Here is a 55831-nt window from a genome sequence, read left to right as displayed (position 1 = left end):
TTGTGGGTGTCGGGCTTTTTACTGGTGCAGCGTTTTAGTTCTTGGCCAGGCGTACCGCGAGTACATCGCAAGGTGCACCGTGCAGCACGTCGTTGGCGGTGGAGCCGAGCAACAAGGCCAGGCCATGGCGACCATGGCTACCGACCACGATCAGGTCGCAGCCTTGCTCCTTGGCCAGATGGTGGATTTCCTGGCGTGGCTGGCCGTAAGTCAGGTGGCTGGTGTCTTTGGACAGCTCAGGGTATTTGACGATCAGGCGCTCAAGACGCTCCTTGGCCTGGTCGAATTGCTGCTGTTGCAGTTGGGAGAGGTCCATCGGCACATCTCCACCAAAGGCCATGGCCATGGGTTCGACGATATGCACCAGCGACAGCTTGGCGCCGTTGCTGACAGACAGTTCGCGAGCGCGGTGAATCACGGGATCGCATTCTTCGGTTAGGTCGACGGCGACCAGAATATGGTGGTAGGGCATGAGGGGCACCTCCTGAGGATTGCGATGAATAGAAGTATGGCTGCTTTCAAGCGGGTAGGTTCAGACCTGGATCAACCGCTCACCAAGAATCGGGAACTACTCATATGACGGTCTGGATAGTGGTGTCAATCCTTGCGGTGGTTCTGAGTCCGTTGGTCTGGTTGCGTCCGTCACGCCGCCACACTGGGCAAATGGCCGCGCGCATGGAGGCCAGACGCATCGGCCTGGGTATGCAACTGGCGCCGCAGGAGTGGCCACATTGGCTGGCCAAAGAGCCGCCGAGCCCGTGCCCGCAGTACCATCGGCCACGGCGCGCGAGCCAACCGGCCTGCTGGAGTTACTGGCAGATCACCCCAGGCGTGTGGGTCAATCAATGGCGCGAGGCGTGTGAGGACCCGGCGGTACTCACGCATTTGCAGACGTTGCCGGCGGATGTCTACAAGGTCGACGCAGACTCGCAGATCATTGCCGCGTACTGGGGAGAGCAGGGCGATGCGGCGGCGTTGCAGGCCATTGCCGCCACGCTCAAGGCGTTGGCTTGAGCGCAGCCGTGTTGGACAGGGTCGCTGCGGTGCTCGTTAGCTCGCCCCCGAGTGTGTAGCGCTCGCACTAGGGGCGATGCGGTTTACCGCGAGGATCCATGCGACGGGGGACGAATGCGGCGCGTGCGGCGATAGCCTGTGGCAACGGCGGCCGACTATTCAGTCCACCACCTGGTCGAGCATGTCGACCACTTCCCGATCGCTCAGCAGGCCCTTGTTCACCAGGTTTTGCGCCAGCAAAGCCGCAAACTTGGCGGTGCGATGGGTTTCCAGGTGCTTGAGCTCGGTCAGCGCGCTGTAAACCTTGTCGCCAGTGCACAGGCCGGCGATACGGTGCGGGTTCTGGGTCGGCATGTCGGGCGTCCTTGTTTTTATGGTTGAACCGATTCTATCGAGGCTATTTGGCGGGTATGTGACGGCGCTCGATCCGTTTCCCTGGATTCGCGCTTGGCCATAATGCTCGATTGCTCCCCCATCATACTGTTCTGCGGGCGACCTGCGTGGATGTGTTCCAGACAAGTTCAGCGCCGAAAACCAAGCGGCCCCGCAATGGCGGGGCCCGCAGGGCTGCTGTTACCAGCGTGGCGGGCCGTAGTAGCCGCGCGGTGGACCGTAGTAACCCCGTGGCGGACCATAGTAGACCGGCGCCGGCTGGCGGTAGTAGCCCTGGTAGTAGACCGGAGGCGGTGGGGCCTGCACGTAGATCGGCTGTGGCTGGTAATACACCGGCGGTGGCGCGTAATAGGTCGGTTGCTGTTGCACGTAGACAGTCCGGCTCGGGCTGGACATCGCCGTACCGACGATCGTGGCGCCGACCACTGCGCCCAGCAAGGCGGGGCCACCCCAACCACCGCCGCCATGAGCGCTGGCCTGGCCTGCGACCGCGAGTGCACCGATAAGCAAGGCTATCTTGGGGATTGTACGAATCATGACGGTTCCTCGGGTTTCCTGCCCCCGCGCTCGTGATAGTCGGACATTCTCGCGGGGATGCTTCTAAGACAGCGGTTTCTGGAAGTTCTGCGACGGTGTTGAGTAAATCTTGTGTAAGGTTTATCCCTGCTCCTCAATCAGAAATCTGATTTACGCAGGACCGTTTTCTAAACGACGTCATATGATCGACGAGAACCGGGCGCGGCCCCAATCCCGTCCATCTGAAATTATTCTCCAGGTAGTGAATATGCAGATAACCGCTGATAAGGACACCCAACTCTGCATGTCCCTGGCGGGGCGGCCGGGCAACTTCGGTGTGCGCTTCCACAATCACCTGTACGGGCAACTGGGGCTGAATTTCTATTACAAGGCATTCAGTACCGACGATCTGCCTGGCGCTGTCGGTGGTATTCGCGCCCTGGGTATTCGCGGTTGTGGCGTGTCGATGCCGTTCAAGGAGGCCTGCATCGAGCTGGTCGATGAGCTGGATGCTTCGGCGCGGGCCATCGAATCGATCAATACCATCGTCAACACGGGCGGGCATCTCAAGGCCTACAACACCGATTACCTGGCGATTGCCCAGTTGCTCGCGCACCATCGGATACCGCCGGGCACCTCGTTCGCCTTGCGTGGCAGCGGCGGCATGGCCAAGGCGGTTGCGTCGGCCTTGCGCGATGGGGGTTACCGCAATGGCTTGATCGTGGCTCGCAACGAGGCGGCAGGTCGCGCGTTGGCCGATAGCTGCGGATTGGCCTGGCAAAGCGAGTTGGGCCGGGAGCGGCCGCAGATGCTGATCAATGTCACCCCCATTGGCATGAGCGGTGGCGCCGAGGCACAGCAGTTGGCATTCGAGGAGGCCGCCGTCGAGGCTGCACAAATCATCTTCGATGTCGTGGCTAATCCACCGCTAACGCCGTTGATCCGGCTGGGGGAGCGCCTTGGCAAACAGCTGATTACCGGCCTTGAAGTGATTGCCTTGCAGGCTCTGGAGCAATTTGTCCTGTACACCGGTGTGCGCCCCAGCGACGAGCAATTCCAGCGGGCGATGCAATTTGCCAGGGGCTGAGCCAGCGAGGTGGGCGAGCGAGGCTCGCCCTTGTGTGCGGTTAGGCTTCGAGTCGTGACAGGCGTTCTTCGAGGGCGGCAATCCGGGCTTCGAGCTCTTCGATGCGTTCCAGCGCGACGCTGTTGCCGGCGCTGCGCTCCGGAGCCTGTTGGCGTGCCGCAAGAATGCTCTCGATATCTGCCGGATCGCCCAGGGCATGCATATAGCGGTCTTCGCGCTGGCCGGCCTGGCGCGGCAGTAGCAGGGCCAAGCCTCGTGCGATCAGGCGTTCAAGCTGGTGGACGACCTGCTCGCTGTCCTCGAAGTCATGCATTCGGCCGCTGCGGGTCAGCAATTCATTGACGGTTTGCGGGCCGCGCAGCAAGAGCAGGCCTATCAGGATAACCTGGGCCGGGACCAGTTCCAGGGCCTTGTCCACCCGATGTTCCCAGCGATCGGCGCGGCTGCCCATCACCAGGCGGGTAAAGCCGCGCCCTTCAAGCGTGCGCAGGCTCTGGCCCACCTGGCCCTGGCTCAAGTTCATCACCGGTTCGCGGCTGGTCTTCTGGTTGCAGGCGATGACCAGTGCGTTGAGGGTCAGCGGGTAGGTTTCCGGGCTGGTGGCCTGCTTTTCGATCAGGGAACCGAGAATGCGGATTTCCGTGCTGTTGAGTTGCAACGCCTCGCCGCTGGTTGCTTGTTCGGTGTTCATCGCGCTTTCCCTATGCTTTTGAAGGTTCTTAGCGTAGGAGTTTTACCGGCTAAAAGACAAGCCGCTTTGCAGCGCAAGCGGGGCTATAATCCGCCCTTTCCCTCCACGCCACTGCCTTGCGAGAGTTCCATGACTATTTCCCTCTACGCCGCTTCCATTCCGGTCTTCAAACAGATGCTCACGGCGCTCAGCAATGTGCTGACCAAGGCCGAAGCCGACGCCGCTGCACGCAATATCGAACCTTCGGTGTTTCTCCAGGCCCGCCTGGCGCCGGATATGTTCCCGCTGGTACGCCAGGTACAGATCGCCGTCGACTTCGCCAAGGGCGTTTCGGCGCGTCTGGCTGAGGTCGAGTTGCCCAAGTACGACGACAATGAGGCCACGTTCGCCGAGCTGCAGGCCCTGATCGCCAAGGTGCTGGCCTTTATCGACGGCTTCAAGCCCGAGCAGATCGATGGCAAGGAAGGTATCGAGATCATCACCCGCCAGGGCACCCCGAAAGAAAAGCGCTTCACTGGCCAAGCTTACCTGCTGACCTACGGTTTGCCGCAATTCTTCTTCCATATCACCACGGCCTACGCGATTCTGCGTCACAACGGCGTGGTTATCGGCAAGCGCGACTACATGGGCGCTTTCTGATTTCCTCAGAGGCCTGAAGCAAAAGACCCCGGCCGGATCATGGATCCGCCGGGGTCTTTTTTTGCCGGGTGTCGCGTGGGCTATGCCGCGCGTCCGGCCTTTTCTTCGCCGGCCATGCAGGCGGCTGCCGTGAACAGTACGTCGGTGGAGGAGTTCAGCGCGGTTTCGGCGGAGTCTTGCAGGATGCCGATGATAAAACCGACGGCAACCACCTGCATGGCGATTTCGCTGGGGATGCCGAACAGGCTGCAGGCCAGCGGAATCAGCAGTAGCGAGCCGCCAGCGACCCCGGAGGCGCCGCAGGCGCAAACCGCCGAGACTACGCTGAGCAGGATGGCGGTCGGCACATCGACCGCAATCCCCAGGGTGTGTACCGCCGCCAGCGTCAGGACGGTGATGGTGATCGCCGCGCCGGCCATATTGATGGTCGCCCCCAGCGGGATCGATACCGAGTAGGTGTCTTCATGCAGGCCCAGGCGTTCGCTCAGGGCCATGTTCACCGGGATATTCGCCGCTGAACTGCGGGTGAAGAAGGCCATCACGCCGCTTTCGCGCAGGCAGGTAAAGACCAGCGGGTAAGGGTTGCGACGAATCTTCCAGAACACGATGAGGGGGTTGATCACCAGGGCGACGAACAGCATGCAGCCGATCAGTACCACCAGCAGGTGCAGGTAGCCCAGCAGGGCGCCGAACCCGGATTCGGCCAGTGTCGAGGCCACCAGGCCAAAGATCCCCAGCGGTGCGAAGCGGATCACCATCTTGACGATCACCGACACGCCATTGGACAAGTCGCCCAGGACCTGGCGGGTGGTTTCGCCGGCATGGCGGATCGCAATGCCCATGCCGATGGCCCAGGCCAGGATGCCGATGAAGTTGGCGTTCATCAGGGCGCTGATCGGGTTGTCGACCACACTCAGCAGCAGCCCTTGCAGCACCTCGCCGATACCGCCGGGCGCAGCGACGGTCACGTCATGGGTGGCCAGGACGAGCGAGGAGGGGAACGCCATGCTGGCCACGACCGCGACCACGGCGGCCGCGAAGGTGCCAAGCAGGTAGAGGAACAGGATCGGGCGGATATGGGTTTCCTGGCCGTGCTTGTGGTTGGCGATGGACGCCATGACCAGGACGAAGACCAGGATCGGCGCCACGGCTTTCAGGGCACTGACAAAAACTTTGCCGATAAAGGCAACGGCGCGGGCCGCATCGGGGAGCAGCAGGGCTAGCAAAATACCGGCGGCCAGACCGATGGCGATCTGTGTGACCAGGCTGGTGCCGTATAGGCGTTGCAGCAGTGAGGGAGAAGCATTCATGAGGCAACTCTGGTTTTTATGGACAGCATGAAAGAAAAGCGCGGCAAAAAGAGCAGGCCGCATGGCGTTCGCGCGCAATAAGGGGTTGCCGATAGTCAGGGCGGTTTATGCGCAGTGGCGCGACTTTAACACAGGGGCTCGGGCAGCTTGGGCCCGCCTGGCGATTGGTCCTGTAGGAGTGGTGTAGGAATGGTGCGGCGATGGGGTCGCGCTGTGTAGTCTGTTACAATTAGCCATTCTTTCAATCTCACTCTCGGCGGGCCTTTGGGCTGGCGCCGGCTTTGCCGTTTCCGGAGTTATTCATGTTGTTGCCCATCCTGCTGTTGTCAGCGGCCGGTTTTACCGTGCTGACCACGGAATTCATCATTGTCGGGCTGTTGCCCGCCATTGCCCGCGATTTGCTAGTAACGGTGCCCCAGGCCGGTCTGCTGGTGACGTTGTTCGCCTTTACGGTGGCGGCATTCGGGCCCTTTCTGACGGCCTACTTCGCTCGCTTCGAGCGCAAGCGCCTGTTTATCTCGATTCTGGTGATGTTCGCATTGGCCAATGGCCTGGCGGCGGTGGCACCCAATATCTGGATCATGGCATTGGCGCGCTTGCTGCCGGCGCTGGGGTTGCCAGTGTTCTGGGCGCTGGCCAGCGAGACGGCGGTAGACATCGTCGGCCCCGAGTTTGCCGGTCGCGCCATAGCCAAGATCGGTTTCGGCATCGTGTGCGCCACGGTTTTCGGTATTCCGGTCGGCACGCTGATTTCCGATGCGCTGGGCTGGCGCAGTGCCTTTGCGATTCTGGCGATCATCGCGCTGGCCAAGGCGCTGCTGCTCTGGGTGTATCTGCCGGCCAGCCAGGTCGCCAAGGCCGCGGTGTCATTGCGTTCGCAACTGGGCATCCTGCGCAGTCCGTTGATGCAGGGGCATGTGCTGCTGTCGATCTTGGTGTTCAGCGGCATGTTTACGGCCTACACCTATTTGGCCGATATCCTGGAGCGATTGGCCGGTTTCAACGGCACGTTGGTGGGGTGGTGCTTGATGGGGTTCGGTGCGGTCGGCCTGATTGGCAATTCGTTGGGCGGGCGGATGGTCGATCGCCATCCCCTGATTGCGTCGATGGTGTTCTGCCTGTTCATGATCGGGGGCATGGTCGCGCTGGTGCCGAGTATTCACTCGGTCTTCGGCCTGGCGGCGGCGATGGTGGTATGGGGCGTGACCCAGGCGGCGCTGTTTCTGGTCAGCCATGTGCGCTTGATCAAGGCGGCGCCCGAGGCGCCGGCGTTCGCGGCCTCGCTGAACATTGCCGGGGCGAATCTGGGCATTGGCCTGGGCGCATTGGTCGGCGGGCATGTGATCGATAACCTCGGCCTAGGTAGCCTGGGTTTTGCCGCCGCCGGGTTTATCGTGCTGGCAATTGTGCTGGCGGCGCTGCTGATGCGGATCCGCTCGCCGCAAGTCTGTCGTTAAACGGTAAATAGCTCGCGGCGGGCGCCTTCGGTGATTGCAACGATTGCGGGGTGCTTGACCTTGCGGTCCACCGAGATGGCGTAGAACGATTCGCTGACCGCATCGGTTTGTCCCAGTAACTGGACCGAGTACTGGCGCTTCACTTCCTCGGCAATCACGCTGGGGGCGATAAAGACGCCGCTGCCGGATTGGCCGAAGGCCTGCATCAGGGCGCTGTCATCGAATTCGCCGATGATCCTGGGCTGGATCTGCAGCTCGGCAAACCAGCGCAACAAGCGGCTGCGCACCACGGTTTCGGCTCCGGGAATCAGCAAGGGCGCGCCATGCAGGCTGTGGGGGAAGTCTTCGCCATAGCGCTCGGCCAACGCGGGTGTAGCAAAGAAGCTGATGCCGCATTCGCCCAGCTTCTGGCTATAGCCCTTGATATCCAGGTGCGTTGGCATGGGGCTGTCGGAAATCACCAGATCCAGGCGCTGGATCGCCAGGTCGGCGAGCAGGCGTTCGAATTTATCTTCGCGACAGGTGATGCGGATTGTCTCGGCCAGCTCCATGGTTGGGGCAATCAGGCGGTAGACAATGGACTTGGGCACGACGTCGGCGACGCCGACCCGAAACAGGATCTGTTGTTCGTCGGGGCGCGCGCGGAGCATGGCTTCCAGTTCGCCGCCCAGCTGAAACATCTGCTCGGCATAGGGCAGGGTCTGGCGGCCGGCCTCGGTCAGCTCCAGTCGGCGGCCGACACGGCGAAACAGTTCGACACCGAAGGTCTGCTCAAGCAGGCTGATCTGCCCGCTGATGGTCTGGGGCGTCAGGTTCAATTGCTCGCAGGCGCGCACGATGCTGCCGGTCTTGGCCACCACCCAGAAATAGTGCAGTTGTCGGTAATTGAGCATAGCGGTTCTGGGTTCGTGAAAACCGAAGTATAGCAGCTAAAAATACGAATTTTGCTGAAGTATCCACTTGCCTAAAATGCGCGGCTATCGACGGCCAGGGTGTTGGCTGCCTACACAAGGAAACCGAGTATGAAATTGAGCGTTCCAAGCGCCGCCATCCTGGTGGCTGGCCTATTGTTGTTGAGTGGCTGCGAGCAGGCCGAGAAGAGTGCACAACAGATGTTGAACCAGGCCGCTGAGTCGGCCAAGGCAGCGATCGACGATACCCACAAGGCCGCAGGCCAGGCTTTGAGTGAGGCCACCCAGGGCGTGATCAAGCTTGAGCCCAAGCCGAGCGAGCCTGAAGAGAAGCAAGAGAAACAGGATTCCACCCAGGAAATCTAACCCGTAGCGCGGAATCAGGACTGACCCATGGATTACCTTTTACAACTGGCTGCAAGCCCCACCGCCTGGATTGCCCTGGCGACACTGATCGTGATGGAAGTGGTGCTGGGCATCGACAACCTGATTTTTATCTCGATCCTGACCAACAAACTGCCTGAGCGCTTTCGCGCCAAGGCACGCCGTATCGGCATTGGCATGGCCTTGATCCTGCGTTTAGGCTTGCTGAGCACCATTGCCTATATCGTTCAGTTGACCGAGCCGGTCATCGAGTTGTTCGGCCAGGCGTTCTCCTGGAAAGACATGATCCTGATCGCCGGTGGCCTGTTCCTGGTCTGGAAGGCCACCACCGAGATTCACCACAGCATGGACCCGGAGCCTGTAGCCTCCGAGGACAAGACGCCGAGTGTTTCGCTGGGCTTCGCTGCGGCCATCGGCCAGATCCTGATGCTCGACCTGGTGTTCTCCATCGACAGCATCATCACGGCGGTCGGCATGACCGAGCATTTGCCGATCATGGTCATTGCGGTCGTGGTTGCGGTTCTGGTGATGTTGCTGGCGGCCGAGCCTTTGGCGCGCTTTATCAATGACAACCCGACGGTGGTCATGCTGGCGCTGGGCTTCCTGATCATGATCGGTATGACGCTGATCGCCGAGGGCTTTGGTGCCCATGTGCCGAAAGGTTATGTCTATGCCGCGATGACTTTCTCGGCGTTGATCGAAGGCTTGAATATGCTGGCTCGTCGAGTCAGGCAAAGGCGCGCTGAAGCACAAAATCAGTAAGTGATACGTCGTTAAAAAACGCCGCTCTCTATTTTCGGGAGCGGCGTTTTTTTGTCCTGGGCAATGGCTCGTTGAGCGGCAATCGGCCGGCGCGGGGCCTTGGCGGGTTTTGCCTGGGGGGCATCGATAGGGTGAGGGTGGTGATGCCGGCGGGCGATGCGCAGTACGCCCCACAGCATTGCGGCCGCGACGGCCAGCCAGCCTGCGATCAACAGGCAGAGAATAGTGATCAGGCTCATAAGTGCCTCCTTTTGCCCGAAGCCGGGCACACTCTGTTGCTAGTGACCAGTCTAGTCGCTGCTATGTTTCAGGCTATTGACCAATGGTCGAGTCTCATCAGCTCATTGGCTCTATCGCGGCCAATAATGTGCCAGTAATCGCTATACCTGCCCTCGGCACCGACCTATGATTCCGAGTCTGGTCCGGTGAAGGCCGGGCGTCTGATCAAGAGAGGGATGATGTTGTCGCTATTTCAATCCGTAGTGTCGCGCCGCTGGTGGCTGGCTGGCGCCTGTGTCCTGGGGCTGGCCGGCTGTGCCGGGCGTGTGGCGCCCGAGGTGCAGAAGTTGCCGGAGCGGGTCGAGCTCAACGGTGTCGCGGTGTTTCGTGGCGAGGCTTATCAGAGTGGGCCGGTGGCGCTGGCAAGCATGCTGTCCCAGCAGGGCGTGGCGATCACCCCTGGCCTGCTCGACAAGCCGCTGCGTCTGCCGGGCGCCGAGGCGCAGCTCGAGCAGAATATGCAGGGTCTGGCGCGCGAGTACGGTTTGATGGTGTACCCACTGGATCGTCAGTTGTCGGCGTTGTTGACCCAGGTTGCCGCGGGTTACCCGGTCATGGTGCGCTTTACCGAGGGTTCGGCGTTCTGGTCGGGGCCGCGTTATGCGGTGCTCAGTGGCTATAATCGGACGAAGCAGACAGTGTTGCTGCGCTCGGGGATGAATCGCCACCTGTTGATGGACTTTTCTTCTTTCGAGTCGTCCTGGAAGGACGCAGGCGGGTGGGCCGTGCTGGTGCTTTCGCCGCGCCAGCTGCCCGCCCGGGTTGATTCGCAGCGCTGGCTGAAAGCGGCTGGCGAACTGGCCCAGGCTGGTCAGGATCAGGCGGCCACCACGGCGACCAAAACCCTGAATAATCGCTGAGTCGGACGGCGTTGCGAGGGGGAGGCAGGCTCGCGATTATCCGCCGGGGAGGATCGCGAGCTTATGCTTCTTTAGAAGCCCAGGCGGTCGCGCAGGCTGTAGTACCAGGCGCCCAGCGCCGTAAATGGCGTACGCAGCAATTGGCCGCCGGGGAAGGGGTAATGCGGCAGGTCGGCAAAGGCATCGAAGCGCTCGGCCTGCCCGCGCAGGGCTTCGGCCAGTACCTTGCCTGCCAGGTGGGTGTAAGTCACGCCATGGCCGCTGCAGCCCTGGGAGTAGTAGATGTTGTCGCCGATGCGGCCGACCTGAGGCAGGCGCGATAATGTCAGCAGGAAGTTGCCTGTCCAGGCGTAATCGATTTTCACATCCTTGAGCTGCGGGAATGCCTTGAGCATTTTCGGGCGGATGATTGCCTCGATATTCGCCGGGTCCCGTGCGCCATATACCACGCCGCCGCCGAAGATCAGGCGCTTGTCGCTGGAGAGGCGGTAGTAGTCGAGCAGGTAATTGCAGTCCTCGACGCAGTAGTCCTGAGGGAGCAGGGTTTTAGCCAGCTCCTCGTCCAGGGGTTCGGTGGTGATCACCTGGGTGCCACAAGGCATCGACTTGGCTGCCAGCTCTGGCACCAGATTGCCCAGGTAGGCGTTGCCGGCCACGATAATGAACTTGGCCCTGACTTTGCCCTGCGGAGTATGGATAACGGGGTTGGCGCCGCGCTCGATGCGGATGGCGGGCGATTGCTCATGGATGATGCCGCCCAGGGACTCCACCGCAGCGGCTTCGCCGAGGGCCAGATTGAGCGGGTGGATATGGCCGCCGCTCATATCGAGCATGCCGCCGATATAAGCCGTACTGGCCACCACATCACGGATGCGTTGCTGGTCGAGCAACTCGAGTTGCGTGTGGCCAAAGCGTTCCCAGAGTTTCTTCTGCGCTTCGAGATGGCCCATCTGCTTGGGGGTGATGGCCGCGAAGACGCCGCCGTCTTTCAAGTCGCACTGGATCGCGTACTTGGCGACGCGCTCGCGAATGATCTGCCCGCCCTCGAATGCCATCTGCCCAAGTAACTGGGCCTGCTTGGGCGCTACGCTGCGTTCGATTACATCGATATCGCGGCTATAGCTGTTGACGATCTGGCCGCCGTTGCGACCCGAGGCGCCAAAGCCGACTTTGGCGGCTTCAAGCACGGTGACCCGAAAGCCGTTCTCCAATAAAAACAGAGCGCTGGAAAGCCCGGTATAGCCGGCGCCGATGACACAGACATCCGTTTCTACTTCACCTTGCAAAGCCGGGCGCTCTGGCGCCGCGTTAGCCGATGCCGCGTAGTAGGACTGGGGGTATGGAGTGTTCGCCATCCTGCAACCTCTGTTTTATATATTTTACGAGTGCCCGGATCCTACCTCAGTTGAAATGCCCCCGCCAGCCAGCGGAAAACGGCGGTTGACCCAGCAAAAATAAAAAATGCGCATATTCATAGGGTTAGCTTAAAAAAAGATGTTGACACCCCTCCGGAATTCCGTAGAATGCCGCCTCACAGCAGGCACGTAGCTCAGTTGGTTAGAGCACCACCTTGACATGGTGGGGGTCGTTGGTTCGAGTCCAATCGCGCCTACCAAACAAAATCCGCTCTGCTGGGCGGTCTAGAAGGGCTCACCGAAAGGTGGGCCCTTTTTTGTTGTCTGGTGTTTGGGAAAACTTTTGGAATACCTTGGGCAAGTGGCCACAGAGCTAGGTTTTGCAAATCTTTTGCAAAGCTCTCATCCCAAAAGTGTCAGCTTGGCACTCGCCTCCAGGTACTCGATCTTCTTTGCGCCGCGCCCCTCTTGATAGTGCTTCGTCATCTTCTCGTGCGCATGCTCCGTTAGCACCTGGATATATATCTTGGGGAGTTTCTGTTGCTCGTACAGCTCTGCACTGGGGGGCGGATTGTATGAAGAGTAGGGGCTCTCGCTGCTCGGTATATGGTCGGCTTTAGGGCTTGCGAAATCAGCGGCGCTTCAAAAAGGCCTGCTCTAGAATGGTCTTTTTCCTCAGGCGGGCGTGGATCGCTTGTCAGTATTCATTCGAAGGATGAGCACGATGGACCGCACCAACCCTATCTGCTTGATGGCGATCTACAACGATTGGATGAACGCAAAGGTTTATGAGGCGGCCAGAAGGTTGACAGATGAAGAGCTGTCATTGGATAGGAAGGCATTCTTTGGTTCTATTATCGGGACGTTGAACCATCTGGTGGCCGGGGACACTCTCTGGCTAAAGCGATTTGCCAGGCACCCGGCGCATCACGTGTCTCTGGAGCCGATTCGGCAGCTCCCTGCCCCTCAAAGCCTCGATCAGATACTGCTCTCAGATATCCGAGAGCTTTCGGCGCATCGTGCTTGGCTTGATCAGGTCATTATCGAGTGGTCTCGCTCCATTTCAGAGTCGGATTTGGAGTGCATTCTCAATTACACAAGCATGAAGGGCGCCCCTGCCGACAAGAGCTACTATGGCTTGATCATGCATTTCTTTAACCACCAGACTCATCACCGTGGGCAGGTCACTGCTTTGCTTTCACAGGCAGGTGTCGACGTCGGCGATACTGATCTGCTCGCTCTTATTCCTTCCGGGGTCCACGCCTGATCTAGCGCCTCAACTTAGGTCCGGTGGCCAGCGTCCTGGCGCATGTCCTGTGTGCGCGAAAATGCAGGGGCATGAAGGCTTCTACAGTGTAGCCTCGCCGGCTGGCGTGATTCGTTGAGGGCGGTGATAGGCTTTGCCGCTTATCAAGCAGGGAGAGCGTTAATGCGCAAAAGGCTGGACGATTTCCGCGAGTGGCTCACGCCGCGTCGACGGCTCTGGATAGGGATAGGCCTGTTCGCAATCTCTATCATTGTGCCGATGATGAGTCCTGGTACGAACGTGAGCTTTCTTGTGGGGCCGGCGTGTATCTTCTTTCTGGGGGCAGTAATGCCTGTGTCGAACGGAAAGCGATAAGGCTTGGGCGAGTAGCGCAGCTGAGTGTGCGAGCGCGCTAGCGCAATGCTGGGGCTTATGTGTCGCTGTTGTCATCGTTTGCTTCAGGCATCCTCTGAGTGAGGTCGGCATGAAGCGGCAGGCCGCCAGCTCCGGATGGCGGCCGTTGCCCAATTGTCAGTTCTTGAACTGCGTATCCAGCCAATGGTTCAGTTCATGCAAGCCATGGTGCGGGCGTTCTGGCGCGTGCTCGAGCTTGGCGGCAACCTTGTCTCGGTTTTCATCGGAGAGATCATATCCACGCGTACGCAGGAACTGATCGATGTAGTCCTCAGGGTCGAGTGTTGCTTGAGATGAGATAAAGATGCTCGGGTGTTTACCTTGGTACCGTTTTTTGTCGTCGCGATTCCAGCTCAATCCAATCACCACTACTTCAATTATGGAGGAGGCGCTGTCGTGCGACTCCCTAATGTAAGTATAGGTGATTGCCAAAATATTGACATGGTGGCTGGAAGATATTTTTTATTCTGGGCATCGCCAAAAAAATGGCGATTAGGGGGGGCTGCTGCAATGCTGACTCCCCTGGGCGGATTGCCTCAGGGGAGTCTTGATGTACCGGGATCGCTTAGGCATTCGGCAGGGGTTGTTCGCCTCTGTGGGCGGCACCTTGATGAAGCGTGCTGTGCGCCAGCTTGTCGCATACTCGAGCGCTGTCTATCGCCCGTTTATGGCTTCTCGTTCTTGTCGGTAGACGACAAGCCGGCCTGGATGCGCTGGTAGATTTCTTCCCGGTGCACCGCTACGTCTTTCGGTGCATTGATGCCAACCCGTACTTGCTGGCCGCTTACGCCTAGGATTGTGATCGTAATGTCGTCACCGATGTTGATGCTTTCACCGACTTTACGGGTGAGTATCAGCATGTGTTTCTCCTTGATTACTTTGTAAGGCACCTTTGCCTGTCGTGCAGGTCAGGTCCTACAGGCAGATTACTGCGAAGTGCATATGAGTGGATGCCTAATTTCAGATGCATAGTCGCAGTATTTAATTCCCGCTGCTTGAAAAACCGTAGGAAATAAGCCGAAAAAACCGGCTCCTGACTCTCTTAAGGGTAGGTTGTAACTGAATGCATGATGATAAAATTATCCTTTCAGGTGAGATCGAGGCAAGGTTGTGCGCAGATTAGTGATCGTAGTGGCTGTTCTGGCCCTGGCTGGCTGTGGTGAAAGCGCCAAGGTCGAGGCGCCCAAGGCTGTGCTCTCTGGGGCGACTATCAGTTCAGCGGCCGCTGAGCCGGTCTCGGCGCGATGGAATGTGCGGGTCGATGGGCCAGTGCAAGCCATCAGCGATTTGACCGCTCGATTAATCGAGCATGGCTTCAGTTCGCATATTGCCAAGATTGACGGCGTCGATCAGGTTCTGATCGGGCCTTTTGCGACCGAAGCCGAAGCTCAGGAGAAGAAGGCGGTGTTGTCGGCCAAGCTCGACATCGATTCACAGGTCATTGAATACCCGTGAATCGCTGCACCAGGGCTGCTGCCGGGCATGAGGCTAGCTGCAGGCCTTCAGGTTGACGGGGCCGACGAACTCATTGCCGCGGCCCATCACGCAGGCAACGGTTTGATTGCGCTGCAGTTCCCAGGCTTGAACCGGATAGGTTTTGTTCCAGGCTTCGTAGAGCTGACGGTCTTGTTTGGACAGGCGTAAGCCGTACTGTTTGCTCATGTAGAAGTAGGTGCGGGCAATCATCCCTCGGACTGAAGGGCGCGGCATGACTTTCTTGGCCTTGAAGTCGACCTGGGTCAAGCATGAGCCGTACTGACCGGTTTGCGTCGGCAGCCATCCGAAGCTGAAATTGCTCCGGTCGCCATTGACCTCGCCAATGCTGGGGACCAGGTTGTGCAGGTCGGCTTCCGCCAGCTTGAACGCCTTGTCATTGCGTGCGCAGTTCTTGCGCCCGCCTTGTTGCCAGCATTGACGCTGATGGCCGATCTGCCAGGCGGGAACAATATGTTCCCACTCGATACGCGCCGCCCGATTGGCATTTTTTCTCGGCACATAGCCGCAGGCTTCCAGGTTGACTCGATTTCCCGTGTATTTGCAGCCGCAGTAGAACTCGGTGGACTGCGGGGCGTAGAGCTTCCAGGCGACCTTCTTGGCTTCGTTGAAGGTTCTGGGGGCATCCGCCAGCGCCTGGGCAGAGGTGAGCAGGCAGATCAGTGCGAGGGGGCGAACAATCATTGACTCAGTCTTCCTTCGGCACTACCCAGAAAATGTGTATGCCGCCATCGTCGCGATGGGCGAGAGTCACGTTGTCGTTTTCCGCTATTTCCTCCAGCAACTGCTCCCAGTCAGCTTCGGACTCATGGGGTTGACGAAAAATAAGGGCGCTTCGACTTTTTTGTGCCGTGGTTGAATTAATGATTTTTTGTACACGCAGGCCCAGTTGTTCGTAGGTGCTTTGAGTATCAGTTGCCACTGAATGATTGTTTGCCACGAAAAAATCCTTAATAAGCTGTACGCACATACAGTATTTAACTGTAAGGATTTTCGCAACTGCTTATAGGGTTTTGACCGCGGTTTACGTGCGCTGAGTATGGGGGGATGAGGGGGAGGGATGAAGGTCGGCAGGTGTGAATGAAAGCCGCTCGCACCATTGCGGGCGAGCGGCCTGGATCGACTTAGTATTCCCAGAACATGCGTTGCAGTTCTTTGCTGTCCTGGGTCTTGGTCAGGGCGACCATGGCGAGGATGCGAGCTTTCTGTGGGTTCAAGTCGTGGGCCACGACCCAGTCATACTTGTCGTCCGGCTGTTCTGCGTTGCGCAGTACGAAGCCGCCAGCATTGACGTGAGAGGAGCGAATGATTTGCACGCCGTCTTTGCGCAAGGCCTGAAGAGTGGGGACTACGCGCGAGGAGACAGAGCCGTTGCCTGTGCCTGCGTGGATAATTGCCTTGGCGCCGGATTGAGCCAGGGCCTTGTAAGCGGTGTCGCTGACGTTTCCATAGGAGTAGGCAATCTCCACATCAGGCAGGCTTTTGATGGTCTTGATGTCGAACTCGGAGTTCGTGGTATGGCGCTTGGCCGGTAGGCGGAACCAATAGGATTTGCCTTCGACCACCATGCCCATTGGACCCCAGGCGCTCTTGAACGCTTCGGTCTTGATGTTGACCATCTTGCTGACGTCCCGACCCGACTGAATTTCGTCGTTCATCGTGACCAGTACCCCCTTGCCGCGAGCCTCCTTGCTGCCAGCCACCGAAACGGCGTTGTAGAGGTTGAGCATACCGTCAGCAGACATTGCAGTGCCCGGGCGCATGGAGCCTACGACTACGATGGGTTTATCGGTCTTTTCTACCAGGTTGAGGAAGTAGGCCGTCTCTTCGAGCGTGTCGGTGCCATGGGTGATGACGATGCCGTCGACATCTTTGCTGTCGGCCAGCTCTGCGACGCGGCGCCCGAGCTGTAGAAGGTTTTCATTGGTAATGCTTTCCGAGGCGATCTGCATCACCTGTTCGCCTCGGACATTGGCAACCTGGCTTAGCTCGGGTACGCCGGCAATCAGTTGTTCGATCCCGACCTTGGCTGCCTGGTAAGTGGCGCTGTTGGCGGCGCTGGCGCCTGCGCCGGCAATGGTGCCGCCGGTGGCGAGGATGACGACATTGGCCAGTTTATGCTGGGTCTCGGTCTCTTTTGCGGAGCTGAGCGTGGGGAACAGCATAAGAAGGGCGAGGGCGCCCGGAGCAAAGGTTTTCAACGCTGTGTTCATTATTATTTCTCTTATTAGATGGGGCTTACAAGGACTTGCTGTGAGCCTGGATCCAGGCTCCCTGGGATTGATAGCAGGATCTATACCATCTGATAGGATGATGGAGTTAAGTTTTCAACATGCTGTTTTTAAAGGATTTATTATTAATTTTTGATCTTTTTGCTGATTCTGGATCCGGTATTCCGAACAAATGCGCGGTCGGTGTTCGGAAGTCCGTAGCTGTGAGTCCTATGAGTTTCGTTGGGAGATAAGAGGTCGTGGCTGTGCACGCAAGAGCAGCCTTCGGTCTACGGGTAGCTACCGGACCTGCTGCTATTTTTCTGTGGGTATCCAAAGGCGCAGTTGTTTAGGTCGTGGTCTGGCTCGTGTCACACTTCGCGCAAGATTGAGAGACTAGGGTGGGGACATGCAGATTGATCTAAACAATCCAGATGGCTTGACCTTGATGGCGGTTCGCCAGTTGCTGGCCAGCGCGAGTGATGATGTGCATACCCAGTTGAGGGTCACCAAGGCGGGAAATGCCTACATCTCTTCGGGTGTCGTCGGGGGCAAGGATATCGAGGGGCTACGGTTTCGCCTCGAGACCTGGGCTGCGGGGTCGGGATGTGTCGGGGCGATTGCAGCGAGTGATGACGTTTGGGTGACGCAAGTTTTCAACGCGTTGAAGCAGAATTGGCCAGATCCGCCTTTTGACTACATTGATATTTATTGAGCGGCGCGCTCGGTTGATTTCATATTTTGTCACGCTTTTGAGTGGGGGCTTGCTGGTGGCTCGGGCAAGCTGATGCTTCGTTACTGGATCTTTCAACGAGCTTCGGCGCAACCATTGGAGTCGCTCGTTGTCGCAATCGCTCTGCTCATGTTATCGAAGGAGGCGTCATGCCCTGGAAATTTGCATCATTTGGAACATTGTTCGCTGCGCTCGTTTTGGCAGGCTGTAGCACATCGCAGGCGGATAAAGCGCCTGTCGCGGAAGGTGGGCATGGCCGCTGCGAAGCAAAGGCAGCTGAATTCGCGGTGGGTAAGCAGGCTACGCGTGAATTGCTGGAGCAGGCGCGTACGCGCTCCGGGGCGCAGACTGCGCGAGTACTTGGGCCCCATGATGTGGTCACGCTCGAGTACCGCTCTGATCGATTGAATCTTAATGCCGACGAGAATGCCGTGGTGACTCGGGTCAACTGCGGCTAAGGCCATCGCGATTGCTCGTAGGCAAAAAAAACCCCGTCACTTGGACGGGGTTTTTTTAGTTCGCGGAAAATTACTCCGGGCGAACCTGTGCAGCTTGCATACCCTTTTGGCCTTTCTCAGCCACGAAGGAAACGGTTTGGCCTTCTTTCAGGCTTTTGAAACCGTCGCTTTCGATAGCTTTGAAGTGTACGAACAGGTCGTCACCGCCACCTTGAGGAGTGATGAAGCCGAAGCCTTTTTCATCGTTGAACCATTTAACGGTGCCGGTTTGGCGATTAGACATGGTGTATCTCCAAGAAACATATATTTTCAGTAGTGCTGTGCTGCTCAGGCCAACTGGGCACACCGGGCTATCATAGTCGAAATGTTCGACTTGGGAGCCCCCCCTGGCGCCGGTTTGCTTGTCAGGCATATCCAAAACGTTCGCCGAGCAGGCTGAAAGCCCCGTAATTAAAGGGTTTTGGCAAAAAATTAGCCTGTTAAAAAAACCCATAAAAGCTGCGTAAAGATTGATTTTTATTGATCTGGAGGCGGTTTTTCCCTCGCGTGGTAACCGCACGCAAGCCTCCAGAGGCCGTTACTTGACCTTGCACGCCGAGACTTCGGTCAGTGCTCTGTCGCGCAGCGCAGGCGGTGGTGGGGTCTTGGTATTGAGCAACTGTTTGATCTCGTCTGTGGTGAATTTCTTCTCCAGGACGTTGGCGCCGCATTCGCAGTGCGATGTCGCGGTCTTGGCGTCGACGCTTTGGCTGGCGGCTGCGACGCAATCCTTCATATAGTTGGCTTTCTCGCCGGCAGGCCAGGCAGCTTGGGCGTTGATCGGCAGTAGAAGGGCAAAGGGGGCGGCTAGTGCAAGCATGTGATGAAAGCGCATTCTGATTGCTCCTTGAAAGTCTATCGAGGCTGAGAGCGGTTCTCTGGGTATTTGAGGATTGAAGTGAAGCTCAAGTTCAGAATTTCGCATAGAAGTGGCCGATTTATCTGCTCGGATGTGCCCTGGCCCCATCAGGCGCGTCTATCTGTGCTATGTTGGCGCGCTTGACTATTTTCAGGCAGCGGACATTTCAGCGTTCGTGGCTTTTAAGGTCATAATTTTCTTGATGTGAACTCCAGTCACTCTGGTTCAGTTCCCGGTTGGCCATCAGGCTCTTGCCACTGTGAGGCAGGCGTTCATAACGAACGGCCGAGAATCGACCGCGTACTGGCTCATCCCAACCGATGTGACCTTTGGTAGGGGTCACCACTAGGAGAGGAGGCGCCATGCCAACTATTACTCTGCCCGATGGCAGTCAGCGTTCGTTCGATCACCCGGTCTCCGTGGCCGAAGTCGCCGCATCCATTGGTGCCGGCCTGGCCAAGGCAACTGTTGCCGGCAAGGTTAATGGCAAGCTGGTCGATGCCTGCGATGTGATTGATAGCGATGCGACCCTGCAAATCATTACGCCAAAGGATGAAGAGGGGCTGGAAATTATTCGCCACTCTTGCGCTCACTTGGTAGGGCACGCGGTCAAGCAGTTGTACCCAACGGCGAAAATGGTCATTGGTCCGGTCATTGACGAGGGCTTTTACTACGATATCGCCTACGAACGTCCTTTCACGCCTGATGACATGGCTGCGATCGAGCAGCGCATGCAGCAGTTGATCGAGAAAGATTACGACGTCATCAAGAAAGTCACCCCGCGTGCCGAGGTTATCGAGGTCTTTACCGCGCGTGGCGAGGACTACAAGCTTCGCCTGGTCGAGGACATGCCCAATGAGCAGGCGATGGGGCTGTACTACCACGAAGAATATGTCGACATGTGCCGTGGCCCGCACGTGCCGAATACCCGGTTTCTGAAGTCGTTCAAGCTGACCAAGCTCTCCGGTGCCTACTGGCGCGGCGATGCCAAGAATGAGCAGTTGCAGCGTATCTATGGCACGGCCTGGGCCGATAAAAAGCAGCTGGCGGCGTATATCCAGCGTATCGAAGAGGCAGAGAAGCGCGACCATCGCAAGATAGGCAAGCGCCTGGGCCTGTTCCATACCCAGGAAGAAGCGCCGGGCATGGTGTTCTGGCACCCGAATGGCTGGACGCTGTACCAAGTGCTCGAGCAGTACATGCGCAAGGTTCAGCGCGATAACGGCTATCTGGAGATCAAGACGCCTCAAGTTGTTGATCGCAGCCTGTGGGAAAAGTCCGGGCACTGGGCCAACTACGCCGAGAACATGTTTACGACCGAGTCGGAAAATCGCGACTACGCGATCAAGCCGATGAACTGCCCTTGCCATGTGCAGGTGTTCAATCAAGGTCTTAAAAGCTACCGCGAGCTGCCGATGCGCTTGGCCGAGTTCGGTGCCTGTCATCGCAACGAGCCATCGGGTGCTTTGCACGGGATCATGCGGGTCCGCGGTTTTACGCAGGACGACGCGCATATCTTCTGCACCGAAGAGCAGATGCAGGCTGAGTCCGCCGCCTTTATCAAGCTGACGCTGGATGTCTACTCCGACTTCGGGTTCAAGGATATCGAACTGAAGCTCTCCACTCGTCCCGAAAAACGTGTGGGTTCCGATGATTTGTGGGACCGTGCCGAGCACGCGCTGGCTTCGGCGCTCGACAGCGCAGGCCTGCCGTATGACCTGCAGCCGGGCGAAGGTGCGTTCTACGGGCCGAAAATCGAATTTTCGCTCAAGGACTGCCTGGGTCGCGTCTGGCAGTGCGGCACTCTGCAGCTCGATTTCAACCTGCCCATCCGTTTGGGGGCGGAGTATGTCTCCGAGGACAATAGCCGTAAGCACCCGGTGATGTTGCACCGGGCGATTCTCGGTTCCTTCGAGCGTTTCGTCGGTATTTTGATCGAGCATTACGAAGGCGCGTTCCCTGCGTGGCTGGCTCCAACCCAGGCAGTGATCATGAATATCACTGATAAACAGGCAGAATTTGCCCTGGAAGTGGAAAAAACTCTCGCGGAAAGCGGATTTCGTGCCAAGTCCGACTTGAGAAATGAAAAGATCGGCTTTAAAATCCGCGAGCATACTTTGCTCAAGGTTCCCTATCTCTTGGTTATCGGAGATCGGGAGGTTGAAACGCAAACTGTCGCTGTGCGTACGCGTGAAGGTGTTGACTTGGGCTCCATGCCCGTCGCCCAGTTCGCTGATTTTCTCGCTCAAGCGGTTTCCCGGCGTGGTCGCCAAGATTCGGAGTAATTATTATTAAGCGTGAAATGAGACAAGATAAACGAGCTGCACCGAAGGCCCCGATCAACGAGAATATCTCGGCACGCGAGGTTCGGTTAATTGGCGCTGACGGCGAGCAGGTTGGCATCGTCTCGATTGATGAAGCGCTTCGTATTGCTGAAGAAGCCAAGCTAGATCTGGTAGAAATCTCTGCCGACGCAGTCCCGCCCGTTTGCCGGGTGATGGACTATGGCAAATCTATCTTCGAAAAGAAGAAGCAGATTGCAGCGGCGAAGAAAAACCAGAAGCAGATTCAGGTTAAAGAAATCAAGTTTCGTCCAGGGACGGAGGAAGGGGATTACCAGGTAAAACTGCGCAACCTGGTACGTTTCCTGAGTGATGGGGACAGGGCCAAGGTATCGTTAAGATTCCGCGGCCGTGAGATGGCCCACCAGGAGCTGGGGATGGAGTTGTTGAAGCGGGTTGAAGCTGACCTGGTTGAATACGGCTCGGTCGAACAGCATCCTAAGATGGAAGGACGCCAGCTTATTATGGTCATCGCCCCGAAAAAGAAGAAGTAACCACCAGGGCACGGCAGGCCTTGCGGTTATGTTTATCAACTGAATGCGGAGTATCCGAACATGCCAAAGATGAAGACTAAAAGTGGTGCTGCTAAGCGGTTTCTGAAAACTGCTAACGGTATCAAGCACAAGCACGCTTTCAAGAGCCACATCCTGACCAAAATGTCGACTAAGCGTAAGCGTCAACTGCGCGGTAGCAGCTTGCTGCATCCGTCCGACGTGGCAAAAGTCGAGCGCATGCTGCGCCTTCGTTAATTTTTGGTTAAGACTAGAGGAAATAGCTCATGGCTCGTGTAAAGCGTGGCGTCATTGCCCGTAAGCGTCACAAGAAAATTCTGAAACTTGCTAAAGGCTACTACGGTGCACGCTCGCGCGTATTCCGTGTTGCCAAGCAAGCGGTAATCAAGGCAGGCCAATACGCCTACCGTGACCGTCGTCAGAAAAAACGTCAGTTCCGCGCTCTGTGGATCGCTCGTATCAACGCTGGTGCTCGTATCAACGGTCTGTCCTACAGCCGTTTCATCGCCGGCCTGAAAAAAGCGTCCATCGAGATCGACCGTAAGGTTCTGGCTGATCTGGCAGTGAACGAAAAAGCGGCGTTTGCTGCGATTGTCGAGAAAGCTAAAGCCACCTTGGCTTAAGTACCCACCGACAATCATCTGGGCCCACCTTTGTGAGCCCAGGTGTTAAACGTCATAAATAGGGGAAGAGCCTTCAAGCTCTTCCCCTATTTCGTATCTGGAGTCTGTACATGGAAAACCTGGATGCGCTGGTCTCTCAAGCACTTGAGGCCGTGCAACACGCTGAAGATATCAATGCCCTGGAGCAGATCCGGGTTCACTTCCTTGGCAAGAAGGGCGAGTTGACTCAGGTGATGAAGACCCTGGGCAATCTGCCGGCCGAAGAGCGTCCGCAAGTCGGTGCGCTGATCAACGTCGCCAAGGAGCGTGTGACAGAGGTTCTCAATGCCCGTAAGGCGGCATTCGAAGAGGCTGAGCTGAGTGCCAAGCTTGCTGCCGAATGCATCGACGTGACCCTGCCGGGCCGTGGCCAGACTTCTGGCGGGCTGCACCCGATCACGCGCACCCTCGAGCGTATCGAGCAGTTCTTCACTCATATCGGCTATGGCATCGCCGAAGGTCCTGAAGTCGAGGACGATTATCACAACTTTGAAGCGCTCAACATCCCAGGCCATCACCCGGCCCGTGCGATGCATGACACGTTCTACTTCAATGCCAATATGTTGCTACGTACCCATACCTCGCCGGTACAGGTACGTACGATGGAGTCGCAGCAACCGCCGATCCGGATCGTCTGTCCAGGTCGTGTGTATCGCTCTGACTCGGATATTACTCACTCCCCGATGTTCCATCAGGTAGAAGGCCTGCTGGTCGACCGCGATATCAACTTCGCCGACCTGAAGGGAACCATTGAGGAGTTTCTGCGCGTGTTCTTTGAAAAAGAACTGGCAGTTCGCTTCCGTCCTTCATTCTTCCCGTTTACCGAGCCTTCCGCAGAAGTCGATATGGAATGCGTGATGTGCAGCGGCAAGGGCTGCCGTGTCTGCAAGCAGACCGGCTGGCTTGAAGTGATGGGCTGCGGCATGGTTCATCCCAATGTGCTGCGTATGTCCGGGATCGATCCGGAGGAGTTTTCGGGCTTTGCCTTTGGTATGGGGGTTGAACGCCTGGCCATGCTGCGTTACGGCGTGAATGACTTGCGCCTGTTCTTCGACAACGACTTGCGGTTCCTCGCGCAATTTCGCTAGGTCGCACGCCCGTAACGAATCTTTCAGGAGAGCAGGATGAAATTCAGTGAACAATGGCTGCGCGGCTGGGTAAGCCCGCAGGTAAGTCGCGATGAGCTGGTTGCTCGTCTGTCGATGGCCGGCCTTGAGGTCGATAGCGTTACCCCGGTTGCCGGCGTTTTTAGCGGTGTAGTCATTGGCGAAGTGCTGAGCACCGAACAACACCCGGATGCAGACAAGCTGCGAGTGTGCCAGGTCAGTAATGGTTCGGAGACCTTTCAGGTCGTCTGTGGCGCGCCCAATGTGCGCCCAGGGCTGAAAATTCCGTTTGCCATGATTGGTGCGCAGTTGCCCGGTGATTTCAAAATCAAGAAGGCCAAGCTGCGTGGCGTCGAGTCGAACGGGATGTTGTGTTCGGCGGCCGAGCTGCAGGTGGGTGAGGGTAATGACGGGTTGATGGAACTGGCGGCCGACGCTCCGGTTGGCGAGGATTTTCGGGTCTACCTGGATCTGGAAGATGCCAGCATCGAAGTTGACCTGACGCCTAACCGTGGCGACTGTTTGTCCCTGGCCGGTCTGGCGCGTGAAGTCGGCGCTTTGTACGCTGCCGAGGTCAAGCGTCCTGCGGTTCCTGCCGCTGCGGTATTGCATGATGAAGTGCGCTCGGTCGAGGTGCTCGCGCCTGCGGCTTGCCCACGTTATTTAGGGCGTGTTGTACGTAACGTCGACCTGTCCAAGCCGACTCCGTTGTGGATGGTTGAACGCCTGCGTCGCTCAGATGTGCGCAGCATTGACGCTGCGGTCGATATCACCAACTACGTCATGCTGGAGCTGGGCCAGCCACTGCATGCATTCGATCTGGCTGAAATCAACGGTGGAATTCGTGTGCGCATGGCCGAGGAGGGCGAGAAGATCGTTCTGCTCGACGGCCAGGAAGTCAGCTTGCGCAGCGATACCCTGGTTATTGCCGACCATACGCGTGCCTTGGCGATCGCGGGTGTGATGGGCGGCGAGCACAGCGGCGTCAACACCGCAAAAACGCGGGATGTATTCCTGGAAAGTGCGTTTTTCGATCCGATTGCCATTGCCGGCAAAGCTCGTTCTTATGGTTTGCATACCGATGCCTCACACCGTTATGAGCGCGGTGTCGACTCGAACCTGGCCCGCGAAGCCATGGAGCGCGCGACGGGCCTGTTGCTGGAGATCACCGGCGGGGAAGCGGGGCCGATCATCGAGTCCGCCAGCCCGGAGCATCTGCCCGCGATTGCGCCGATCACTCTGCGTGCGGCGCGTATCGATCAAATGCTGGGTCTGGAAATGGACGCTGGCGAAGTCGAGCGCCTGATTGCGGCCTTGGGTCTGAAGATTTCTGCTGATGGTGCAGGCCAATGGCGAGTCGAAGTGCCGAGCCATCGCTTCGATATCAGCCTGGAAGTCGATCTGATCGAAGAGTTGGCGCGGCTGTATGGCTACAACCGTTTGCCGGTTCGTTACCCGCAGGCGCGTCTGGCGCCCCAGGCCAAGGCTGAAGCGCAGAGCGATCTGCCGGCCTTGCGTCGTCTTCTGGTTGCCCGAGGCTATCAGGAGGCTGTGACTTATAGCTTTATCGATCCGAAGATGTTCGAGCTGTTCAATCCGGGCGTTGAGCCGCTGTTGCTGCTCAATCCGATATCGGTCGATATGGCGGCGATGCGTTCTTCCCTGTGGCCCGGTCTGGTCAAGGCGCTGCAGCACAACCTGAATCGCCAACAGGATCGCGTGCGTATGTTTGAAAGTGGCCTGCGTTTTGTCGGGCAACTGGAAGGCCTGAAGCAGCAACCGATGTTGGCCGGTGTCGTTTGCGGAAGCCGCCTGCCGGAAGGCTGGGCGCAAGGTCGTGATGGCGTGGACTTCTTTGACGTCAAGGCTGATGTTGAAGCGGTGCTGGGGTTTGCCGGTGCGGCGGACCAATTCAGCTTTGTCCCGGGCAAGCATCCAGCGTTGCATCCTGGTCAGACTGCACGGATCGAGCGTGATGGGCGGGAAGTCGGCTACCTGGGCGCTATTCATCCAGAACTGGCGAAAACACTGGGGCTGGATCGCCCGGTTTATGTGTTCGAGTTGGTGTTGGGCGAAGTCGCTTTGGGTCGCATGCCCAAGTTCCAGGAGTTGTCGCGCTTCCCAGAGGTTCGGCGAGACCTGGCATTGCTGGCTGATCGCGATGTTTCTGCTAGCGCAGTCTTGGATGTGATTCGCGAAAACGCCGGTGAATGGCTCACGGACCTCAGGCTGTTTGACGTCTACCAGGGCAAAGGCATTGATCCCCATAGAAAAAGCCTGGCAGTTGGCTTGACCTGGCAGCATCCATCACGCACTCTTAATGACGATGAGGTGAACTCTACAACGCAAGCTATCCTCACCTCGCTCGAACAAAGGTTGAACGCCACGTTAAGGAAGTGACGTATGGGGGCTCTGACGAAAGCTGAAATGGCGGAACGTCTTTATGAAGAGCTGGGCCTGAATAAACGGGAGGCCAAGGAATTGGTCGAACTGTTTTTTGAAGAAATCAGGCACGCTCTCGAAGACAACGAGCAGGTTAAATTGTCAGGTTTTGGCAATTTCGATTTGCGCGATAAACGCCAGCGGCCTGGCCGCAATCCAAAGACGGGAGAAGAAATCCCGATCACGGCTCGCCGTGTGGTCACCTTTCGTCCAGGGCAGAAGTTGAAGGCCCGAGTTGAGGCTTATGCTGGAACCAAGTCATAACGACGAGCTACCGGTCATTCCGGGAAAACGCTACTTCACCATTGGTGAGGTCAGCGAGCTCTGTGCGGTCAAGCCGCATGTGCTGCGTTATTGGGAGCAGGAGTTTCCTCAACTCAACCCCGTGAAGCGTCGCGGAAATCGCCGGTATTATCAGCGCCAAGACGTGCTGATGATCCGGCAGATCCGCGCGCTGCTTTATGACCAAGGGTTCACCATCGGCGGGGCGCGGCTGCGTCTCTCCGGTGATGAAGCCAAAGATGACACCACCCAGTACAAACAACTGATCCGCCAGATGATCTCCGAGTTGGAGGACGTTCTGGTGGTGCTCAAGAAATAAATTCATCTTTTAAAATACTTCCATATTTCAAAAGCTTGCGTTATATTCCTGAGCGTTCTCAGATGTTGTGAGAGCGAGTTTCACGCCTAGTCGGGGCGTAGCGCAGTCCGGTAGCGCACTAGCATGGGGTGCTAGGGGTCGAGTGTTCGAATCACTCCGTCCCGACCATATAATTCAAAGGGTTGCGAGATTTTATCTCGCGACCCTTTTTTAACTTCGATCGTTTTTACCCCTACAAAATCACCGGCTCTGGGTGGAAGGCATTTCAATTGCCGCTGAGCCATCGCCAATTGGCGATCAAACTTGGCGTACGCGCAGAAAACATCAGCCGTCCGCTGGCCGACTGGCATCGCCAAGGGGTCATTGCTGGCCAGCGCGGGCAGTGAAGTTCCTCGACCGCGACGCACTTCGCGGTTTGAGTGGGGGGCCTGACCGGGTGTGCTGGAGGACGGCAAGAATCAGACGCTTCGACCGCCCGTCGAACTGACCTCCCGATTCTTAAGGCAAGGCCAATGCGTGCCGTATTTCCAAGTCGTGCTGGTGATCGCGTGCCCATTCGCGCAGGGCTTGAATAAACGCATTACTCAAAGGGGAAGTCTGGCTGTCGGCACGGGAAGCGATGCCCAATGGGCGCAAGGGATATCGATTGTGCACTGCAAGGCGACTGAAGCGCCCGGACCGAACCAGTGAGAGCGCGACCGGACTTGGGATCAGGCTCAGAAAGTCGGTCCGCTCAAGCACCTCGCTGAGCAAACTCAGGGAGGCTGTTTCCATGGCAATGGCGCCGCGCATCACACCCAGCGAGACCATTGCTGCATCGACATCACAGCGAAGAGGGTCGGGTTCCAGGCACGCGACCCATCGATAGTGACGCAACTCGGCAGGTGTCACAGCGTCGGCGTGTGCCAGCGGATGATCGATGCGAGCGATCACCTCCAGATTGTTCTCCAAAAGAGGCTCAAAACGCAGCCCGTGCTCGGGCGGCAGCATCTGGGTACCGCCAATCACCAGATCGAGCTGACCGCTGTCGAGTTTCTCCAGCAGTTGTAAGGTCGAACCTGGTGTTACGCGGATCGAGGCTTTTGGCCGGTTTATGAGAAAGCGGCTGACCGGCTCGGCAATCAGACTGTTGGCCATCGAGAACGACGCCCCCAGACGCAGTTCACCGACATCCCCCTGGCGTAGAGACGTGCCGGCCGTGGAAGCCTGTTGGCTCAGTTCATACAGCTTGCGCCCGTAGGAGGCCAGTGCCTTGCCCTCGTCCGTGGGGTGGGCGCCGTGCTTGCCGCGCACCAGCAACTGCACGCCCAGTCGTGATTCGAGCAAGCGGATGTTGCGACTCAGTCCGGGCTGGGTCAGGCCCAGCCGCCCGGCAGCGGAATGAAAGGAACCCAGCTCGACGATGACATGAAGCTGGATAAGGTGACGGGGGTCGATGATCACAGCGCTTGCCCTGAAGGTTTGGCCGGATACTAGCAATCCGCTCAGCGCCCGTGAAGGAACGATCTGCGCCGTGCAGTCGTCGCCTCTGGTTCGATGCCAAAAGTTATCGATGTGACGTGCGCGTGCATTCTTTTGATTAGACCCTGTTTATCGACGCCCTTACCGTGATGCGACATCGTTTCCCGACGATCAATCACCACAAGAAAAAGGACAGGGTCGCCATGACGATTCGTAATATTCAGCATTTCTCCATGAGTGTTCCGGACCTGGAAATTGCCCGGGTTTTCTATGAAGACTTTGGCCTCGACACGTTCTATCGCGATGGCACCCTGGTGTGCCGCTGTTTCGGTCGCGACCAGGATCAGGTCATCCTGACCCAGGGCCCGCGCAAGCGACTGACCTATGTCAGCTTTGGTACCGATAGCGAGTCGCTGGCGGGCATCACCCAGCGTCTGGAACAGGCCGGGATCGAGCTGCTCGAACCACCGGCCAACGTCCCACCCGAAGGCATCTGGCTCCGGGATTTCGACGGCATGCTGACCAACATCAAGTGCGCCGAAGAAGCGCCTTGGGACACGGCCCCACGCGTGACCTACAACACCCTGGACAATCGAACAGCGCGTAGCGGACGCAGCGAGTTGCTCGACGAAAAACCAACCAAGCCGAGGCGAATGGGCCATGTGGTGCTGTTCTCCACCGACCCTAATCGCAAGGTTGAGTTTTACAACGAGATGTTCGGTATGCGCCTTTCGGATCGAGTTGCTTCCTTCCTGAATTTTCTTCACTCGTCCACCGGCAGCGATCACCACATCGTCGCCTTTGGCAAATCCAATACCTACGGCTTGCACCATGTCGGTTTCGATGTCGGCACCACCGATGAAGTCGGCGCGGGGGCGCGGCAGATGGTCAACAAGGGTTATATCCCTGGCTGGGGCCCTGGGCGTCACTTCGTCGGCTCCAATACCTTTGCGTACATCCGCGATCCATGGAACAGCATGCACGAGTACTTCGCCGACATGGACTACATCGGGCCGCAGGCGAACTGGGAGCCGCAGGATTGGCTGGAAGTCGGTACCCGAAGCATTTGGGGCGAATCCGAGCCGCTGGATTTCGCGAAAAACTTCGAAACGCCTGAGCTGGACCGCTAATCGGCACCCCGATCATTTTTTTAACCGGGGCTGCGGCCCCGTTTCCTCTGTACAGGAGATAGAAATGTCTGCGGTGTCTGACTTTCAGGAAAAGCTTTTCATCGATAATCAATTTGTCGATGCGGCCAAGGGGGCCACGCTGCCGGTGATCAACCCGTCCACCGAGCAGTTCATTACTGAGGTGGCTGCCGGGGGGGAGGAAGATATCGACCGCGCAGTGCGCTCGGCACATCGGGCTTTCGAGGGCGAATGGGGGGCAACAGAGGCCTGCATACGAGGGCGATTGTTACTGCGTCTCGCAGACCTGGTGGAACGCGATGCGGACCGGATTGCCCGTCTGGAAAGTATCGACAACGGTAAGGTCATCGGCATGTCACGCCTTGCCGACGTACCTAACCTCGTGCGCACGCTGCGATATTTTGCGGGCTACGCGGACAAACTGGACGGACGCAGTATCAGTGTTCCGAAGATGTTCGGTCGGCCGGTACTTGCCTATACGGTGCGTGAGCCGCTGGGCGTCATCGGGGCAATTGCAGCCTACAACGCGCCGACCATGTATGTCGGCTGGAAAGCGGCGGCGGCCTTGGCGGCGGGTAATTCGGTCGTGCTCAAACCGGCGGAAGAGGCGCCCCTGTCCACTTTGCATATTGCCAGTCTGGTTCTGGAGGCCGGCTTTCCCGCAGGGGCATTTAATATTGTGCCCGGCATTGGCTCGGTAGCGGGTAGCGCGCTGGCCAATCACCCGCTCCTGGCCAAGCTGAGTTTCACTGGTAGTGGCGCGGTGGGGCGCATCCTGGCCATGCAAGCGTCGCAGACTCTCAAGCCTTTGACCCTGGAATTGGGCGGCAAGGCCGCGCAACTGATCACTGATAGCGCCGACCTGGCCGTTGCGGCCCCGATCCTGGCGATGGGCTTCCTCGCCAACCAGGGACAAATATGCGCCGCCGGTACGCGCTTGCTTGTTCATCGCAGCCGGGTCGATGAATTGGTCGAGCGCCTGTTGGCGATCATTTCGACGCAAGTCATCGGCGATGCGCTGGACCCGAACACGACGTTGGGCCCCGTGATCAGCCAGCGAGCCTTGAACCGAATACTCGACGCCTGTCGTCACGGGGAAGAGGAGGGCGCGCAGAAAGTCTGCGGTGGTCGTCGCGTGGATCGTCCTGGCTATTTCGTCGAGCCGTGTCTGTTTATCGGAACTAACGCGATGAGCATTGCCCGAGAGGAAATTTTCGGGCCGGTGGCATGCATCATCCCCTTCGACGATGTGGATGAAGCTGTGGCAATCACCAACGACAGCCCCTATGGATTGAGCTCCGGGATTTTCACGCGAGAACTCAGTGAAGGCCATCGCCTCGCCCGGCAAATGCGCACAGGTGCCGTTTGGATCAACGGCTTTGGTTTGATCGACCCGTCCATGCCCTGGGGAGGCATCAAGCACAGTGGTTACGGCCAGGAGAACGGCACCAACGGCCTGGACGATGTCACCCACGAAAAAGTTATAGCCGCGTTGCTGTGAAGCATTCGGCGCACACCCAAAAATTTCTGACCAGGAGAAGTACATGCAAATCCCCGTATCAATCCCATCCGATGGCTTACAACTTGCTGGCGTGTTGCACGTGCCGGACGACGCCAAGGGGCCTCTGCCTGCCGTGGTCGTGATGCACGGTTTTGGCGGCAACAAGGATGGCGAAACCCACGTCGTCGAAGCGTTGCTGTACGAGAAACTCGGCTATGTAGTGCTGCGCTTCGATATGCGCGGTTGTGGTGAAAGCGGTGGACAGCCGGGGCGCATCATCTGCCAGGATCAGGTCGCCGATGCGCGCAATGTGGTCACATGGCTCGCTGCGCAACCTGAGGTGGCCAACGGACGTATTCTGCTCAGCGGCCAGAGCTTTGGCGCTGCCGTGGGCATTTTTGCCGGTGCGGTGGATATCCGCGTTGCCGGAGTGGTGGCGCTGGGCGGTTGGGGCGATGGCTTGCGCAAGTCTCAGGATCAGCATCCTTCGCCCGAAGCCTGGGAGCGATTTACGCAAACCATGGAAAAAGGCCTGCGTCACCGCGAACAGACTGGTGAGAGCCTGATGGTCAAGCGCTGGGACATCGTTCCGGTGCCAGAACACCTGCGCAATCATTTGCCGCCCGGTTCGATAATGGACTTCACCGCGGAAACCATGGCCAGCATTTGCAGTTTCCGGCCCAAGGATGTCATCGACCAGTTGGCGCCACGCCCACTGCTGCTGTTGCATTCGGCGAACGACAGTGTGACCCCGACTTCACAGGCTATCGAAGTTTTTCAGCACGCCGGAAAGGGCGCCGAGCTGATTCTGCTGACCGAAGTCGACCATTTCCCTTTTGCTGACGGTGGCACACGCCTGACTTCGATCTTGCAGGGATGGTTAGCGCGATACTTTCCAGTCAGCGAGTAGCCTCGTCTTGTGCATCGAAATGGCGCCGAAGCCAACTCGTTTCCAGCTAGTGGAAATGCTCAACGACCGGATGTGATCGAGGTTTATATTCGAGATTCTCGCCGCATCCTTAACTTGCGGCGCGATAACTCAGGTCAACACCGGAGCCTTGGCCTGCATTTGAAATAAAGTTGCAGTGTAACGATTCAATATTCCTGGTCGATGAATGGCAGCGGCCATGTCCTGCGCTCGGCCAAAGAAAAATGATGAAGAGTTTCAGGTTTTTCGATTCCTGCTTTGCCAACAAAAATAATTAATAGCGAAGGATGTATTTGATGAATAAGGTTTCTCCTTGCAAACGCGCCCACTCGAATATTTTGCTACTGGCTGTAGTGTTCGTATTTTGCAGTTCTGTCCACGCCTCTACTTACGAGCCAACCGGGATAAACCTGGGGGGCACCAGCTTCATGGATGGTTTCGGGCGAAACGATCCGGGTTTTACCCTGATCGAACTTTATCAATATAAAGACATTAACAAGATCAGCGATTACGGCGGCGATCAGAAGGTCATTTTCAATGACCCCAAAGTGGAAAGTCAGGCGCTGACGTCTCTTTTGTCATATACCTCTCCGTACCGGTTGTTGGGTGGGAATCTCGGCTTTGAAGCTCTGTTGCCTCTTGTCCACGTGAAGGCGACGGAAAAAGACGACAGCATGGTGCCTTTCGATTCGGACAGTGGAACACGGTTCGGCGATGTCACTTTCGGGCCTTACCTGCAGATGGATCCCGTGATACGCGATGGGCGTCCGGTATTCGTGCAGCGCTTCGCGCTTACGGCAATTGCACCGACGGGCTCATATAACGACAAGCGTGCCGCGACGGTAGGTTCGGGTTTCTGGTCGTTCAACCCTTATTGGGCGATGACTTATATGCCGACGCCCAAAGTCGAAATGTCGACCCGTCTTCATTATCTCTATAACGGCACCAACAACTCGCCTAATGCACCAGCACCCGGCATTGAAAGTTTCCAGGCTGGCGAAGCGGTATGGGCGAACTTCACCACGTCGTATGAGTTCTGGAAGCATGTGCGGGTCGGTGTTAACGGCTACTACTTCAAACAGATTTCGGACGACGAGGAGAATGGGCATCGCATCAGCGATAGTCGCACGACCAGTTTTGCCATTGGGCCAGGTGCGACATGGCAAGTAGACTCGAAAAACATTCTATTTGTTAATGCTTATAACCCGGTGACGGCGAAAAACACGATTTCCGGATTCAGTCTGGGCCTGCGCTGGATTCATGTGTTTTAAGCCTCCGTTTGTTTGAGTTGATGGGTGTAATGCTTTTCGCAAGTAAGCACTGGAGTAAGCATGAACAAATTATTTGAATCTGCGCTTTATAAGTTACTTGTCATCTACAGTTTGGGAGTGCTGGCTGCGATGTCGGTAGGCGGTGCCATTCCTGTTCTCGACTCGATTGCAGCGGAGTTTCATCCCGACGGCCCGGCCATGGTGGGCCTGATCGTGTCGCTGCCGTCGTTAATGGTTGTCCTCGGGGCCTTGGCGGTGGGGTATCTGGTGGACCGTTTTGGCGACAAGCTTGTGTTGATCATTGGCACCTTTGTCCTGGTCGCAGGTGATGTACTGGTGGTCAGCGCCGGCGACCTGACGATGCTCCTGGCGGGGCGCGTCATCAATGGGCTCGGCTATGTTCTGATGTCGGTGTCTGCGATTACGTTGCTGATCCGCGTGACCCCGGCAGTCCAGCGGCATATGGCGATTGCAGTCTGGGCGACGTTTGTCCCCATGAGCATGATTGTTCCGTTTCTAACGGCCAGCTGGGTCGCAGGCAATTGGCGCTATGAATTCATCGCGCACGGCGTCGTCGCCTTCATGGTCATTCTTATGTTGATGGCATCGATACCTTCTCGCGAGAAGCCTTCCGAGCAGCGCTCCAGGATCAGCGGTCTGGGACGTGTCATACGCTCGCCCTGGCCCTACATGCTGGGCATCTCCATCGGCGGTGACGCATTTCTGCATGTCGGCATTATTTCGACCCTTGGGCCGTACCTGCAAAAGGAATACGGCGCAGACCTGATGTTCGTCAACGGCTGCAATATCGTTGCCATGGTGTTGAACATGATCGGCTGCCTGACCTTCGGCAAGTTACTTCAGACCCGATTGTCGCCCGTCAAAGTCGGTGTATTTTCGATCCTCGCCACGGGCATTCCCGCCATTGCCATTTACAGCTTGCCCATTGGGGCTGCAGCTTCGATTGCCTGCTCGTGGTTTCTTATGTTCTTCAGCGGTGTGCTGACGGGCATGTGGTCTTTCGTGCCCAATGTTGCGCCTTCGGAGTCCAGTATCGGCGCCACCAGCGGTCTGGTTACCCAACTGACCTTACTGGGCGTGTTGCTCAGCGGGCCGATCTGTTTCGCGGTGATCAGCCACGAAGCGCCGATTTCCATGGCCGCGGTGATCGTGCTCGGGTTGCTTGCCTGTCTGGTGCGTTTGCCCATTCTGGCGCGCGGCACCGTGCCACTTTGGGCTCAGCGCACGACCGCGGTGAATGCCTCAGCGTAATGACGTTGATTGTTTAGAAGTGCCATCTGGGCCCACGACGGGGCCCAGATTTTTTGCCGGGGCCACGAGGTCCCGGTTTTTTTGAGCGACTGATGCATGGCACAGGCTACAAACATCGATAAAAAAGCCCGAGGTGCATAAGCAGCTCGGTTCTGGAGGAGGGCGTGATCTAGCGTGCGAGGATCCTGGTCATGACGTCAGCCAGTTCGGTGTACGGCTCATTGGGGGTGGACTGAGCCCTGAACGCGATGTGTCGATCAGGTCGTACCAGAAGGCATCCTCCCTCACCGATTTCACTGGTGTGAGCCCAGTCACCATAAATGTCGTCCGCTTCGGCTCCCAGGCCTATCGTCACACAGTCCAACGGAATCGACAGCGCGAGTGCCAGTTCACGCGCTGCGTCTTTCCAGGCATTGCCACTGATGCCGGTCAGCAAGGTAAAGCGTCCTTGTCCCACCAGGTCGAGGGTAGACACGTCCTTTTTATCGCGTGACAGCCAAACGTGAGGCAAGGAAGCGCCAGCGAGGGTTGTCGGTTGGTAATGGATCTCTGCGTCGAGGGCGTTTTGTGGCACTGCGCCCTCGGACATGATGGCCTCGGAACGGTAGAACTGGCCGAGTTCCACGCCCAGTGCATTGAAGTTGTAATCCTGGTTTTTCAACGTTTGATTGAGCTGTGCACGGCGCGCCTCGCTCTCGGCGTCAGTGGCGAAGGTTTTTTGCAGGCTTTCCCAGCCTTCCTGCTCCGTTTGACCAGGACGCAGTCCGACCGCTGCCACCAGTGCGAACAGGCTTTCCAGAGACTTGTTGGCCCGCAGGACGACCTGTTGGGCCACGGGTTGACGCTCTGCGTTATAGGACTCGAGCAGCGATGGGCCAGCCATGCCCTTGAGTATGAAATCCAGTTTCCAGCACAGGTTGAACGCGTCCTGGATACAGGTATTGGCCCCCAGTCCACCGGCGGGAGGGTGACGATGCGCAGCGTTGCCCGCGATCACGACGCGACCTTTGTGCATCTCTTTGGCGTAGATCTGATTGATGGTCCATTTGCCTGTGGCGATCAGGTGCACATCGAGTTTCGGATCGCCCACGTATTGACGAGCCAGTGCGGTGGCGGTGGCTTCACTGGTATCGGGCTCGCCCAAGGCCGTATCGTAGGGCATCGACATCACCCACTCATCCCAAGGGTTGACGTTGACGAAGATGGCCGTGGTCGACATGAAATGGCTGGCCGGTTGCAGAATCTGGTACAGCGCGCCAGGACGATAGCCCGTATAGGGCGTCAGATCCGCCTTGATCCAATAGTTGAGCATGTGGCCCAGGCCCATTTTGCCTTCCACTTCAAACCCGATGTCTTCGCACACCTTGCTGTTGTCACCGTCGGCGCCGACCGCGTATTTGGATACGACCTGAATGTCTTCGCCGGTGATTCGATCGCGACAGGTGGAATACACGTGCTCATTGTCCTGACGCATCGAGATCAGTTCGAGGCTGAAGCGCACCTGTGCCCCGAGTTCGCGGGCAGCCTCGCACATGATGGGTTCCATGACGTGCTGGTGGATGTTGCACAGGTCCGAAGGGCTCGCCCGTTCGTACTCCGATTTGCGCTCAGTGCCTGCCCCCCAGGCTTTACGGCGAGCGAGTTCCTGGCCGGCAAAACTGGTTGCCCACACGACCTTGCCCATTAGCTTGCCAGGCATCGCCGCGGCGATAATGCGATCTTCGATGCCCAGATCGCGAAACACTTCCATGGTCCGCTGGTTGATGATGTGTGCCCGGGGTGAGTTGGCGAGGCCGGAGTACCGGGTAATCGCCAAGACCTCCACCCCTTGTTTGGCCAGCAAGGCCGCGCAGGCCAAACCAGTAGGGCCGGCGCCGACGACGAACACATCCACATGTAAGGTCTTTGTCACTTTTGAACTCCCGTCTTCGCTGTTGTAGTTTTAGGGATGCCTGTTCACTGGGCATTGCGCTCAAGTTACCTTTTGGAAGAGGGGGATGAGTTTGGGTTTTCTGTCTGATGGACAGAGATAATGGAGCAATAAAAAAGACCTCTAAAAGGAGGTCTGTTTTATGAGGCCGATGGCCTGGGTTACATCTGAAACTGTTTGACGATGTGCTCAAGCTGCTTGCCGAGATCATTCAGTTCCGCACTTGAACTCGCCGTGTGATCGCTAGCGCTTGCGGTCCGCTGCGTTATATCGCGCACGTTCAATACGCTGCGATTGATGTCCTTGGCGACGAGCGCCTGTTGCTCGGCGGCCGTCGCAATTTGTTGATTCATCTGTTGAATGGTCGAGACGGTACGGGTTATCTGTTCCAAGGATGTTCCGGCTTGGCGGGTCAGATCCACACTGCTGGCGGCGAGGTCTCGGCTGGTTTCCAGCACGGATGCAACGTGCTCCGCGCCGTCTTGCAGGCTGATGATCAGTTCTTCGATTTCTTCCGTCGATTGCTGCGTTCGCTGCGCCAGGCTGCGCACTTCGTCGGCGACCACGGCAAAACCTCTTCCGGAATCACCTGCGCGCGCGGCTTCAATGGCGGCGTTGAGGGCGAGCAGGTTGGTTTGCATGGCCACGGAGCGGATGACATCGAGCACAGAGCCGATCCTGTCGCTTTGCTCTTTGAGCTTGTTCATCGCGGTGGTGGATTTTCCGACTTCGATGGCCTGTCGTTCGATCTGCTCGATGACTTGCCCCACAACCACTTCGCCTCCGCAGGCCTGTTGGTCGGCCGCCACTGCGGCCAGCTGAGCCTGTTGGGCGTTATGAGCGACCTCTTGCACGGTAGCGGCCATTTCATTCATCGCCGAGGCAACCTGTTCGGTTTCGTTCTTCTGCGTGTGAATGCCTGAACTGGTCTGCGTGGCGACCGTCGAGAGGCGCTCTGCGGCGTCGGTGATCTGCATCACGCTGTCGCTGATATTGCCGATCAGGTTACGCAGGTTCATGACCATCCGTTGCATGCTGTGCTGCAACTGCCCCAGCTCATCCCGGCGTTCAACCACGATGACTTGTGTCAGATCACCAGAGGCGATGCATTCGGCCAGCTTCAATGTCTGTTGGAGTGGTTTAACGATCTGTCGTGTGATGAATCCTGCGGCGAGCACGCCCAGGATCACGGCCAGAGCAAGGCTGGCGACGATCGTTTGCTGGGCGCTGTGCACATCACTGGCGCGTTTGCTGGCTTGATAGTCGATCAGGTTCTGATTGAGGGCTTCGAGTTGTGCGCTCGATTCGAAGAGTTGTTTGCCGACAGTCTCACTGGTAGCCACTTCATCGCAAAAACGCCGCAGGTGCTCGCGATACTGAGCCAGCGCTAGGGCTGTCTGTTGCAGGTTGGAGGGATTGCTCTTTGATTCTGCGAGGACTTTGCCGACTTCATTGATGATGCTGTTTATTTGCGCCAGGGCACTGCGACCTTTTTCCGGATCGTTCGTATAGTCAAAATCGTGCACTTGCAATATGAGTTGTTGAATGCTCTGAAAGAGCGGCCTGACCGATTGCAGGTTAATAACGCCCTGCTGCGCGTCACCCGAGCCACGGACAATGTCGTTGACCGCCTCATTCAATTGTTTGCCGGCCAGTCCGATGGTGTTTTCAAGAGTGCTGAATTCGCTGTCGCGATTGGCAAAACTCTCGCTGATACGTGCCAGATGAGCCCGGTAAACCTTGGCGATGAGTTGTTGCTGTGAAAGCAGTTTCCGTTCCTCCGGGGTGGTCAGCAAGGAGGCGAGGTGCAGGTGTTGTGCTTCGATCAGATCCAGCGTTTGAACGATGTCCGTGGCGGCCTGTTGGCTGTGGCGACTTTGGTAATGCGCGTACTGCGTACTCAGGGTCTTGATCAGGCTGTTGATGCTACTGATCTGACTGATCTTGTCGCTGCGCTCGATAATGCTGTGAGTGCTGTACCAGCCGGTCGCGGCAATGATCATGGTTAACAGCAGAATGATGCCGAATCCGATCGAAAGTTTGGCGTTGATCCTGATATTGCAAAAACAATCACTGAGCCATCTGAGCATGGAATCCCCCGAAGTGTCGTGCACCGGGGCACGACCCGTCTGGCATACGAATGAAAAGAAAGTGCCCGCGCCATTTCGGATCACGTGAGCGACCGTTACTGGGGCGAGGGCACTTCTCGTTTCGACTGGGCGTCAAAAATGCAGGGCAGGGCTGGCGGTCAAGACACTTGAACCACGCGGTTTTCGATATAGCCCAGATGTTCGATTTCGGCGCGCACGACGTCGCCGGGCTGAAGCAGCTTGCCGAGGGCAACGCCTACGCCCGACGGTGTGCCAGTGGCGAGAATGTCACCGGGCTCAAGCGTCATGACCGTGGAGAGGTATTCGATCTGTTGGTAGATGTCATAGATCATGTCGCCGGTGGTCATTTTCTGGCGCTCTTCACCATTGACCGTCAGGCGCATTTCCAGCGCCAGGGGATCTTCGATTTCATCGTCCGTGGTCAGCCAGGGGCCAATCGGGCCGTGGCTGTCGAACGATTTGCCCAGGGTGAAGGTGGGGGAGCGTTGCTGCCAGTCACGGGCACTGACATCGTTGGTCACCAGGTAACCCGCAATCACGGATCGGGCATCGCTAGCCTTGACGTTACGGCAACGCTGGCCGATGACGACCCCCATCTCGATTTCATAATCAAGCTGCTTGACCGCAGAGGGGAACAGGATCGGATCGTAAGGGCCTGTCAGGCAGGACACTTGTTTGTTGAACCAGAGTTGGCTGCTCGGGATCGGAATACCGGCGGCGCGGGCTTCTTCGGCGTGGGCTTTGTAGTTCAGGCCAATGGCCAGGTATTTCTGAGGATCGTTGACCGGATTCTCAAGCTGTACGGCCGACAGGGCAAACGCGGGCGAGCGGGCTGCTTCCAGGGCCGGGCGCAATTCGGGAAGGCGTCCGAGTAGTTGGCGCATCGAGTCGATCACTCCAGGAACACCGGAAAGATCAATCACCCGATCGCCTTCCAGTTTCCCGATACGCGTGCGGCCGCTTTCAGTAAAACGAACGATTTTCATAGAGTATCTGCCGTCTTGTTGTTTGTATTTGATTGAATGAGCTTTGAAATAACAGCCACTAGTCGCGCACGACCGTGAGCTGGAAACTGAGGAACTTCCATCCTGAAAGCGTGCGCCTGAGCACCTGGGTGACAAAGCCATGCATGTGTTCTTCTTTGCCATCGGCAGTGCGTATCTGATTGATGATCGGGCCTGTCAGGACGGCCATGTCATCGTTGCCACGAAGGGTCAGGGTGCCGCGCTGTATCGCGTAAAAACCGCGTTTGCGGGCGATGTGTTCCAAAAGCTCAGGCTTGGTATGCACCAGGCCGGTGCTATGAACGTGCAACAGATCGTCGTCGAAGAGTGCACTCAATGTGTCGATGTCGACATCGACCAACGCCCGTTGCCTGCGCTGTTCCAACGCCAGAATTGCGAGTTCAGTCTGCTGATTGAGCATGACGGGTTCCTTTCAATGAACTGGGCGGGGAGGCTGATCAGATCAGCCCTTCGTACGAACCGCCGTCCAGTTGCAGGTTCTGGCCCGAGATATAACTGGCCTGGCTGCTGCACAGGAACGCGCAGGCGTCGCCAAATTCTTCGGGCCGCCCGAGGCGTTTTGCCGAGATGGTTGAAGCAATCTGGCGTCGAGCCTCTTCATTGCTGACGCCTTGTTCTTTCATCAGGCGTTGGGCCATGAATTCCTGGCGTGGTGTATCGATGCGTTCAGGCAGCAGGTTGTTGATCGTCACATTGTCTTTCACGACTTCAACGCTGATTGCCTTGCTGATGGCGGTTAATGCAGTCCGGGCGGACGTGGACAAACCCATGATGTAGTGAGGCGATTTGACCATTGCCGACGTGATGTTGATGATCCGGCCAAAGCCCCGCGCCTGCATGCCGGGAATGTAGGCACGCATCAGTTGGACGGCCGGGATCATGTTGGCTTGCAAGGCGCCGAGCAGTGCTGTTTCGTCCCAGTCTGCAAGGCGACCTGGGGGAGGGCCGGCGTTGTTGTTGACCAGTATGTCGACCTCTGGTGTTGCTTCCAGAATATCGGCGCGACCCTGGGCGGTCGTCAGGTCCGCGACGACGGTCATGACCTGCGCACCGATCACTTCGGTGCGCAACAGATCAGCTGCATGCTGCAGCTTTTCTTGATTGCGGCCATTGAGGATGACCACGACGCCTTCGCGAGCCAGTGCGCGGGCGCAGGCATAACCGAGCCCTTGCGATGAAGCCGAAATGAAGGCTGTACGCCCTTTGATGCCTAAATCCATTGCTGTTTTTCCTCTGATGAAATCGAACGCACGTCGCCGCGATGGCACGTCGAATGGGTAGCGTTCGAGTAACGATGAGCCCGTCAGTGAGAGTGATCGTGACCATGAGGGTGGCTATGGTCATGATCCTGAGGATGGTCATGAGAGTGGTCATGTGCGCCGCCACGTTTGGCCATATGCGGCGAACCGTGCCGGTGTTCTTTCAGGTAGTGCTGGCGCAGCAGGTCTTTGCCGTAGTCATTACCGTTAGGGGTCCTGACCACCGTGTGGATATGAAATTTTTCCGGGGTCGGATTGTTCAGCCAGACACCGCTGTGGTGATCGAACTCCACCATGATCAGCGGGCTGTGCACCCGGTAATAGAAAGGGTCGTCGTCGCCATGGCCGCCAATCCAGCTGAAGTACGTACGCTCCAGCATTGACTCGACCTGCCGTAGGCGTGTCTCTCGCGGACCTTCCGGCAAATACTCGATGAAGGCATCGACGATCTTCAGCAATTGCTCCTGCTGGCCGGATGAAAACTGCGCGGCACAGACACCTTCGTAGGGAATGACCCGGTTATCGCGATAAGCCGCACCCAGTTGGCGCTCGTCGGCAAAGTGCCAGCGATCTTTAGACATTGCCGGGTCTTTCATCTGCTTGAAGGTGGTGGCTCGTTCGCGCAATGTCGGTGAGAGCGAGCGCATCAATTGCAGGCCGAAGCTTTCCTCATTCTGGAACAACGAAAACGCGCCATGCGGGCCCCGATCGATGTGGGCCGGTTCGGCACCCATGAACGTTGGCGAGATGATCATCTGGCCGCCGATCATCAGGCAGTTCAGGGCCAGATGATGACCGTAGAGATTCCAGCCCCAGGGTTCGGTCAGTGAAGGTGTGCCGAACAGCAGGAAGTGATAGCTCCACTCATTCATGATGTTGCGCAGATCGTAAAGCTCTCCGAGGAACAGATTGGCAATACGACACTGTTCGGTTTTCAGGTAACCCTCTGCGCTCAAACTCGCCCTGAGCACATTCATCACGGCATCACGCGAGGCGCTCGACAGGTAATCCAGGCGGACCCCGTTGGCGTTCATCGGGAATTCCGGGTTGTACCAGTCACGCCATTGAGGCGCATCAACCGGGTACTGCAGCGCCTTGCGTTCACCTGTGTTCAAACTGGCCAACAGTGCTTGAGCGGCCGCGACCGCATTGCGGGCGTCGAACCCTTCGTTGGCCAGTTGAAATAGTCCAGGTTCGACCTGGCCGTTAGCAGTCGTGCCCTTAAAGGGTTCCCGGTACAGGGTTTGCCATGTATCGATCAGCGACTTTGCCTTGGCCGAGGCAATAATGGGCTTGGCGTATTCGAACGGGTCCTTTCCACGGGCATCGACAATTCTCGGCGAGTCCAGGGCCAGCAGAAAGTCACGGAAGTTATTGCTGCTCATAGCGTATGCATTCCTCGCTACTTGTTATTGGTATGGGGCGATAACGTTAGCGAGGGCTCTCAAGTTGCCAGGCTTTCTTCCAGAAAACGGTGCAGCGCCGCCCATGCGCGCTTGTCGCTTTGCGCGTGGTAAGCGATTATCTGGGGTTTGTTCGCACGGTCCGAGTCCGGGCGGGTAAATCCGTGTCGGGTATGGCCATACAGATTGACCTCCCAGTCGACACCGGCGTTGTTCATGCTCTGTTGCAGTGATTCCAGCTTGGACAGTGCTGCCATCGGGTCTTCATAGCCAGTCAGCAGCAGGGCTTTGCGCAATGAGTGGGAAGGTGCCCACTCTTCAGAGACCAGATCGAGGCCTCCGTGAATGCTGACCGCCCCCCGGACATCGCCGACCGTACGCAAATACTCAAGTGCCGAGGCGCCACCGAAGCAATAGCCGATGATGACAACTTTGTCGCCGTCGACGCCCGGTTGTGCCGCCAGGGTTTTGCGGGCGGCTTGCAGGCGGCCCATCCACGTTTTACGGTCAGCGGCAAAGCGCCCGATCATCGGACCGATCTCGCTTTCGCTGGTCAATTGCTTCCCGTCGCCCCAGACGTCCGCGGCCAACGTGGCATATCCTGCGCTGGATAATCTGTCGGCAATGCCCTTGACGAAATCGCTGACGCCGAAGGCGTCATGTACTAGCAAGATGCCCGGAAGTGCGCCGCCTCCAGGCCGGCTGAAATAACCGCGCAAACAGGCGTCGTCGTAACTGTAATCAAGAGATTTGTTGAAGGTTGGTTCCACACACACGCTCCACTTTTATTTTCAAAAGAGGCGTAGCGCTGCCGTGTCTGGCAGCCTTACGTTTCCTGTCGTGGAGGGGAAGATAACTTGGGCCAGAGCCTTACCGGCGGCGCTTTCCGTTCTGCGGAAACGATTTGATCGCCGCGTGTTCATTCAAAAATGCTCGATCAATACACGGCGCGAAGCACGCATGGATTTCTCGATCAACAGCACCTGCTGCTTGAGCAATTCCACGATGATTTTTCGACGTGGTTCCTGCAGTCGAGAGTCGATGGTGCCGATGCTGATGGCGCCGATGGGGCGCCGCATGGAGTCGCGAAAGGTCATGCCCAATGCGGTGACACCCAGGGTCAGGCGATTTCGGATCAGTGAGTAATTCTGTATTTTGGTTTCCTGTATGGCTTGGCGCTGTTGATCAAGATTGAGGTGGTGAAACTGACCCAGGCGTGATGCTGTCGCTTCAAGGATGCGTTCGCATTCGTCGTCGGCACATGCCGCCAAAATGGCCAGTCCACCCGCACCTACTCCCAGGGGGCGCCGGCTGCCGATATCCAGCGAGATGGTGCGGGTGGAAAACGGGCCTTCGATGCGGTCGATACACACGGCGTCGTAGCCGCTGCGCATGATGAAGTACGCCGTGGCTTCACTTTCCTGGCAAAGCCGTTCCAAGGCCGGACGGCACAGGCTGCGAAAATCGAAAATCTCGGTGGCGGCAAGCCCGAGCTCATACGCGACCGGGCCCAGCAAATAGCGTCTGGACTCTTCGCTTTGAAAAGTAAGCCCGGTATCTCCTAGCTGCTTGAGCAGGCGATGCACCGTGCCATGGGGCAGTGCACTTCGGCTGGCGATATCCGTGAGTGCCAAGCCGCGTTTACCGGCGGTGGCCAGCAAACGCAAAATGGTGCTTGAGCGGTTGAGTGTTCCAATTTCTGTCTTGTTTATCGACATGGCTATGCCCGTATTTGTAATTGTTAGGCTAGTTGTGAGCGATCGTTGCGTTTCCAGGGTGTGTTTACAAATCAATCCTTCGTGGTAAACAGATGATGCAAAGCAGTGCCGCTGTTGTGGCGCAAACCAGCATCACCAGAATGAGCCCCACGGCACCCAGATACGCCAATGCGCCCGAGGCGACCGTGACCAATGCGCCTGCACCGAATTGCAGCGAACCCATGAGTGCCGAGGCCGTGCCTGCATGTTCGCCTTGTTGAATCAGTGCCAGTTGACTGCCGGTGGGCATGATCGAACCCAGTAGGGCGATCGTGATAAACAGGCCTGCACTGAGTACGACGAGGTCTTTGTGGCCGCAGATCAGATAGCCCGCCAGCAGTGTCAGCACCATGAAGTAGGCGGTGTTGAGCAGGCGGAAACTGCGTAGCGCACCGAAGCGGTGATGAATCCAGGGATTGATAAGAGCCGCGAATACCAGGCCTAGAGCGTTCAACCCGAAGAGCAGGCTGAACTGGACTGGGGTTAACCCGTATTCGGAGATGAGCACACTGGCCGAGCCGGCGATGTAGGCGAAGAAGCCTGCCTGGCCGGTACAGAGTGCGAGTGCAAAAGGCAAAAAACGGTTATCGACGAAAATTTTCGTATAGTTGCGCAGCACGTGTTTCAGGGCAGAAGTGGCTCGCAGTTGCACATTGCGTGTTTCTTCCAGCGCCAACGCGACTGCGGTCGCAACCATTACTCCATACCCGGCGAGCGCCCAGAATATGCCATGCCATGAAAAAGTCGTGAGCAGGGCGCTGCCGATCATTGGCGCGATAACAGGCGACAGCCCCAACACCGCCATGATGATGGAAATCATCTTGCCCATATGCGCCGCACGGAATGCGTCCCTGACGATCGCAAATGCGATCACCAGGCCGATGGAACCTCCCAGGCCCTGCAAGAAGCGCCACCACAAGTGCTGTTCAAAATGCTCGCTCGATGCGCAACCGACGCAGCCGAGGATAAAGACTGCAAGGCCTAAGTAGATAAGTGGCTTGCGTCCGTATTTATCCGAAAGCGGTCCGTAAACCAGCTGCCCGAGCATCAAGCCGAGAAAGTAGACCATCAGGCTGAGCTGCATGGCGCCTTCATCGACACCCAGATCGCGCGCCATATCCGGAAGGCCGGGAAGGTACATATCAACCCCGATAGGGCCAGTGGCACTGAGACCGGCAAGCACAAAGGCAGTAACGCGTGAAGAGATGGACCGCATGAAGAGATTTTCTTTAGGATGGGCGGGGATTTTAATTATGGAACCATGCAGTTTCCTAAGTCAACGGGTGAACAATGGCGCGTACTGGACGTCCTTTGGCGATGCCGGCCGAAGAAAGAAAAAAAGAAATCTATGAGGCCGTCGAACAGCTCCTGGGAGAGCACGCCTACGAAAAGGTGACGATGGCCGAGATCGCAGCCAAGGCGGGCATGTCGAAAAAAACCCTGTATGTGTACTTCGCCGACAAGAACGAGTTGATGGAATCACTGGTGGCATCGTCGTATGTCTGGCCGCAAAAAAAACTGGAAGATACTTCGCCGGACCCGGTTCTGGCCCTCAGAACCAGGATTCACGGTATCGCAGAACATGTGCTTTGCGAGCACCACCTGCGCCTGTGTCGCTTGGCGATTGGCGAGCGCGTTGGTCACGCAAGGGTTGCCGACATGTTCTATGAGATGGGTATTCGCGGCAGTCGCGAATCATTGATTCAGGCGGTTGAGCGAATTGATCGATCCAGGTGGAACCTGAACGTAAAAAGCCTGCTGTTGGTTGAAATGATTTTCGGCGCATCGATTGGCTACCATTTGATGGATGCACTGCTGACCGGGCAATTGCCTGACAGCAAACTGGTTGCCGATGCCATCGACGAAGTCATCTCATCGCTGTTTCGCACCGATACTGCGCCAGAGGCAGGCTGAATCGCTGCGGCGTATCGGACGTTGCAGCAAGTCATTTCCATCAGATGGAAACTCCCGCAAGGCAACGATAGCCTCGCGTTATCGTCACGGGTTCACCAACGGGGCTAAGTGCCTGGTTGGTCTGCGTTCTCGTTGCCTTTCGCCAGGAGTTTTCCATGAAAAAAACAATTGCTCTCGTTCTGTTGCTGATCGCCATGCCGGCCCTTGCCCATCCGGGGCACGACGGTAGCCCGTTGCAGGACGGCTTGTTGCACCCGCTGACCGGTCTGGACCACCTGTTGATGTTGTTGGGGACCGGCATGCTTGCTGCGTTGTCCCGGCGCAATCTCGTCTTGCCGGCCTTTACCCTGGCTTTGATGTTGTGCGGGGCGGTGATGGGGCATTTATTGGGTGATTTGATCGGGGTAGAGAGCATGATTCTCGGCTCGCTTCTGGTCATCTCTGCCGCGTTGCTGATGCCGCAACGCCAATCGCTGTTGGCCATGGCCATGCCGTTGTTTGCGCTGTTCCATGGCTGGGCTCACGGTGCTGAAGCCAGCCCTGATGCGTTCTGGTGGTTCAGCGTCGGGTTTACGCTAGTCAGTGGCTTGTTGCTGCTGTCGGGTTTTGTCGCGGGTGGGCTGTTGGCCAGGCACCCTCGGTTGCAGAAAGTAGTGGGTGGTGGGGTGCTGGCTGGATCGGCGATGATGATGCTGGGGTAATCATTGCATCCGAAAATTCTTTGAACACAGTGCCCGGCTTCTCGCCGGGCACTGTGCTTTTGGCGGGGCGTATTTCAAGGCAAGCGATAGGTGGCTGCTTGAGGCGCGAAGAACGGCGCGGGCATCAGGATCTTGCTTTCCTGATGTTGAATCAGCGGCATGATTTGCCGCACGTACTCAGTCCATCGCGGGTCAGCCTTGAGCAGGTTGCGGCAGTGATGCCGTTCGTTGAGATCGTTGTATCCCCACAGATGAATGATCTGATTGAGTGGCCCCAATTCAGTTGTGTAATAGCCCAGAGGTTGGAGTAAGTATTCGAGCTGGATGGGCAGGCCCGTGTCCATGTAGAGATCGAAATAGGCTTGTACCTTGCCTGGGTGAAGTCGATAGGTGCGGTGTTCGATGATCATGGTGTTTCCTTGTGGTTTATCGGAGGTTTTCACCTCTCGACAACTATGATCGCGGTTCCCGAAGCGCCGAAGTGCTGGATGTCTGCCTGATGGAAATGGCTTGTTCATCACGCGTGACAGGTCTGAAAAACAGCCCCGGACAGGGTCGTTTCCGGCAGATGGAAAACGCATATCTGTTATCCCGATTGTTTCGTAAGTTAGTGATCAACCGCACCCAGCAGTGTGTGACCACCGTAACTTTAGACTACCGGAATGCATGTATGAAACTGGCTTCGCTCAAAACTGAAACCCGTGATGGTGCGCTGATTGTTGTATCCCGTGACCTGTCTCGCGCTGTCAGTGCCATTGATGTTGCGCCCACGCTGCAATGGGCAGTGGAGAACTGGAATGCCGTCAAACCTCAGCTGCAACAACTCTCCGATGCATTGAACGCTGGCGACGTGGCCGGCAGTTTTGTATTCGATGAATCCGAGGTTGCTTCGCCGCTGCCAAGGGCCTTCCAATGGCTGGACGGCAGCGCTTACCTGAGCCACGTGGAGCTGGTGCGCAAGGCACGCGGTGCTGAGATGCCCGACTCGTTTTTGCAGGAGCCTCTGATGTATCAAGGCAGCTCCGACTACTTCACCGGCCCGCAGGACCCGGTGATCGTCGCCAGTGAAGATTGGGGTGTGGACCTCGAAGCCGAGGTTGCGATCATTACCGATGACGTACCCATGCTGTGCTCTCCCGAGGAAGCCAAGCAGCACATCAAACTGGTGATGCTGGTCAATGACACTTCGCTTCGCCACATCATCCCTGCGGAATTGAACAAGGGCTTTGGCTTCCTTAACGGCAAAGGGGTCACCGCCTTTTCGCCGGTGGCCGTTACGCCCGATGAGCTGGCCGGGAACTGGGATGGCGCCAAGATCGATTTGCCGCTGACCGTGCATGTCAACAACGAAAAGCTGGGATCGCCGCTGGCGGGCGTCGATAACTACTTCGACTTCTCCAGGCTGATTGCCCATGCCACCAAAACCCGCACGCTGACCGCGGGCACCATCATCGGTTCGGGCACGGTTTCCAACCACGACCGTAGCCAGGGCTTCTGCTGTCTCTCTGAAAAACGCGCACTTGAAGTAGTCAATGAAGGGAAGGCCAAAACCCCATTCTTCAAGTTCGGCGATCGCGTGCGGGTAGAGATGTTCGACGCGTTCGGTCACTCGATTTTCGGTGCCATCGATCAAGAGATCCAGGCACTCAAGCGCTAGAACATGGCGGCTGCCGGTTCGTACAGAGCCGGCAACTCACTGCAACCTTTTGATCAACGTGGAACAAAAATGACAAACTCCACTTCCTCACAACCCTTGAGTTACATGAGCGGCTTCGGCAATCAATTTGCTACCGAAGCGCTGGAAGGCGCCTTACCCAAGGGGCGCAACTCGCCGCAGAATGCCCCTCATGGGCTGTATGCCGAATTGATTTCCGGCTCTGCCTTCACGGTCGCGCGCGCGGAAAATCGGCGTACCTGGGTCTATCGATTGCTGCCTTCGGCGGTGCACGGTGCGTTTGAACCGGTGGCCCACGCAACCTGGGAATCGGCGCCGTTCAAGGCAGTAGCCACACCGGCCAATCGTTTTCGCTGGGACCCTTGGCCTGAACCGGCTGCCGGGACCGATTTTATCGGCGGTATCACCACTGTCGGCGGTAACGGTGATGTCGATGAGCAGTCGGGCATCGTCGCGCACGTTTATCGCGCCAATGCCTCCATGCACGATCGCTATTTTTTCAACGCCGATGGCGAAATGCTGATCGTGCCGCAACACGGTCAATTGTTGATTCACACCGAGATGGGTGCCCTGCAGGCAGGTCCCGGCGAAATTGCGCTGATCCCTCGCGGCATCCACTTCCGCGTGGAACTGCCGGATGGAAGGGCCGCGGGTTACATCTGTGAGAATTACGGTTCGCCTTTCCGCTTGCCCGAGTTGGGGCCTATCGGCTCGAACGGCCTGGCCAATCCTCGGGATTTTCTCGTCCCGGTTGCGGCCTATGAATCGGGTGATCGCAATGTGCGTGTCGTGCGTAAATTTCTCGGGCAGTTCTGGCAGGCCAAGCAAACCTATTCGCCGCTGAACGTCGTTGCATGGCATGGCAATCTGGCGCCCTGCAAATACGACCTGGCCAACTTCATGGTCATCGGCAGTATCTCCTTTGATCACCCGGATCCCTCGATTTACACGGTGTTGACCGCGCCTTCGGTGCATCCCGGCGTCGCCGATTGCGATTTCGTAGTGTTCCCGCCGCGCTGGCTGGTCGCCGAGGATACGTTCCGTCCACCTTGGTTCCATCGCAATGTCATGAGCGAATTGATGGGCCTGATCAAGGGCATCTACGACGCCAAGGCCGAAGGCTTCGTGCCCGGTGGTGTGAGCCTGCACAACTGCATGCTGCCCCATGGTCCTGATGTGGCCACCTTCGAGAAGGCCAGCACGGCCGAACTGGCGCCACACAAGGTGGATAACACCATGGCGTTCATGTTCGAAAGCCGCCGAGTGTTTCGACTGACTCGACAAGCGCTTGATGCCGGCCACCGCCAGGCCGATTACGACGGTGTCTGGGATGGCTTCCAGAGCCCGGAAATCCAGCTTTCACGTTAACGATTTACGTGTCTTGAACAAGAAGAAAACGACCATGCAGACATTCGACGCAATCATCTCGGGGTACGGCCCTACCGGTGCCACGCTTGCCAACCTACTCGGCACGATGGGTATGCGCGTAGCCGTCATCGAACGCGAAAAAAGCATTTTCGACAAACCTCGGGCCATCACTGCTGATCATGAGGCGACCCGCGCTTTCCAGGCGGCAGGCCTGGCAGACGAGGTCATGAAGGGCACCTGTGCTCATCCGGGAACCGATTTCGTTGGTGTGCAAGGGCAGGTCATCAAGCGCTTTTACCCGATGCCGGCACCGGGCCCACTGGGCTGGGAACCCACCTACATGTTCTATCAGCCGGCGCTTGAGGCCACGCTGCGTGAAGGTGTTGAGCGCTTCAGTGACGTCGAAGTGTTCCTTAGACACAGCTTGGTCGAGTATCGCCAATCCGAACATAGTGTCGAAGTCGATATGGTCGATGGCGAGGGCCATCAAAAGACACTGAGGGGGCGTTACTTGCTGGCCTGTGATGGGGCGCGCAGTGTCGTGCGCACTCAAATGGGCGCGAGCATCCACGATCTGGACTTTGACGAGTGGTGGGTCGTGGTCGACGCGCAACTACTCGACGATATCGAACTGCCTGAACGTTGCGTGCAGTACTGCCGACCGTCACGTCCGGGAACCTACATCGTCGGACCGGACAAACTGCGGCGCTGGGAAATCAAGGTGCTGCCTGGTGAATCGCCGGAGTCCTTCAACGATCCCGCGCACCTGGACGAGGTGCTTTCCACCTTCGTCGATACGCGCTCGGTGCACGTGCAACGTGTGGCGATCTATCGTTTCCATGCGGTGGTGGCCGAGCAATGGCGCGAAGGTCGCGTCTTTCTACTCGGCGATGCCGCGCACCAAATGCCTCCCTTCATGGGGCAAGGTCTGTGTGCTGGCGTTCGTGATGCCTATAACCTGGCCTGGAAACTTGATGTGGTGTCCAGGGGCCTGGCTGATCCGGCGCTGCTGGACACCTATACGGCGGAACGACGACCCCACGTACAGCAGGTGGTCGCAACGGCCAAGTCCTTCGGGTTGATTATCGGCGAACTGGATGTCGATGCTGCGCGCTTGCGCGATGAGCGCCTGCAAGCTGAATTGACCTCGGGCGCCGCGCAAACGGTCCGGCAGTCTTTCATTCCAGGACTGAGTGCAGGCCTTTTGAACTTAGATGATGAAGGCGGCTTGGGCGCTGGAGCGGGTCAATTGTTCCCTCAACCATGGGTCAGCGGACCGTCACAGCCGCGGGCACGTCTGGACGATGTTACCCGAGGGCAGTTCTATCTGGTGTGCCGTGACGCTCGTCTCGTAAAACAAGTCAGTTCGCTGTTTGCTGATAGCGCCTGTCTGTCTACCAGCGAGGTGGTGTGTCTCGATTGCAGGCGTGATTCCGGTGACGAGAATGAGGCTGTTTATTGTTCGGAAGAGGGCGCTTTCATCACGCATTGGCTCGAGCAATTCGATGCAGTTGCAGTCCTTGTGCGACCTGATGGTGTTGCCTTCGGTGTAGCCCGTGATTCCTCAGAGCTGGAAGGCTTGATCGTCAACGCCGATCAGCAGATGGGAAGTTTCACTTTCTTACGTGAAGCAACTTGCTAATTCGTTGAAGTTCTCATGCGTAGCGCTTTGGGCGATTTTTCTGCGCGTGTTGCCTGTGGCGTTTGAACAATAAAAAGCGATCGAAAGGACAATAAAAATGAAAGCCTTGTCGAAACATGCTGGACACCTTGCGCGCTTGATAAGCGCATTTGCATTAGCTGTTTTTACCTTCACAGTTCAAGCCTCCAGTTGCGCGTACTACGGACTTCCCCATACAGCAGGCGGTGCCTGGCGAAGGGATCGAATAAATGTGTCGCCCAGGAAGGCTCATGTGCCTGTGACCGGGAATGTCCGGACTCAATATGAATGTTCGCTGGATTCATTTGTTTGATCTTTCCAATAGTTACTGAGTTGAAATCGATGCTCGAAGTATGAGTACCGTATTAACCCTGGAGTCTTGAATGAGCATTTTTTTTGGGTCGGTTGTTTTTCGTGTCGCCATAATTTATAGCCTTGGAGTATTGGCGGCTATGACTGTGGGCGGGGCAGTACCACAGCTTGATGCGATTGCAGGTGAGTTCCGTCCCGATAGCCCATCGGTGATCGGCCTGGTGATGTCGTTGCCCTCGGTAATGGTGGTGGTCGGCGCCTTGCTGGTGGGCTATCTGGTGGATCGCTTCGGCGACAAACTGGTGCTGCTGATCGGTAGCGTCGCTTTGGTTATCGGGGATGTGGTGGTTGTGGCTGCACCCACGCTGCAAACCTTGTTGGTAGGGCGCGGTATTTCCGGCGTCGGCTATGTGCTGATGGCGGTCTCGGCGATTACGTTGTTGATTCGTGTCACTCATGAAAAGCAGCGCCACATGGCTATCGCGGTCTGGGCGACCTTCGTTCCCGTCAGCTTCATCATTCCCTTTCTGACCGCCGGTTGGGTCGTGAGCGCGGGCAGTTGGCGCTTTGCCTTTTGGGGACACGCTGTCGTTACCATCGCCATTGCCCTGATTGCGTATGTAGCGGTTCCGGCGCGTGTGAAAGTGTCGGAGCAGCCTTCGCGCACCACTGGCTTACAGTTGGTCCTGCGCTCGCCATGGCCTTACCTGTTGGGGATTTCCATCGGCGGTGATGCGTTTTTGCATGTCGGTGTGATTGCGACTCTCGCGCCTTACCTGCAAAGCCACTACGGCGCCGACCCGCTGGTAATCAACTCCTGGAATATCGGTGCGATGGTGCTCAATGCTTTGGGTTGCCTGCTATTTGGCAAGCTGCTCAATCAAGGCTTCTCCCCGATCAAGGTCGGCGTCATTGCCATCATCGCCACGGGTGTCCCGGCTTTTGCCATTTACGCCTTGCCCATCGGCGTTGCCGGTTCCATTGCCTGTTCGTGGTTGCTGATGTTCTTCAGCGGCGTGCTGACTGGCATGTGGTCGTTCGTGCCCAATGTTTCGCCATCGGCGGGGAGCATCGGTGCAACCAGCGGCTTGGTAACGCAGCTGACCTTGCTGGGGGTATTGCTCAGTGGTCCCGTCTGTTTTGCCGCAATGAGCGGTGACCTGCCGATTTCCATGCAAGGGGTGATTGTCATTGCACTCCTGGCATGCGTTGCCCGGCTCCCAATCCTGGCCCGGGGCATCGTTCCCAAATGGTCCGATGGCGCCAGTGTGGCGGTCGTCGGGCACTGAGTCAGCATCGTTGATTCACCCGGGTCTCTACGTTGCCAGGCGCATCCTGATGTACTGGCCCGAAAACAAGAAAAGTATTGAGGTTGATCTGTTCAACCTCACCATCTGCTGGAGAGAAGTGATGTTGAATATCGCGATTATTGGTGCGGGTATCGGCGGTTTGATGACCGCATTGCGCTTGCACGAGCAAGGTTTCAAACCGCGTGTCTATGAAGCAGCTCCTGAACTGCGGCCATTGGGCGTAGGTATCGTCACCCAGCCTTACGGCACACGTGAAATAACCGAGGTCGGACTGCTCGACGAGCTCAACGCGCGCTCGGTCGACGCCGTAGAGTCCTCCTACTTCAACCAGTATGGCCAGGAGATTTACACCGAGCAGTGCGGCGTGCACATGGGGTATCCCCATGGCCAGCGCTTCGTGCACCGTGGCATCTTGCAGATGATTCTGTACAAGGCAGTCATCGAACGTCTGGGGGCGGAATCGGTCGTCATGGGCGTGCGTTGTACAGGCTTTGAGCAAGACGATTCGGGCGTGACCATCAAGTTTGCATCCACCACCAATGACGCGATGAGCCTGCCCATCGAAATCCGTGCGGACATCGCCATTGCCGGTGATGGGATCAAATCCGCCATTCGCAATCAGCTGTTTCCCGAGAAGACCGAGCCCCATTACTCCGGCATCACCCTGTGGCGCGGCGTGACCTTGATGAAGCCGTTCAAGGAAGGCGGCACCATTTTGCACATTGGTGCGCCGAGCAAGGGCAGTCTGATCGTCTACCCGATTCTGGACAACGCCGATGACAGCGGTCTGACGCTGGTCAATTGGGTGGTTGAGCAAAATGGTCGTCCGGAAAGCATGGAGGACTGGAACCAGGAAGCGGACATCGCCGAAATCGCGCATATGTTCGATGAGTGCGAGCTGGACTTTATCAACGTCGGCGAGATGCTGCGTAATGCGCGTGAGGTCTACCTGTTCCCGCTGGTGGACCATGATCCATTGCCGCAGTGGTCGTTCGGTCGAGTGACGCTGATGGGCGATGCTGCCCATGCCATGTACCCGCGTGGCGGTAACGGCGCCTGCCAGGCGCTGGTCGATGCGAGGGTTATTGCCGAAGCGCTGGCCACGATTGCCGATCCGGTTGAAGCGTTGAAGCACTATGAAGCCCAGCGCCGCGAGATCGCCAATCGCATTGTGATGGCCAACCGTGGCGATGGGCCTGAGGTCGTGCGTCGCATCGTCGAGGAGCGCACTGGGGGCCAGCGTTTCGAGGACATCGAGCAGGTCCTGCCGTTTGCCGAAGCCGACGCTATCTTCAATGAATATCACCGCATGGCGGGTATGAAGCGGCCAAATGAAGACACGGAAGAAAGGAAGGATTTCGCTTCCGCTTTTTCACACAGCGCATAAGGCCGCCATAAACAGCGCCGACGCTTAGAAGTGCTGATGGGGGCTAGGATAGAGGAGGAGACTTTACGGGTCGGGCCGCAGTCTCAACCCTCCACTGTTCTGGCCATCCCTTGCAATCGGTCAGCGGCCGATGTTTGTGAGTGATGGTTAATCGTTAGACCGTGCCAACTATTTCAAGTAATGACCCAATGATCGAATTCAAAAATGTCAGTGCGTTTCAACATCAAACTCAGGTGTTGGAACGTTTTTCCTTAACGATTGAAACGGGTGAGCGGGTCGCGATATTAGGACCGAACGGGGCGGGTAAAAGTACCTTGTTGAAACTCATTGGCCGGGAAATCTATCCCGTGGAGGAGGAGGGCAGTTTTTTCAAGTTGTTTGGAAGTGAAAGAATCACGCTCTGGGAGCTGCGTGAAAGAATTGGTTTCATGTCCCAGGAGTTTCAGGAGGACTACACCCCGTTCACTCAAGCGTTGGATGTTGTGGTCTCGGGCTTCTTTGGTTCAATTGGTTGTCACGACCGTTTTATTCCGTCACCCGAGCAGTACGCTCAGGCCCTGGACATGCTGGAGGTGGTCGGGTTGTCGGATTGCCAATATCTGATGTTCCAGCGTCTCTCTGCCGGGCAGCAGCGACGCTTGATACTGGCGAGGGCGTTCATACATCACCCTGAGTTACTGATCTTCGACGAGCCGACAAATCACCTCGATGTGGGTGCTAGCAGAACAGTGCTCAACCTGATGCGTGATTTCTGTCGCGCGACTCGAGGCGTCATCGTGACCACTCATGATGTTAACGAAATAGTCCCGGAAATAGACCGGGTCATTCTGCTTCAACAGGGTCGTATTCTGGTTGATGGTCCCAAGGACGAGGTCTTGAGTCGGGAGAACCTTTCGCGGCTTTATCAAGTCGATCTGCGAGTTGAAAAGGAACGGGGTTGGTATCACCTTCGATATGCATGAGGTTTGCAGCGAGCCCTAGAACATTGAGTTAAATGTACTTCAAAACTTTACTCTGCCTTACAAACTCTTTACACCCTTAAACGATATCATCAGCGTCCTCCTGTCATCGAATAACTACCCGCGTGAACAGTCTTTTCAGCCCGTTTTATCAGGCTCGAAGAACGCGCAGCCATGGATGCTCTTCCTTTGAAAAACTTGATCAATCGTTATGCAACACCTCTCACTACAGGCTTTTTCCTGGTTTCCCTGATTTCCGGCGTGGCTTTGTTTTTTCACTGGGCACCTGGACTTTTTCACGGCATGCATGAATGGCTCAGTATGGTGTTACTTGTTCCATTCGCCTTGCACCTTTGGAAAAACTGGGGCCCGATGGTGGGGTACATCAATCGCAAGACACTCTTTGTGCCCCTGCTGCTTTCGGTACTGATAGCGATCCCTTTTGCTGTCTCAAGTACTGGAGGCAAGCAAGGCGGGAACCCTGCATTTGCAGCGGTGCAATTAGTGAGCAAGGCGCCTTTGGTCGACAGCGCGGCTTTGTTCAATAACACACCGGATGAGCTGGTAGCGAGACTGCGTCAGCGCGGGCTTGCGGTGACGTCCTTCGGCGATAACCTCAACCAGATTGCGCAGTCTGCAAAAATGCAGCCTGCGCAATTGATTGCCGAACTGATGAATGATCGCAAGTAACGATCTTGCATAC

The 55831-nt window shown here is 57.2% G+C and carries 60 protein-coding genes, 2 tRNA genes and 1 pseudogene; 36 read left to right on the top strand and 27 right to left on the bottom strand.

From position 1 onward, the window contains the following. Positions 1-34 precede the first annotated feature (34 nt). Positions 35-472 (bottom strand): universal stress protein, encoded by a 438-nt coding sequence (locus NPS46_RS00310; protein WP_274104403.1) that lies wholly within the window; start codon positions 470-472, stop codon positions 35-37. 104 nt (positions 473-576) lie between these two features. Here NPS46_RS00310 and NPS46_RS00305 point away from each other — a divergent pair, with 104 nt between their 5' ends. After that, positions 577-1014, top strand: coding sequence for a hypothetical protein (locus tag NPS46_RS00305; RefSeq protein WP_274104402.1), 438 nt, complete (start codon positions 577-579; stop codon positions 1012-1014). Positions 1015-1173: 159 nt separating this feature from the next. On the opposite strand, the gene NPS46_RS00300 is transcribed toward NPS46_RS00305, so the two are convergent. Both NPS46_RS00300 and NPS46_RS00295 read right to left on the bottom strand, forming a co-directional pair. Beyond that, positions 1174-1368, bottom strand: coding sequence for a hypothetical protein (locus NPS46_RS00300; protein ID WP_274104401.1), 195 nt, complete (start codon positions 1366-1368; stop codon positions 1174-1176). A 219-nt stretch (positions 1369-1587) separates the two neighbouring features. After that, positions 1588-1944, bottom strand: coding sequence for a hypothetical protein (locus tag NPS46_RS00295; protein ID WP_274104400.1), 357 nt, complete (start codon positions 1942-1944; stop codon positions 1588-1590). Positions 1945-2191: 247 nt separating this feature from the next. Here NPS46_RS00295 and NPS46_RS00290 point away from each other — a divergent pair, with 247 nt between their 5' ends. After that, positions 2192-3010 carry a shikimate 5-dehydrogenase gene (locus tag NPS46_RS00290; protein WP_274104399.1) on the top strand — a complete coding sequence of 273 codons (819 nt, stop codon included), beginning with the start codon at positions 2192-2194 and terminating at the stop codon, positions 3008-3010. Between the two features lie 40 nt (positions 3011-3050). On the opposite strand, the gene NPS46_RS00285 is transcribed toward NPS46_RS00290, so the two are convergent. Next, positions 3051-3701 (bottom strand): YceH family protein, encoded by a 651-nt coding sequence (locus NPS46_RS00285; RefSeq protein ID WP_274104398.1) that lies wholly within the window; start codon positions 3699-3701, stop codon positions 3051-3053. 129 nt (positions 3702-3830) lie between these two features. Between NPS46_RS00285 and NPS46_RS00280 the strand changes: the two genes are divergently transcribed. Continuing rightward, positions 3831-4340: a DUF1993 domain-containing protein gene (locus NPS46_RS00280; protein WP_274104397.1), complete on the top strand. Its 510-nt coding sequence runs from the start codon at positions 3831-3833 to the stop codon at positions 4338-4340. 80 nt (positions 4341-4420) lie between these two features. Here NPS46_RS00280 and sstT read toward each other — a convergent pair whose 3' ends face one another. Next, positions 4421-5650 (bottom strand): serine/threonine transporter SstT, encoded by a 1230-nt coding sequence (gene sstT, locus NPS46_RS00275; RefSeq protein ID WP_274104396.1) that lies wholly within the window; start codon positions 5648-5650, stop codon positions 4421-4423. Positions 5651-5952: 302 nt separating this feature from the next. Here sstT and NPS46_RS00270 point away from each other — a divergent pair, with 302 nt between their 5' ends. Further along, the gene (locus NPS46_RS00270) at positions 5953-7107 is read left to right on the top strand and encodes an MFS transporter (protein WP_274104395.1); all 1155 of its coding nucleotides are present in this window, start codon (positions 5953-5955) and stop codon (positions 7105-7107) included. Here NPS46_RS00270 and nhaR read toward each other — a convergent pair. After that, on the bottom strand, positions 7104-8000 hold the full coding sequence (gene nhaR, locus NPS46_RS00265) for a transcriptional activator NhaR (protein WP_274104394.1): 897 nt from the start codon (positions 7998-8000) through the stop codon (positions 7104-7106). The two genes, NPS46_RS00270 and nhaR, sit on opposite strands and share 4 nt — an antisense overlap. A gap of 135 nt (positions 8001-8135) precedes the next feature. Here nhaR and NPS46_RS00260 point away from each other — a divergent pair, with 135 nt between their 5' ends. Both NPS46_RS00260 and NPS46_RS00255 read left to right on the top strand, forming a co-directional pair. Then, positions 8136-8384: a hypothetical protein gene (locus tag NPS46_RS00260; RefSeq protein ID WP_425312685.1), complete on the top strand. Its 249-nt coding sequence runs from the start codon at positions 8136-8138 to the stop codon at positions 8382-8384. 27 nt (positions 8385-8411) lie between these two features. After that, on the top strand, positions 8412-9164 hold the full coding sequence (locus tag NPS46_RS00255; protein WP_274104392.1) for a TerC family protein: 753 nt from the start codon (positions 8412-8414) through the stop codon (positions 9162-9164). An 11-nt stretch (positions 9165-9175) separates the two neighbouring features. Here NPS46_RS00255 and NPS46_RS00250 read toward each other — a convergent pair whose 3' ends face one another. Continuing rightward, positions 9176-9403, bottom strand: coding sequence for a hypothetical protein (locus NPS46_RS00250; protein ID WP_274105399.1), 228 nt, complete (start codon positions 9401-9403; stop codon positions 9176-9178). A gap of 219 nt (positions 9404-9622) precedes the next feature. On the opposite strand from NPS46_RS00250, the gene NPS46_RS00245 reads away from it, so the two are divergent. Continuing rightward, the gene (locus tag NPS46_RS00245) at positions 9623-10303 is read left to right on the top strand and encodes a peptidase C39 family protein (protein ID WP_425312668.1); all 681 of its coding nucleotides are present in this window, start codon (positions 9623-9625) and stop codon (positions 10301-10303) included. A gap of 71 nt (positions 10304-10374) precedes the next feature. On the opposite strand, the gene NPS46_RS00240 is transcribed toward NPS46_RS00245, so the two are convergent. Next, on the bottom strand, positions 10375-11658 hold the full coding sequence (locus NPS46_RS00240; protein WP_274104390.1) for an NAD(P)/FAD-dependent oxidoreductase: 1284 nt from the start codon (positions 11656-11658) through the stop codon (positions 10375-10377). A gap of 183 nt (positions 11659-11841) precedes the next feature. Here NPS46_RS00240 and NPS46_RS00235 point away from each other — a divergent pair. Beyond that, positions 11842-11918 (top strand) — tRNA-Val (locus NPS46_RS00235). A 464-nt stretch (positions 11919-12382) separates the two neighbouring features. Beyond that, the gene (locus tag NPS46_RS00230; RefSeq protein WP_274104389.1) at positions 12383-12925 is read left to right on the top strand and encodes a DinB family protein; all 543 of its coding nucleotides are present in this window, start codon (positions 12383-12385) and stop codon (positions 12923-12925) included. A gap of 510 nt (positions 12926-13435) precedes the next feature. Here NPS46_RS00230 and NPS46_RS00225 read toward each other — a convergent pair. Together NPS46_RS00225 and csrA are read right to left on the bottom strand one after the other, a co-directional pair. Then, complete coding sequence (locus tag NPS46_RS00225) at positions 13436-13675, bottom strand: hypothetical protein (RefSeq protein ID WP_274104388.1); 240 nt, start codon at positions 13673-13675, stop codon at positions 13436-13438. Between the two features lie 308 nt (positions 13676-13983). Then, positions 13984-14178, bottom strand: a complete 195-nt coding sequence (gene csrA, locus NPS46_RS00220; RefSeq protein ID WP_274104387.1) for a carbon storage regulator CsrA — start codon at positions 14176-14178, stop codon at positions 13984-13986. Between the two features lie 250 nt (positions 14179-14428). Here csrA and NPS46_RS00215 point away from each other — a divergent pair, with 250 nt between their 5' ends. Then, positions 14429-14773: an SPOR domain-containing protein gene (locus NPS46_RS00215; RefSeq protein ID WP_274104386.1), complete on the top strand. Its 345-nt coding sequence runs from the start codon at positions 14429-14431 to the stop codon at positions 14771-14773. Positions 14774-14806: 33 nt separating this feature from the next. Here the strand turns inward: NPS46_RS00215 and NPS46_RS00210 are convergent, their stop codons facing one another. The 3 genes from NPS46_RS00210 to NPS46_RS00200 form a co-directional block, all read right to left on the bottom strand. Beyond that, positions 14807-15496, bottom strand: a complete 690-nt coding sequence (locus tag NPS46_RS00210) for an endonuclease I family protein (RefSeq protein WP_274104385.1) — start codon at positions 15494-15496, stop codon at positions 14807-14809. 4 nt (positions 15497-15500) lie between these two features. Further along, positions 15501-15782, bottom strand: coding sequence for a DUF1654 domain-containing protein (locus NPS46_RS00205; protein ID WP_274104384.1), 282 nt, complete (start codon positions 15780-15782; stop codon positions 15501-15503). Positions 15783-15936: 154 nt separating this feature from the next. Beyond that, the gene (locus NPS46_RS00200) at positions 15937-17025 is read right to left on the bottom strand and encodes an asparaginase (RefSeq protein ID WP_274104383.1); all 1089 of its coding nucleotides are present in this window, start codon (positions 17023-17025) and stop codon (positions 15937-15939) included. A gap of 406 nt (positions 17026-17431) precedes the next feature. Between NPS46_RS00200 and NPS46_RS00195 the strand changes: the two genes are divergently transcribed. Further along, entirely contained in the window at positions 17432-17737 is a 306-nt protein-coding gene (locus tag NPS46_RS00195; protein WP_274104382.1) for a hypothetical protein, read from the top strand. A gap of 167 nt (positions 17738-17904) precedes the next feature. After that, positions 17905-18213, top strand: coding sequence for an I78 family peptidase inhibitor (locus NPS46_RS00190; RefSeq protein ID WP_274104381.1), 309 nt, complete (start codon positions 17905-17907; stop codon positions 18211-18213). Positions 18214-18283: 70 nt separating this feature from the next. On the opposite strand, the gene NPS46_RS00185 is transcribed toward NPS46_RS00190, so the two are convergent. Continuing rightward, positions 18284-18496, bottom strand: a complete 213-nt coding sequence (locus tag NPS46_RS00185) for a cold-shock protein (protein ID WP_003179963.1) — start codon at positions 18494-18496, stop codon at positions 18284-18286. Positions 18497-18790: 294 nt separating this feature from the next. Beyond that, complete coding sequence (locus NPS46_RS00180; RefSeq protein ID WP_274104380.1) at positions 18791-19087, bottom strand: hypothetical protein; 297 nt, start codon at positions 19085-19087, stop codon at positions 18791-18793. Positions 19088-19473: 386 nt separating this feature from the next. Between NPS46_RS00180 and thrS the strand changes: the two genes are divergently transcribed. The 10 genes from thrS (at position 19474) to NPS46_RS00130 (ending at position 27162) form a co-directional block, all read left to right on the top strand. Continuing rightward, positions 19474-21396 (top strand): threonine--tRNA ligase, encoded by a 1923-nt coding sequence (gene thrS, locus NPS46_RS00175; RefSeq protein WP_274105367.1) that lies wholly within the window; start codon positions 19474-19476, stop codon positions 21394-21396. After that, complete coding sequence (gene infC, locus NPS46_RS00170; protein WP_274105366.1) at positions 21396-21947, top strand: translation initiation factor IF-3; 552 nt, start codon at positions 21396-21398, stop codon at positions 21945-21947. Before thrS ends, infC begins: the two co-directional genes overlap by 1 nt. Before the next feature lie 60 nt (positions 21948-22007). Next, positions 22008-22202 carry a 50S ribosomal protein L35 gene (gene rpmI / locus NPS46_RS00165; RefSeq protein ID WP_002553160.1) on the top strand — a complete coding sequence of 65 codons (195 nt, stop codon included), beginning with the start codon at positions 22008-22010 and terminating at the stop codon, positions 22200-22202. Between the two features lie 29 nt (positions 22203-22231). Next, entirely contained in the window at positions 22232-22588 is a 357-nt protein-coding gene (rplT, locus tag NPS46_RS00160) for a 50S ribosomal protein L20 (protein WP_007905879.1), read from the top strand. 110 nt (positions 22589-22698) lie between these two features. Continuing rightward, a complete protein-coding gene (gene pheS / locus NPS46_RS00155) occupies positions 22699-23715 on the top strand; it encodes a phenylalanine--tRNA ligase subunit alpha (protein ID WP_274104379.1) in 1017 nt (338 codons plus the stop codon). Positions 23716-23751: 36 nt separating this feature from the next. Then, a complete protein-coding gene (pheT, locus tag NPS46_RS00150) occupies positions 23752-26133 on the top strand; it encodes a phenylalanine--tRNA ligase subunit beta (protein ID WP_274104378.1) in 2382 nt (793 codons plus the stop codon). 3 nt (positions 26134-26136) lie between these two features. After that, positions 26137-26439, top strand: a complete 303-nt coding sequence (gene ihfA, locus NPS46_RS00145) for an integration host factor subunit alpha (protein WP_002553164.1) — start codon at positions 26137-26139, stop codon at positions 26437-26439. Continuing rightward, positions 26420-26776 (top strand): MerR family transcriptional regulator, encoded by a 357-nt coding sequence (locus NPS46_RS00140; protein WP_007920509.1) that lies wholly within the window; start codon positions 26420-26422, stop codon positions 26774-26776. Before ihfA ends, NPS46_RS00140 begins: the two co-directional genes overlap by 20 nt. Positions 26777-26867: 91 nt before the next feature. Beyond that, a tRNA-Pro gene (locus tag NPS46_RS00135) sits at positions 26868-26944 on the top strand. A gap of 101 nt (positions 26945-27045) precedes the next feature. Beyond that, complete coding sequence (locus NPS46_RS00130; protein ID WP_274104377.1) at positions 27046-27162, top strand: helix-turn-helix domain-containing protein; 117 nt, start codon at positions 27046-27048, stop codon at positions 27160-27162. 112 nt (positions 27163-27274) lie between these two features. On the opposite strand, the gene NPS46_RS00125 is transcribed toward NPS46_RS00130, so the two are convergent. Continuing rightward, a complete protein-coding gene (locus tag NPS46_RS00125) occupies positions 27275-28219 on the bottom strand; it encodes a LysR family transcriptional regulator (RefSeq protein ID WP_262166592.1) in 945 nt (314 codons plus the stop codon). A 221-nt stretch (positions 28220-28440) separates the two neighbouring features. Between NPS46_RS00125 and NPS46_RS00120 the strand changes: the two genes are divergently transcribed. From NPS46_RS00120 to NPS46_RS00100, 5 genes are all read left to right on the top strand, one after another. Continuing rightward, positions 28441-29367, top strand: coding sequence for a VOC family protein (locus NPS46_RS00120; protein WP_274104376.1), 927 nt, complete (start codon positions 28441-28443; stop codon positions 29365-29367). A gap of 64 nt (positions 29368-29431) precedes the next feature. Beyond that, positions 29432-30886 (top strand): aldehyde dehydrogenase family protein, encoded by a 1455-nt coding sequence (locus NPS46_RS00115; protein WP_274104375.1) that lies wholly within the window; start codon positions 29432-29434, stop codon positions 30884-30886. 43 nt (positions 30887-30929) lie between these two features. Next, positions 30930-31796, top strand: coding sequence for an alpha/beta hydrolase (locus tag NPS46_RS00110; protein ID WP_274104374.1), 867 nt, complete (start codon positions 30930-30932; stop codon positions 31794-31796). 314 nt (positions 31797-32110) lie between these two features. Next, positions 32111-33085, top strand: a complete 975-nt coding sequence (locus tag NPS46_RS00105) for a SphA family protein (RefSeq protein WP_274104373.1) — start codon at positions 32111-32113, stop codon at positions 33083-33085. Between the two features lie 60 nt (positions 33086-33145). Next, complete coding sequence (locus NPS46_RS00100) at positions 33146-34357, top strand: MFS transporter (protein ID WP_274104372.1); 1212 nt, start codon at positions 33146-33148, stop codon at positions 34355-34357. Positions 34358-34526: 169 nt separating this feature from the next. Here the strand turns inward: NPS46_RS00100 and NPS46_RS00095 are convergent, their stop codons facing one another. The 10 genes and pseudogenes from NPS46_RS00095 to NPS46_RS00055 all read right to left on the bottom strand — a co-directional run bounded on the left by NPS46_RS00095 (position 34527) and on the right by NPS46_RS00055 (position 45058). Further along, the gene (locus tag NPS46_RS00095) at positions 34527-36269 is read right to left on the bottom strand and encodes an FAD-dependent monooxygenase (RefSeq protein ID WP_274104371.1); all 1743 of its coding nucleotides are present in this window, start codon (positions 36267-36269) and stop codon (positions 34527-34529) included. A 179-nt stretch (positions 36270-36448) separates the two neighbouring features. Next, positions 36449-37162: a methyl-accepting chemotaxis protein gene (locus tag NPS46_RS25210; RefSeq protein WP_374048382.1), complete on the bottom strand. Its 714-nt coding sequence runs from the start codon at positions 37160-37162 to the stop codon at positions 36449-36451. Positions 37163-37306: 144 nt separating this feature from the next. Then, positions 37307-38290, bottom strand: a pseudogene (locus tag NPS46_RS25205) (methyl-accepting chemotaxis protein); the annotation flags it as partial. 245 nt (positions 38291-38535) lie between these two features. Beyond that, positions 38536-39384: a fumarylacetoacetate hydrolase family protein gene (locus NPS46_RS00085; protein ID WP_274104369.1), complete on the bottom strand. Its 849-nt coding sequence runs from the start codon at positions 39382-39384 to the stop codon at positions 38536-38538. Positions 39385-39442: 58 nt separating this feature from the next. After that, the gene (locus tag NPS46_RS00080) at positions 39443-39823 is read right to left on the bottom strand and encodes a nuclear transport factor 2 family protein (RefSeq protein WP_274104368.1); all 381 of its coding nucleotides are present in this window, start codon (positions 39821-39823) and stop codon (positions 39443-39445) included. Positions 39824-39860: 37 nt separating this feature from the next. Continuing rightward, complete coding sequence (locus NPS46_RS00075; protein WP_274104367.1) at positions 39861-40643, bottom strand: SDR family oxidoreductase; 783 nt, start codon at positions 40641-40643, stop codon at positions 39861-39863. Positions 40644-40726: 83 nt separating this feature from the next. After that, positions 40727-42067 (bottom strand): DUF3500 domain-containing protein, encoded by a 1341-nt coding sequence (locus NPS46_RS00070; protein ID WP_274104366.1) that lies wholly within the window; start codon positions 42065-42067, stop codon positions 40727-40729. 59 nt (positions 42068-42126) lie between these two features. Continuing rightward, complete coding sequence (locus NPS46_RS00065; protein ID WP_274104365.1) at positions 42127-42855, bottom strand: dienelactone hydrolase family protein; 729 nt, start codon at positions 42853-42855, stop codon at positions 42127-42129. 153 nt (positions 42856-43008) lie between these two features. Beyond that, on the bottom strand, positions 43009-43803 hold the full coding sequence (locus tag NPS46_RS00060; RefSeq protein WP_274104364.1) for an IclR family transcriptional regulator: 795 nt from the start codon (positions 43801-43803) through the stop codon (positions 43009-43011). 64 nt (positions 43804-43867) lie between these two features. Then, positions 43868-45058 (bottom strand): multidrug effflux MFS transporter, encoded by a 1191-nt coding sequence (locus tag NPS46_RS00055; RefSeq protein WP_274104363.1) that lies wholly within the window; start codon positions 45056-45058, stop codon positions 43868-43870. A gap of 101 nt (positions 45059-45159) precedes the next feature. On the opposite strand from NPS46_RS00055, the gene NPS46_RS00050 reads away from it, so the two are divergent. Continuing rightward, positions 45160-45756: a TetR/AcrR family transcriptional regulator gene (locus NPS46_RS00050; protein WP_274104362.1), complete on the top strand. Its 597-nt coding sequence runs from the start codon at positions 45160-45162 to the stop codon at positions 45754-45756. 155 nt (positions 45757-45911) lie between these two features. Then, the gene (locus NPS46_RS00045) at positions 45912-46457 is read left to right on the top strand and encodes a HupE/UreJ family protein (RefSeq protein ID WP_274104361.1); all 546 of its coding nucleotides are present in this window, start codon (positions 45912-45914) and stop codon (positions 46455-46457) included. Between the two features lie 74 nt (positions 46458-46531). Here the strand turns inward: NPS46_RS00045 and NPS46_RS00040 are convergent, their stop codons facing one another. Next, the gene (locus NPS46_RS00040) at positions 46532-46867 is read right to left on the bottom strand and encodes an NIPSNAP family protein (RefSeq protein ID WP_274104360.1); all 336 of its coding nucleotides are present in this window, start codon (positions 46865-46867) and stop codon (positions 46532-46534) included. 260 nt (positions 46868-47127) lie between these two features. Here NPS46_RS00040 and NPS46_RS00035 point away from each other — a divergent pair, with 260 nt between their 5' ends. The 7 genes from NPS46_RS00035 to NPS46_RS00005 all read left to right on the top strand — a co-directional run bounded on the left by NPS46_RS00035 (position 47128) and on the right by NPS46_RS00005 (position 55818). Beyond that, entirely contained in the window at positions 47128-48114 is a 987-nt protein-coding gene (locus NPS46_RS00035; protein ID WP_274105365.1) for a fumarylacetoacetate hydrolase family protein, read from the top strand. A 69-nt stretch (positions 48115-48183) separates the two neighbouring features. Further along, positions 48184-49500, top strand: a complete 1317-nt coding sequence (gene hmgA / locus NPS46_RS00030) for a homogentisate 1,2-dioxygenase (RefSeq protein ID WP_274105364.1) — start codon at positions 48184-48186, stop codon at positions 49498-49500. 13 nt (positions 49501-49513) lie between these two features. After that, a complete protein-coding gene (locus NPS46_RS00025; RefSeq protein WP_274104359.1) occupies positions 49514-51142 on the top strand; it encodes a bifunctional 3-(3-hydroxy-phenyl)propionate/3-hydroxycinnamic acid hydroxylase in 1629 nt (542 codons plus the stop codon). A gap of 401 nt (positions 51143-51543) precedes the next feature. Then, positions 51544-52761, top strand: a complete 1218-nt coding sequence (locus NPS46_RS00020; protein ID WP_274104358.1) for an MFS transporter — start codon at positions 51544-51546, stop codon at positions 52759-52761. A gap of 49 nt (positions 52762-52810) precedes the next feature. Beyond that, positions 52811-54169 (top strand): FAD-dependent monooxygenase, encoded by a 1359-nt coding sequence (locus NPS46_RS00015; protein WP_274104357.1) that lies wholly within the window; start codon positions 52811-52813, stop codon positions 54167-54169. 188 nt (positions 54170-54357) lie between these two features. After that, positions 54358-55131 (top strand): ABC transporter ATP-binding protein, encoded by a 774-nt coding sequence (locus NPS46_RS00010; protein ID WP_274104356.1) that lies wholly within the window; start codon positions 54358-54360, stop codon positions 55129-55131. A gap of 171 nt (positions 55132-55302) precedes the next feature. Beyond that, complete coding sequence (locus NPS46_RS00005; protein ID WP_274104355.1) at positions 55303-55818, top strand: DUF4405 domain-containing protein; 516 nt, start codon at positions 55303-55305, stop codon at positions 55816-55818. The last annotated feature ends 13 nt before the right edge of the window (positions 55819-55831 follow it).

Origin of the sequence: Pseudomonas putida, assembly GCF_028682395.1 — a bacterium.
Classification (GTDB): Bacteria; Pseudomonadota; Gammaproteobacteria; order Pseudomonadales; family Pseudomonadaceae; genus Aquipseudomonas; species Aquipseudomonas putida_AB.
The sequence above is the reverse complement of the archived record's forward strand: the minus strand, read 5'-3'. Positions and strand labels throughout refer to the sequence as shown.

Bases quoted from the DNA above. Each gene is read 5' to 3' on its own strand.
- NPS46_RS00310 (WP_274104403.1), bottom strand. From the start codon at position 472: ATGCCCTACCACCATATTCTGGTCGCCGTCGACCTAACCGAAGAATGC.
- NPS46_RS00305 (WP_274104402.1), top strand. From the start codon at position 577: ATGACGGTCTGGATAGTGGTGTCAATCCTTGCGGTGGTTCTGAGTCCG.
- NPS46_RS00300 (WP_274104401.1), bottom strand. From the start codon at position 1,368: ATGCCGACCCAGAACCCGCACCGTATCGCCGGCCTGTGCACTGGCGAC.
- NPS46_RS00295 (WP_274104400.1), bottom strand. From the start codon at position 1,944: ATGATTCGTACAATCCCCAAGATAGCCTTGCTTATCGGTGCACTCGCG.
- NPS46_RS00290 (WP_274104399.1), top strand. From the start codon at position 2,192: ATGCAGATAACCGCTGATAAGGACACCCAACTCTGCATGTCCCTGGCG.
- NPS46_RS00285 (WP_274104398.1), bottom strand. From the start codon at position 3,701: ATGAACACCGAACAAGCAACCAGCGGCGAGGCGTTGCAACTCAACAGC.
- NPS46_RS00280 (WP_274104397.1), top strand. From the start codon at position 3,831: ATGACTATTTCCCTCTACGCCGCTTCCATTCCGGTCTTCAAACAGATG.
- sstT (WP_274104396.1), bottom strand. From the start codon at position 5,650: ATGAATGCTTCTCCCTCACTGCTGCAACGCCTATACGGCACCAGCCTG.
- NPS46_RS00270 (WP_274104395.1), top strand. From the start codon at position 5,953: ATGTTGTTGCCCATCCTGCTGTTGTCAGCGGCCGGTTTTACCGTGCTG.
- nhaR (WP_274104394.1), bottom strand. From the start codon at position 8,000: ATGCTCAATTACCGACAACTGCACTATTTCTGGGTGGTGGCCAAGACC.
- NPS46_RS00255 (WP_274104392.1), top strand. From the start codon at position 8,412: ATGGATTACCTTTTACAACTGGCTGCAAGCCCCACCGCCTGGATTGCC.
- NPS46_RS00250 (WP_274105399.1), bottom strand. From the start codon at position 9,403: ATGAGCCTGATCACTATTCTCTGCCTGTTGATCGCAGGCTGGCTGGCC.
- NPS46_RS00245 (WP_425312668.1), top strand. From the start codon at position 9,623: ATGTTGTCGCTATTTCAATCCGTAGTGTCGCGCCGCTGGTGGCTGGCT.
- NPS46_RS00240 (WP_274104390.1), bottom strand. From the start codon at position 11,658: ATGGCGAACACTCCATACCCCCAGTCCTACTACGCGGCATCGGCTAAC.
- NPS46_RS00230 (WP_274104389.1), top strand. From the start codon at position 12,383: ATGGACCGCACCAACCCTATCTGCTTGATGGCGATCTACAACGATTGG.
- csrA (WP_274104387.1), bottom strand. From the start codon at position 14,178: ATGCTGATACTCACCCGTAAAGTCGGTGAAAGCATCAACATCGGTGAC.
- NPS46_RS00210 (WP_274104385.1), bottom strand. From the start codon at position 15,496: ATGATTGTTCGCCCCCTCGCACTGATCTGCCTGCTCACCTCTGCCCAG.
- NPS46_RS00205 (WP_274104384.1), bottom strand. From the start codon at position 15,782: ATGTGCGTACAGCTTATTAAGGATTTTTTCGTGGCAAACAATCATTCA.
- NPS46_RS00200 (WP_274104383.1), bottom strand. From the start codon at position 17,025: ATGAACACAGCGTTGAAAACCTTTGCTCCGGGCGCCCTCGCCCTTCTT.
- NPS46_RS00195 (WP_274104382.1), top strand. From the start codon at position 17,432: ATGCAGATTGATCTAAACAATCCAGATGGCTTGACCTTGATGGCGGTT.
- NPS46_RS00190 (WP_274104381.1), top strand. From the start codon at position 17,905: ATGCCCTGGAAATTTGCATCATTTGGAACATTGTTCGCTGCGCTCGTT.
- NPS46_RS00185 (WP_003179963.1), bottom strand. From the start codon at position 18,496: ATGTCTAATCGCCAAACCGGCACCGTTAAATGGTTCAACGATGAAAAA.
- NPS46_RS00180 (WP_274104380.1), bottom strand. From the start codon at position 19,087: ATGCGCTTTCATCACATGCTTGCACTAGCCGCCCCCTTTGCCCTTCTA.
- thrS (WP_274105367.1), top strand. From the start codon at position 19,474: ATGCCAACTATTACTCTGCCCGATGGCAGTCAGCGTTCGTTCGATCAC.
- rpmI (WP_002553160.1), top strand. From the start codon at position 22,008: ATGCCAAAGATGAAGACTAAAAGTGGTGCTGCTAAGCGGTTTCTGAAA.
- rplT (WP_007905879.1), top strand. From the start codon at position 22,232: ATGGCTCGTGTAAAGCGTGGCGTCATTGCCCGTAAGCGTCACAAGAAA.
- pheS (WP_274104379.1), top strand. From the start codon at position 22,699: ATGGAAAACCTGGATGCGCTGGTCTCTCAAGCACTTGAGGCCGTGCAA.
- pheT (WP_274104378.1), top strand. From the start codon at position 23,752: ATGAAATTCAGTGAACAATGGCTGCGCGGCTGGGTAAGCCCGCAGGTA.
- ihfA (WP_002553164.1), top strand. From the start codon at position 26,137: ATGGGGGCTCTGACGAAAGCTGAAATGGCGGAACGTCTTTATGAAGAG.
- NPS46_RS00140 (WP_007920509.1), top strand. From the start codon at position 26,420: ATGCTGGAACCAAGTCATAACGACGAGCTACCGGTCATTCCGGGAAAA.
- NPS46_RS00120 (WP_274104376.1), top strand. From the start codon at position 28,441: ATGACGATTCGTAATATTCAGCATTTCTCCATGAGTGTTCCGGACCTG.
- NPS46_RS00115 (WP_274104375.1), top strand. From the start codon at position 29,432: ATGTCTGCGGTGTCTGACTTTCAGGAAAAGCTTTTCATCGATAATCAA.
- NPS46_RS00110 (WP_274104374.1), top strand. From the start codon at position 30,930: ATGCAAATCCCCGTATCAATCCCATCCGATGGCTTACAACTTGCTGGC.
- NPS46_RS00105 (WP_274104373.1), top strand. From the start codon at position 32,111: ATGAATAAGGTTTCTCCTTGCAAACGCGCCCACTCGAATATTTTGCTA.
- NPS46_RS00100 (WP_274104372.1), top strand. From the start codon at position 33,146: ATGAACAAATTATTTGAATCTGCGCTTTATAAGTTACTTGTCATCTAC.
- NPS46_RS25210 (WP_374048382.1), bottom strand. From the start codon at position 37,162: ATGAATGAAATGGCCGCTACCGTGCAAGAGGTCGCTCATAACGCCCAA.
- NPS46_RS00085 (WP_274104369.1), bottom strand. From the start codon at position 39,384: ATGAAAATCGTTCGTTTTACTGAAAGCGGCCGCACGCGTATCGGGAAA.
- NPS46_RS00080 (WP_274104368.1), bottom strand. From the start codon at position 39,823: ATGCTCAATCAGCAGACTGAACTCGCAATTCTGGCGTTGGAACAGCGC.
- NPS46_RS00075 (WP_274104367.1), bottom strand. From the start codon at position 40,643: ATGGATTTAGGCATCAAAGGGCGTACAGCCTTCATTTCGGCTTCATCG.
- NPS46_RS00070 (WP_274104366.1), bottom strand. From the start codon at position 42,067: ATGAGCAGCAATAACTTCCGTGACTTTCTGCTGGCCCTGGACTCGCCG.
- NPS46_RS00060 (WP_274104364.1), bottom strand. From the start codon at position 43,803: ATGTCGATAAACAAGACAGAAATTGGAACACTCAACCGCTCAAGCACC.
- NPS46_RS00055 (WP_274104363.1), bottom strand. From the start codon at position 45,058: ATGCGGTCCATCTCTTCACGCGTTACTGCCTTTGTGCTTGCCGGTCTC.
- NPS46_RS00050 (WP_274104362.1), top strand. From the start codon at position 45,160: ATGCCGGCCGAAGAAAGAAAAAAAGAAATCTATGAGGCCGTCGAACAG.
- NPS46_RS00045 (WP_274104361.1), top strand. From the start codon at position 45,912: ATGAAAAAAACAATTGCTCTCGTTCTGTTGCTGATCGCCATGCCGGCC.
- NPS46_RS00040 (WP_274104360.1), bottom strand. From the start codon at position 46,867: ATGATCATCGAACACCGCACCTATCGACTTCACCCAGGCAAGGTACAA.
- NPS46_RS00035 (WP_274105365.1), top strand. From the start codon at position 47,128: ATGAAACTGGCTTCGCTCAAAACTGAAACCCGTGATGGTGCGCTGATT.
- hmgA (WP_274105364.1), top strand. From the start codon at position 48,184: ATGACAAACTCCACTTCCTCACAACCCTTGAGTTACATGAGCGGCTTC.
- NPS46_RS00020 (WP_274104358.1), top strand. From the start codon at position 51,544: ATGAGCATTTTTTTTGGGTCGGTTGTTTTTCGTGTCGCCATAATTTAT.
- NPS46_RS00015 (WP_274104357.1), top strand. From the start codon at position 52,811: ATGTACTGGCCCGAAAACAAGAAAAGTATTGAGGTTGATCTGTTCAAC.
- NPS46_RS00010 (WP_274104356.1), top strand. From the start codon at position 54,358: ATGATCGAATTCAAAAATGTCAGTGCGTTTCAACATCAAACTCAGGTG.
- NPS46_RS00005 (WP_274104355.1), top strand. From the start codon at position 55,303: ATGGATGCTCTTCCTTTGAAAAACTTGATCAATCGTTATGCAACACCT.